Below are 56,592 nucleotides of genomic sequence, written 5' to 3' on the forward strand. Positions count from 1 at the left end.
CTGCGGGGAGAGGGTTAGGGTGAGGGGCAAAGCTTCGCTCACCAAGCTTAATTCCTGAAATGAAAGCCCACCCATGACCGACCGCCCCTTCACCACCATCGAAAACCAATGGATTACGCTGAAGGATGGCACTCGCCTCGCCGCCCGTATCTGGCTGCCGGATGACGCCGAAGCCGACACAGTACCGGCCGTCTTCGAATTCCTGCCCTACCGCAAGCGCGACGGAACGGCAGCTCGTGACGAATCCACCTATCCGGTCTTTGCGGCCGCCGGCATTGCCGGCGTGCGGGTGGATATCCGCGGCTCCGGTGAATCGGACGGCGTCATCGACGGCGAATATACCGAGCTCGAGCTGGCCAATGCCTGCGAACTGATCGCCTGGATCGCTGCCCAGCCGTGGTCGAACGGCAATGTCGGCATGATGGGTATTTCCTGGGGCGGCTTCAACGGCCTGCAGGTGGCGGCACTCCGTCCGCCGGCGCTGAAGGCGGTCATCTCGATCGCCTCGACCACCGATCGCTACAATGACGATATCCATTACAAGAACGGTTGCCACCTTTCGGCCCAGCTCTCCTGGGCTGCGACCATGCTCGCTTACCAGTCCCGCTCGCCCGATCCGGACCTCGTCGGCAACCGCTGGCTTGAAATGTGGATGGAGCGGTTGGAAAACGAACCCTTCTTCATGGAGGAATGGCTTTCCCACCAGCGCCGCGACGACTTCTGGAAACACGGTTCGATCGCAGAAGATTTTTCCGCGGTTGAAATCCCGACACTGGTAGTTGCCGGCTGGGCCGACGGCTACCGCAACACGCCGCTGCTCGCGGCCGAAGGTCTCGGCGAAAAATCCAAGGCGCTGATTGGCCCCTGGGTCCACAAATACCCGCATTTCGCCTGGCCGAAACCGCGTGCCGATTTCCATGGCGAAGCGATCGCCTTCTGGAACCGCTGGCTACGCGGCGAGGAAAACGGCATCGAGAACCTGCCCCAAGTGCGCGCCTATATCATCGATGGTCCGAAACCGGCCGTTCGCCGCGATGTCGAGCCCGGCACATGGATATCGAAACAGCGCTGGAGCGAGCCGGAAGCCCAATGTTTCTACGTCGACCAGTTCGGCGCGCTTCTCGAAGGCATGCCGATCCCGCACGCACCGCCGCATGAAATTTACCTGAAATCGCCACTCGATACCGGCACCGCCTCGGGCGAATGGTTCACGCTGAAGCCGGATGCCGAAATGGCCGGCGACCAGCGCGTCGACGATGCCGGTTCGCTGACTTTCGAAACCTTGCCGCTGACGGAAGGCAAATCCTTCCTCGGCCGCCCGGTTCTGACCGTGACGCTTCGCTGCGATGCCGAACTTGCCAATCTCTGCGCCCGTATCGTCGATGTGCATCCGGATGGCGCCGCTACCCGCGTCTCCTTCGGCGTCATCAACCTCGCCCATCGCGACGGCAACGAGAACCCAAAGCCGCTCAGGCCTGGTGAACCAGTCACGATCCGGCTCGAACTCGATACCTGCGGTTACCGCTTCGGCGAAAGCCACCGAATCCGGCTATCCTTGTCGACCGCCTACTGGCCGACCGTGCTGCCGCCGCCGACCGATCCGGGCCTGACAATCGACATCGCCTCCCTCGGCCTCGCCATGCCGAAACTTGGTGAGCATGAGGCCTTCGAGATGAAACAGCCGAACAATCCCGATCCGCTGCCGAAATATACGGAACACGCGCCGGCCGAGACGAAACGCAGTGTTACCCGCGACCTCTCCGCAAACCGTACGGACTACCACATCCACGAGGACACCGGATTGTTCGAACATCCGGACACCGGTCTCGCCACCCGTCAACTGCGTGAAGAAACTTGGTCGATCAAGCCGGATGATCCGCTGTCGATGACCGGTGTTTCAACATGGACCTGCGACATGCAGCGGGAGGGCTGGTCGGTGCGCACCGTTTCCACCTCGCGCATCTCCTGCACGGCAACGGACTGGCTGATCGGCGCGTCTGTGATCGCCTATGAAGGCGAAAGGCAGGTCTTCGAAAAGACCTTCGAAAAGGTCATTCCGCGCGACCTGATGTAGCAAGCCGCCGCACTGCTTCGCAAAGCGCCTTGAAACCGTCCGCTGCGCCCGGGCTCATGTGCCGGGCGCGCAGCCAGGCATGCACCATCTGCGGTTCGCTCCGGAAGACGGCTTCGACGCCTGCCTGCCGCAGCCGTTCGGTATAAATTCGGCCATCGTCCCGCAATGGATCGAAATGCGCGACGGTGACATAGGCCGGCGGCAGGCCGGAGAGGTCGGTGGCCTTCAGCGGATGCGCCACGGGCTCATCTTTCGGCGCCTTCAGAACCGCCCGATAATAGGCGACATCCGCCGTCGTCAGCCCCGGCGCATGCGCCATCTCCTCATACGAGCCTGACACCAGATCGCCGCCGAGGCCGGGATAGATCAGCACCTGGCCGACAATGCCGGAAAGCCCCTCATCCCGCGCCCGCAGCACCAGCCCCGCGGCCAGATTGCCGCCTGCACTGTCGCCGATCACCACGACCTGCCGACCCTGTCCGATCAACTGTTTCAGCACGGCAAAACAATCATCCGTCTGCGCCGGCCAGACATGTTCCGGAGCCAGATGGTAATCGACCGAAACCAGTTCCGCACCGGTAGCTTCGGCAATCTCCGCGCAGATCGCATGATGGCTCTGCAGCGAACCGACCACGAAGCCACCGCCATGCAGGTACAGAAGCACGTTTTCCGTACCAATCTTCGCCGGCCGATAACGCCGGATCGGCAAGACCAGCATCTCGTCCTGAAAGATCATCCCTTTCGGCAGCGGCTGATCGAAGCGGGCGCAAAGCGCATCATACCAGGCCCGTTGCTGCTCGATCGAGGCGTCCACAGCATCGGGCGGATAAAATCCGTCGCAGATCTTCAGAAATTCGAGGATCTCAGGCTCCTGTGGATAAGGTCCTGTCTTGGAAACGGAATTGTCCATCGCGGTCGAACCTCTCTTCCTGGTCTGGAGACAAGGTTAGGGCGGCGCCACAGGTCTCACAAGCACCGGATGCGCCGGCACATCGCGGATTGAAGACGCGAATGGCTCTTGCAAGTCGGAAGCGAGCTTCTAGTCTGCAGTACTTCGCATGTTCCAACAGCAAGGTGTCATCCGTGACGGATTTCAAAAAGACCCGCTCGCTCTTCCATCTGCCGGAAGGCGTCATCTATCTCGACGGCAATTCGCTCGGCCCGCTGCCGATCGCCGCCAAGGACCATGTCGCCAAATTGATGACGGACGAATGGGGCGAGTTGCTGATCAAGGGCTGGAACAAGGCCGGCTGGATGATGATGCCGCGCAGGATCGGCGACCGGGTCGGCAAGCTAGTGGGTGCGGCGGAAGACACCGTCGTGATGGGCGACACCCTGTCTATCAAGGTCTATCAGGCACTCGCCTCCGCCGTCGATCTCGTGCCGGAGCGCAAGGTCATCCTTTCCGACAGCGGCAATTTTCCTTCCGACCTCTACATCGCCCAAGGCTTGATCGGCTCGCTCGGCCGCGGCCATGAGCTGAAGATCGTCGAGCCGGAAGACGTCGAAGCCGCGATCGACGAAAACGTCGCAGTGCTGATGCTGACCGAGGTGGATTACCGCACAGGACGTCTGCACGACATGAAGGCGCTGACAAAAAAGGCGCATTCCGTCGGCGCAATCACCGTCTGGGATCTCGCCCACTCCGCCGGTGCTCTGCCGGTCGATCTTGATGGCGCTGAGGCGGATTTCGCCGTCGGCTGTACTTACAAATACCTGAACGGCGGTCCTGGCGCACCGGCCTTCATCTATGTCGCACCGCGTCATCTGGAAAAGGTCCGCCCGGCGCTCTCCGGCTGGCTGGGGCACGAGTCACCCTTCGCTTTCGATCTCGGTTACCGTCCCGGCGGCGGCATCGATCGTATGAGGGTCGGCACACCGCCGATCATCGGCCTTGCGGCACTCGATGTGGCGCTGGATGCCTGGGAAGGCGTCGACATGGCGGATCTGCGCCGTCAATCGATAAAACTCTGCGATCTCTTTGTTGCGGAAGTCGAGAAGCGCTGCCCCATGCTCACCCTCGGTTCGCCGCGCGATGGGAACAAGCGTGGCAGCCAGATTTCCTTCCTGCATGCGGAAGGTTATGCGATCATGCAGGCCTTGATCGCCCGCGGCGTAATCGGCGATTTCCGCGCCCCGAACGCCATCCGCTTCGGCTTCACGCCGCTTTATATCGGCGAAAAGGATGTTCTGGCGGCGGTCGATATCCTCGCGGATATCATGACCAATAGTCTCTGGGATACGGCCGAATACAAGCAGAAGGCACTTGTAACCTGATGCGCCGAATACGGCTTTAGCGGCGGAGACCCGAATGACCGACGAGCGCCCCACAAGAAAGCTTGCAGGCGTCGTGCCGTATCGTATGGCGCGCAGCAATGCGGAAATGGTCAAGCTCGTCAGCCTGCTCTGCGAGGCGAACGGTTTTACGCTCAATCTCTGGCGGGTCATGTCGGCGATCGGCAGTTTCCGTTCGATCTCGCCGATGGAGATCGGCAAGCTGACGACGATCGATAAGGCGATGATATCGCGGGCGATCCGCGACCTTGTCGATCGCGGCCTGATCCTCCGCCGCGCCGATGAGCGCGATGCCCGCTGGGCGCAGATCGAACTGACGGAAGCGGGTACGGCCGTGTTCGACCGGATGGTCTCCGGCATCGACGCGCTCGAAAAACATCTCTTCGGTGAGATCGGACCGGAGAAGATGGACGCGTTCATGGACATGCTGACACTTGTGGAGCGCCGCGCCAAGGCCACGCGAGAGCTGATCGAGGCAAATGGCAAGCCCGGTTTCGCCAGCATTTTCGGCAAGGATACCGAGTAAGCCGACACGCTGAAAAGCATAGGCCCGACAACCGGACAACCTTGCTTCACCACCACCTGGATTGTTTACAAAGAAACAATCTCCCTGTAAACAAACAGGCGGGCGGGAGGAGATCGCCCTTTTCGATCTGGGAGGATCTTATGAAGAACCGGTTTCTCGCCGGGATCGCGGTTGTTGCCGTCGTGTCCCTGCCGCTGATGGCTGCCCCTGCATTCGCCGACATCACGATCGGCGTCACCGTCTCGTCTACCGGCCCGGGCGCCGCGCTTGGCATTCCCCTGAAGAATTCCGTCGAATTGTGGCCGACCGAAGTCGGCGGCGAAAAGCTCAAGGTCATCGTGCTGGATGATGCCGGCGATCCGTCGACCGCCACCACCAATGCCCGCCGCTTCGTCAACGACGACAAGGTCGATGTCATCGTCGGCTCGGCTTTGACGCCGGCCTCGATCGCCGTTGCCAATGTAGCATCCGAAAGCAGCACCCCGCATTTTAGCTGCTCGCCGGTGCCGCCGAACATTTCCAAGGGCAAATGGACCTTCATCATGCCGCAGGATGCCGGCCTGATCGCCAAGAACCTGTTTGCCAAGATGAAGGCAGACGGCATCAAGACGGTCGGCTATATCGGCTTTTCGGATAGCTATGGCGACCTGTGGATGGGCCAGTTCAAGGCGATTGGCGAGCAATACGGCCTGAAGGTCGTCGCTGACGAACGTTACGCCCGCCCGGACACTTCCGTTTCCGGCCAAGTGCTGAAGCTCGTTGCCTCCCGCCCGGATGCGGTCTTCGTCGGCGCCTCCGGCACCGGCGCTGCCCTGCCGCAGATTGCGCTGCGCGAACGCGGCTTCACTGGCAAGGTTTACCAGACCCACGGCGCCGTCACCTTCGACTTCCTGAAGATCGCCGGCAAGGCCGCTGATAACACGGTTTTTGCCTCCGGCCCGGCCATGGCGCCGGAAGCCTTGGCCGATACGGCCGAAACCAAGCCGGAAGGCATGGCCTATGTAACGGCCTATGAGAAGAAATACGGTCCGAACACCCGCACCCAGTTCGGCCCGCATATCAACGATGCCATGGCCGTGCTGAAAAAGGCGATCCCGATCGCGCTGAAGAAGGCCAAGCCCGGCACGCCGGAATTCCGTGCCGCCCTGCGTGACGCAATCGAAACCGGCGGCCCGTTCCCGGCCAGCCAGGGCGTTTTCAACTTCAAGGCTGACGATCACCTCGGCCTCGATGATCGCGCCGTGGTGCTGTTTACGGCCAAGGACGGCAAGTTCGAACTGATCAAGTAAGCCGGCTATGGTTAGTGTTACGCGGGTGGCTCCCTTCTCCAGCGAGGAGAAGGTAGCCCGAAGGGCCGGATGAGGGGGCCATGCCCTCTGCCCGAGCCAACGGACTTTATTCCGCGTAGCCCCCTCATCCGCCTACCGGCACCTTCTCCCCGCTGGGGAGAAGGGAAGACATCGTTGCCGGCAGCCAGAGACAACAATTCGCACTAATCTCATATGTGAGTAACCAGGAGACCATCCTTTGGATGCGATGATTGCGACCTTCCTGATCCAGGACGGGGTAACGAGCGGTGCGATTTACGCGCTGCTCGGCCTTGCGCTCGTGCTGGTCTTTTCGGTCACGCGGGTGATCTTCATTCCGCAGGGTGAGTTCGTCGCCTATGGCGCGCTGACGCTGGCGCTGCTCGATAGCGCCAAAGTGCCGGCCACCATTTCCCTGCTTGTTTTCTTCGGTGCGATCGCCTTCGTACTGGACCTCTGGAGCATGCGACGTGGCACGGATGGACGCACCTTCCTGCGTAGCGTGGGGCTGAACCTCGTCTTGCCCGGCGCCATCTACGGTCTGACGACCGTGCTTGCCCCGCTCGACCTGCCATCCTTCGTCAAGGCGCTGCTGACCATCATGATCATCGCTCCGATGGGGCTTTACATCTACCGTATTGCCTACCGCCCATTAGCGGATGCCTCGGTCCTTGTCCTGCTGATCTGCTCCGTCGGCGTGCATCTCGCCATGATGGGACTCGGCCTCGTCTTCTTCGGTGCCGAAGGCCTGCGTGCCCAGCCGCTCTCCAATGCAAATTACACAATGGGCATGCTGATGGTGCCGGCCCAGAGCCTGTGGATTTACGGCGCGACGATCGGCATCATGATCGCGCTCTACGTGTTTTTCGAACGCACCCTGCTCGGCAAGGCGCTGCGGGCAACCGCCGTCAACCGGCTTGGCGCGCGGCTCGTGGGCGTGCGCACCCAGCTGACCGGCGTCACCGCTTTCATGCTGGCAGCGACAATCGGTGCGGTGTCCGGTGTGCTGATCGGCCCGATCACCACGATCTATTACGACACCGGCTTCCTGATCGGCCTCAAAGGTTTCGTCGCGGCAATCATCGGCGGGCTGGCGAGTTTTCCGATCACCGCGATTGCCGCCATTGCCGTCGGCCTGATCGAGGCCTTCGCCTCCTTCTTCGCCAGCTCCTACAAGGAAGTCATCGTCTTCGGCCTGATCATCCCCGTCCTCGTCTGGCTGTCCCTCAACAATGCGTTCCATGAGGAGGAGTGAGCGATGAACATTCAGCGCCTCCTTCCTGGCCTCACGGGTATCGCCTTTCTGGTGGTCATCCCCGTGCTGCCGGTGCCGCCGTTCTGGATCACCGTCCTGAACAATATCGGCCTCGCCTCTCTGGTGACAATCGGCCTCGTTCTGCTCACCGGCGTCGGAGGGCTTACCTCGTTCGGACAGGCCGCCTTCTGCGGTTTCGGCGCCTATACGACCGCTGTGCTCGCCACCAATTACGGCATCTCGCCCTGGCTCACACTGCCGCTGTCCGTCATTGTGGGCGGTGTCGTCGCCATGCCGCTCGGGCTGATCACCGTACGCCTTTCGGGACATTTCCTGCCGCTCGGCACGATCGCCTGGGGACTTTCGCTCTACTACCTGTTCGGCAAGATCGACATGCTTGGCCGCTATGACGGCATCACCGGCATTCCGCCGATAGAACTTGCGGGTTACCGGTTCCTGAGCGACGGCGCGATCTATTACCTCATCTGGTTCTTCGTCATCGCGGTGGCGATCGGCGCCCGCAACCTGCTTGATTCAAGAACTGGCCGCGGCATCCGCGCTTTGCGCGGCGGCGGCCAGGCGGCAGAAGCGTTCGGCGTCAACATCGTCCGTGCCAAGCTCATCGTCTTCGTCTTCGCGGCGGTGGTCGCCGCGCTTTCCGGCTGGCTCTACGCCCATATGCAGCGCAACGTGAACCCGACGCCCTTCGGCCTTTCCATGGGCATCGAATACCTGCTGATGGCGGTGGTCGGCGGTTCCGGCCATGTCTGGGGCGCGATCTTCGGTTCCGGCCTCGTCATCATCCTCAAGGAACTGCTGCAACGCTTTTTGCCCAGCCTGATCGGCACAACGACGAATTTCGAAATGATCGTTTTCGGCATCCTGCTGGTCGTCATCCTGCAGCTCGCGCGCGACGGCCTCTGGCCTTTCATATTGAAAATCCTGCCGAAACGCCCTCCCAAACCGATCCCGACCTCCAACCAGAAGCTGCCGAAGCGAACGCTCGCGCTGGCCGGTTCACCGCTGATCAAGGTGGAGAAGGCTCGCAAGGCCTTTGGCGGTCTGGTCGCCGTCAACGATGTCAGCTTCGAGGTGCCGGCCGGTCGCATCGTCGGATTGATCGGCCCGAACGGCGCCGGCAAGAGCACGACCTTCAACCTGATCACCGGCATCGCCTCGCTGACCAGCGGCTCGGTCTTCTATCAGGGCCAAAGACTCTCCGGCGACAGCCCGCGCCATATCGCCCGACATGGTATCGCCCGAACCTTCCAGCACGCGAAAATCCTGCCAGATATGTCGGTACTGGAAAACGTCGCGCTTGGCGCACATCTTCGCGGTTCAGCCGGCGTCTTCAAGAGCTTCCTGCATGTCGAGCGCGACGAGGAGGCAACGCTGCTGGCTGAAGCTGCCCATCAGCTCGAACGCGTGGGCCTCGGTGAATACGCCAACCGCCCCGCCGGCGATCTGGCTCTCGGCCAGATCCGCATCCTTGAAATCGCCCGCGCGTTGGCAGCCGACCCAACCGTGCTGCTCCTCGACGAACCGGCCGCCGGCCTGCGCCACGGCGAGAAGCAGGAACTTGCCAACCTCTTGAAGAAACTCCGTGAGGAAGGCGTCGCGGTGCTGCTCGTCGAACACGATATGGGCTTCGTCATGGGTCTCGTCGATCATCTAGTTGTGCTCGACTTCGGCACGCTGATCGCCGAAGGCAAGCCGGCTGAGGTGCGCAAGCATCCGGCAGTTATCGCCGCCTATCTGGGAGGTGCGGCATGACCGGCAACCTGCTCGAACTTTCGGATCTCCACGTCTCCTACGGCCGCGCCGAAGTGCTGCACGGCATTTCGCTGTCCATGAAACCCGGCAGCATCGTCACGGTGATCGGGGCCAACGGCGCCGGCAAGTCGACGCTCCTGAACTCCATCATGGGCATCGTGCCCTCCAAAGGTACGATTCTTTACAATGGGGCATCCGTGCCTCGCTCGGTCGAGGAACGTGTCGCGTCCGGCCTCTGCCTCGTGCCGGAGAAACGCGAGCTGTTCGCCACCATGTCGGTGGAGGACAATATCGAACTCGGCGGCTTCCTGCGCAGCACCTCGGAACGGGCGGAGACCCGGGAGGACGTCTACACCCGCTTTCCGCGCCTCGCCGAACGGCGCAAGCAGCTCGCCGGTACGCTCTCCGGCGGCGAACGGCAGATGCTCGCGCTAGCCCGCGCGCTGATGAGCCGACCGCGACTGCTGCTGCTCGACGAACCAAGCCTCGGCCTCGCACCAAAGATCGTCATCGATATCCTCAATATCGTTTCGGAATTGCGGAAAACCGGCGTGTCGATCCTGCTGGTCGAGCAGAATGCCCGCGCCGCATTGGAGATTGCCGACGAGGGTTATCTGGTCGAACTCGGTGAGGTGAAACTCTCCGGCCCGGCCTCGGAGCTCGCGACCAATCCGGCGCTGATGGAGAGTTATCTCGGAACACATGCCTGAGCGCCGTCAGGCAATCCGCCTGCCGTTCTCATCCAGAACCTGCTCGCCATCTTCCTTGAAGAATGGTCCTTTATGCGTATCCGGCAGAATATCGAGCACCAGTTCCGAAGGCCGGACAAGACGTGTACCGAGAGACGTGACGACGAACGGCCGGTTGATCAGGATCGGGGTTGCCAGCATCGCATCGAGCAACTGATCGTCGGACAGCGACGCATCGTCGAGGCCAAGCTCCGCATAGGGCGTGCCCTTCTCGCGGATCGCTTCCCGTACTGTCAGGCCGGCATCGGCGATCATCTTCGCCAGTTCCTCATGGCCCGGTGGCGTTTTCAGGTATTCGATGACAGTGGGCTCGATCCCCGCATTGCGGATCAGCGCCAGCGTGTTTCGAGACGTGCCGCATTGCGGATTGTGGTATATCTTGGCGTCCATGTCCCCTGCCCTCAATCGAAGCTGTCGACGAACTTTTTGCGGAATTCGTCCATGCGATAGGCAGGCGTATCCTTAAGTGGTGTCATGCCCGCTTGCCAGTGCCAGCTATCGAGCCGTTTCAGAAGCTCCGGATTGCCGCTGACGATATGCATCGGCACATCGCGCGAAGCGCCTTCGCCGGTTACGATCGAAGCCGGCTGGTGGTCGCCCACAAGAATGAACAGCGTGTTTTTGCCGTAGCGCGCCATATAGGAACCAAGCGTCTCCAGCGTATAGTCGATCGACTTGATATACTGGCTCCGCACCCGGTTTGGATCCGCCCAGACGACAGAGGGCGTATCGCCGCTTTCCGCCTGTGCGGTAAATACCGATCCGTCGCCAACCTTGTCCCAATCGATCAGTGTTGGAAGTGGCGTCCACGGCGCATGGCTGGAAATCAGCGCCATCTCGGTCATCAGGGGCTTGTGGCCGGCCGCCCGTTCAAGCCTCTCGAACGCGGAAAGCGTGTATTGGTCGGGCATGGTGATCCAGTTGAACGGTTTGCCCCTGTAACCAAGTCCAGTCGCGGCGCGGATGCTGTCATAACCAAAGTAGCCGGCTTCCGGCCAGTCGAGCGTGATCGCCGGCATGACGGCTGCCGTCTGCCAGCCAGCGGTGCGGAACAGATTGTTGAGGCTCGTCCGGTCACTGGTGATCATTCGGTCATAGCGGCCCTGATTGTTGACCCAGAGGCCAGAAAGCAGCGTACCGTGTGCCAGCCAGCTGATCCCGCCGACCGTCGGCGAGGTCAACCAGCCACTACGTGCCTCAAGGCCCGCCGCCTGGATTTCCTTCTCCATCGATTGCAAGCGGCTTGTCGTAATGCCGGCATATCGTGGGTCTTCGATGGCGCTACGGCCATAGGATTCGACGAAGATCAGCACGACATCCGTGCCGGCGAGCGCCGAGAAATGTGCGCTGGGCGCGACCGGATCCTGCTTTAGTTCGTCCTCGAAGCGGGCGAGATCGGCGATCGAATTCTTCACCAATGCAATACGATGAACGAAATAGGGACCGGCTGCGGCATCGACACCGAGATTGCGGCTCTCATGGTCTTCGATGATGAAGGCTGCCAGCCCGAGAAGCAGCAGAATGCCGCTTGCGAGCGATATCCTCTGCCGCGATTCCGGTCGCAGATACCGGAACCCGCCGAGCGACCAGTAAAGCACGCCGGCCACCAGTAACCAGCCCAAAAGCCCGACGCAAATGATGCCGACCGCTTCGGTCACTCCGACCGTTCCACTCATCAGATTCCAGCCGTCGGAGAGGATTTTCAGATCGAGATAGGGATTAAACGGCCGTTGAAAGGCGCTGGCAGTGCCAATATCGGCAAGCTTGAGGAAAAGCATCACTGCGAGAGACAGCGTCACGCCCCAGCGCAAAAGGGCAAACCAGCCGCCGGCCAGGATGGCAGCGACCAAGGCAAACCCGACCACTTCGAGCGGAAAGCGAAGATTATAAAGTTCGGAAAACGCCTCCGGACTGGAAGGCAAGACGAGAATCGCGGCTACCACGAACAGCGAAATCGTGATCCGCAAAACCGGCCATCGATTTGCCTTCGGCCGGTCGATATGTCCTATGGTGATTGCGTCTTCTTCGCGAAAAGGCCGATATTCGTTCATGCGTAGTCTGTCCTATCGAAATCCCGGCCCACACGCTTATTCAACATGCGCTTTTCCAACCTTCGTCTTCTGAAACTTATCGGCTTTATTGCGGCTCTGGCACTTCTCATTGCCGTGATCTGGCGTTTCGACCCTGCGCGGATTGCCGCAAGCCTTGCCGCCGCAAATCCCCTTCTTGTGCTGGCCGGACTTTTGCTGGTGCAGATGCAGATCATCTTTTCGGCGTTGCGCTGGCGGTTCACCGCCGCACGGCTCGGCCAGAAACTCGGCATCGGCCAGGCAATTGCGAATTATTATCTCGGCACGCTGCTAAACCAGCTTCTACCGGGCGGCGTGGCAGGTGATGCGGTTCGCGCCATCCGCAATCGGACCGAAGGCGCCGGCGGCTGGAAAACGCCCGCTCAGGCCGTGCTGTTCGAACGTCTGGCCGGACAGTGCGTATTCTTCGCCATCGCCGCGGTCGGCCTTATGCTCTGGCCCCTCTTGGGTGGACAGGCAATCCCCGAAGAGCTTCGCCGCGTCCTGTCAGGATTTTCCATTGCCGTAGCTGCAATTGTAATCTTGGTCGTTCTTGTCTTTCGCTTTCCGCCCGAATTTCTGCGTTCCCGAGTTGAGCCATTGAAAGGCGGAATGATCCGCGCTTTCGTGTCAGACGGCGCCTGGGCAGTTCAGGCGGGTTACAGCGGCGCTATCGTCGGAAGCTACATCGTCATGTTCCTGATGGCCTCCGCGGCAATAGGCGCGCCATTGCCGTTGCTTGCGGCCATCACCGCAATTCCGCTCTGCCTGATGATGATGCTGATCCCGGCCACCTTTTCCGGTTGGGGCGCTCGCGAGGCCGCTGCGGCAGCCCTGTGGCCGTTGTTCGGTTACGGATCCGGGCAAGGCGTTGCCGCGAGCATTCTCTACGGCATCCTCGCCCTGGTCGGCGCGATGCCGGGTTTCATCTTCCTTGTAAAGGCGCTGCTTGGTCGCCATGAGCGACCTTGAGGAGATGAATGATGTCCACCGCAAAGGAATAGGTGAGCGATAGAAACGCGCCGACGGCAATCCATGTCGAAACGGGCGGTGCCACGATCGGCGCCAGCAGAAGACAGAGCGCGACACCCTGGACCACACAAATGGCCTTTCGCCGGAAAGATGGCGGCAACTCCCCCTGCAGGGCGGGAAACGCCGTCTGTGCAACGACATAGGCGTAACGCATCAATCCAATCGACAGAACCCAGACGCCGGCTTTCCCAAGCTCGAATGCGGCAAGCGACAGGAAGAAGATCAGCAGCGCATCGACTTCCATATCGAAACGCGCGCCGAAACGCGATGCCGTATGGGTCTTGCGCGCAAGATAGCCATCGACGCCATCCAACATCAGCGCGATGGCAACGACCAGAACCAAAACCCACAGCGCATCACCGTGCAATCCGACATCCAGATCGCCGGAGGCGAGCACCAGACCACCCATCAGTGCCGTGATCGCCGCACGCACGGTCGTCACCACATTCGCCAGTCCGAACCGCCCGAAACCATGCGTGTGCAGGTTGCCGAGCGCGATTGCAGAGATGATGGCATAGATGACGAACGCCACACTTGCAGCAGCCGTATCCATGCCAAACCGGTCGCCGAAGAAATGCATGGAAGCAACCAGGAGAACGGCGACCAGCATGGTCACCGCATAGGCATCCAGCGACAACGTGCGGTTTACCCGTCGCGCTGTCCTTTCTTCCAGATGGCCTGCATTCCAGTCAGCCATCGGCTTCGTCTTTCAGCTTCGCGGCCAGCTCGCTAAGGTCGAGCATATGGCCGGCCCTGAGCGTTTTGGTGCGCAGATATTGCACATTGTCGGCCGTCACCCGCCCGGTCACCGGTATCCGGCCGTTGACCGCAATCCCACCGGCCAGCAAGGCCGCCATCTTGCTGGGGTTGTTGGTGTAAAGCTCGACATTTGCAACGCCGAGCAGTTTCAGCATGGCCACAGCTGCCTCGTAGTGGCGCTCGTCGGCTGAAAAGCCCAGTTCGGCATCAGCATCGATCGTGTCGAGGCCTTCATGCTGGAAGCCATAGGCACGCATCTTGGCGCCGATCCCGGTGCCGCGGCCTTCCTGGTCGAGATAGAGCAGAACCCCGCCGCCGGCCTCGTTCAGGCCCTTCAGACCATTGCGCAACTGATCGCCACAATCGCATTTCAGCGAGCCGCAGAGATCGCCGGTGATGCAGGACGAATGGATGCGCACCGGCACTGGTTTCGAAGTATCAGGATTGCCGACGATGATGGCGATCTGGTCGCGCTGCGCCACACCACCGCGGAAGACCACGAATTCGCAATCGCCAAGATCACGCAACGGCACCAGCGTGCGGGCAACGATATCGAAATGTTGAGACAGACGCCGCGCCTTTGCTAGATCGACCGTATCGATCCCCACACAGGCGTCGAACGCATGGGAATTCGCCGGGACTTCGGCCACGATCATCGCCGGCAGAAGAAGTGCGATCTGTGCGACCTCACCCGCTGTCTGCATGCGGCAGGTGGCGGGCGTCCACATCTTCGGCGCCTCAGCGCCGCGGCCGTAGGCAAGCCTGGATGCGGCAGCAAAATCGATACCCTGCATTGGAATGGCGATACCGCCTTGAGCTTCGATTCCAAGCCGGGAAGCGCGATGACTGGTCAGGTAAAGCAGATGGCTTTCGCCGGTTGCCTTTGCAAAACGGTCGAGAACCACAGGAGAGGTCGCGTCGAGGGCAAGCGCCGCAAGCGTGCTACCCTGCCCGCGGATAAGCACCGGCCTTCCGTAACGCAATTCGGATGCGGCACGCTCGGCGCGCATCGCCGCGTCGTCGAACTGGAAGTCTTCCCGGTCGGCTTCATTCCACAGATGCTGGGAAACATTCATGACACTCTCCTGACAAGCAATACATGGATGGCGTTACGCCAAACCGCCAATCCCGGATCCTGAAAAGCAGCGTCAAATAAACGTGATAGCGATTTGGAGCTGCCGCTGAACCATTCCCTTGCCGTCACCGTTGAAGCCTCTAGGTGTGTTCCGGATCGGCGTGAAAGGATTTCTGTGTGACAAGGCGTGAGACGGCGGAACGACCTGAAGCAGGTGGATGCGGTCATGCGCTCTGGTTCGATGCTCCGCGCCGATGTGCGGTGAAACAGGAGACCATCGCCCCGGAAGGCGAAGTCCTTGTCCGCACCCTGTTCAGCGGCATCAGCCGCGGCACGGAATCGCTGGTTTTCGGCGGCAAGGTGCCGGAAAGCGAATATGAGCGTATGCGCGCACCGCATCAGGCCGGCGAATTCCCTTTCCCTGTCAAATACGGGTATGCAGCTGTCGGTCTTGTCGAAGAGGGACCCGAACGGCTTGTCGGCCACACTGTCTTTTGTCTTCACCCACATCAGGACCGGTTCCGTATCCCCGCCTCGGCAGTTCATGTCCTGCCGGAAACGCTGCCGCCGCAACGCGCGGTGCTCGCTGCCAACATGGAGACCGCGCTCAATATCGTGTGGGATGCGGGCATCCAGCCGGGAGATCGGGTAGCGGTGTTTGGCGCGGGCGTGGTTGGTCTTCTGGTTGCCCGTCTCGCGACGTCGGTCATCGGCACGGATGTGGTGATTTCCGATATCGAACCGGAGCGGGTACAGATTGCGGCCGCACTTGGCCTGACCTTCTCTTCACCGGACGAGATCCCCAATGACTGCGACGTCCTGATCAACGCTTCCGCCTCCTCGGAAGCATTGACGTCCGCACTAGATCATGCCGGTTTCGAGGCGCGCATTGTCGAGGCGAGCTGGTATGGAGAACGCTACGCCCACCTTCCGCTCGGCGGCGCTTTCCATGCCAAACGCCTGTCGATCGTCAGCTCCCAGGTCGCCGCCTTGCCGCCTGGCAGGCGTGCACGCTGGGACACGGACCGGCGCATGGCCAAAGCATTGGAACTTCTGGCCGACGACAGGTTCGACATCCTGATTTCCGGCGAAACACCGTTCGAAACCATCGTGAAGGACTATGCCGGCATTATCGGCTCGTCCGCCACGCTCTGTCATCGCATCCGCTACTGAAGGGTTCTGTTTCCCTATGTTCGCAGTCGAAGTCCGCGACCACATGATGATCGCGCATAGCCTCCCCCGGCCGGTTTTCGGCCCTGCCCAAGGCACACACGGCGCGACATTCGTCGTCGACGCCGCCTTCTTTACCGCCGATCTCGACGAAAACGGCCTCGCAATCGATATCGGACTTGCGACCGAAGTGCTGAAGGAGGCGCTCGCTCCGCTGAACTACCAGAACCTCGATATCCTGGAGATGTTTGCCGGCAAGGTGACGACCACCGAGTTTTTGGCGAAACACCTTTTCGACGAGATAGCAGAAGCGATCCGCGGCGGCAGGCTCGGCCAAGGCAGCGATCGCATCCGCAAGCTTCGCATCACTCTGCACGAATCCCATGTGGCGCGCGGCTGGTTCGAGGCCGAATTGTGAGCGGTCGCCTCACATTCGCTTATCCGGGCGATATAGAGACCCGCACCGGCGGTTATGGCTATGACCGGCGCGTGATTGCCACGCTTCGCGACCTCGGCTGGGACGTCGATCCCGTTTCGCTCGGCAATGCCTTTCCCAATTCGGCGCCGCAGGAAATCGAAGCGGCAGGAGCCATCCTTTCCGCCCTGCCGGACAGCGCGCTCGTGCTGATCGACGGTCTCGCCTACGGCGTGATGGACGCATGGGCTGCACGGGAAACGAAGCGGCTGAAGATCACGGCTTTGGTCCACCACCCGCTGGCGCTGGAAACCGGCCTCGATGAAGAGCAGCGGGCAGTTCTGGCAACGCGGGAAAAGGCTGCCCTGTCGCATGTGCGCGGCGTCATCGTGACCTCTCATATGACCGCGACGGAACTTGCGGCAAACTACGGCGTACCAGCCGAAAAGATCGCCGTTGCCATGCCGGGCATGGATCCGGGACCGCTCGCCGCCGGTGGCAACAATCCACCCCTCGTCCTCAGCGTCGGCACGCTGACGCGCCGAAAGGGGCACGACGTCCTGATTGCCGCGCTTGGAAAATTGCGTGATCTGCGCTGGATCTGCCGCATCGTCGGCAACAAGGAACTGGACCCGCAGGTCACCGCCGAACTGGAGCGGCAGATCGCCGAAGCCAATCTCATTGAGCGTATCGAACTTGCCGGCCAGATCGAAGATCCGCGAACCGAATTCGCCAAGGCCGACATCTTTGCGCTTGCAAGCCGTTACGAAGGCTACGGCATGGTCTTTGCCGAAGCGCTGGCCCAAGGCCTGCCGATCATCGGTTGTGCGGCAGGCGCGGTGCCGGATGTTGTGCCGGAAAGCGCCGGCATTCTCGTCGCCCCGGATGATCCCGCGGCCTTTGCCGATGCCCTCGGCAAACTGTTGACGGAGCCCGAAACGCGGATCGCCATGGCTGACGCGGCGGCAGTTGCGGGCGCCCGGTTGCCTTCCTGGCGCGATACCGCAAAGATCATCTCCGGTTTTTTGGAAACATCCTCATGAGTGGCTTCGACAAGGACTGGCTGACGCTTCGCGAACCTGTGGACCTGAGGGCCCGCGATGAGAACCTGATGGCGGTTGCCATGGAGACCGTTGCCAAGGCCCGGCATCCCGTCATCCTCGATATCGGCTGCGGCACCGGCTCGACCTTCCGGGCCTTGTCTTCTTTGCTGCAAAAGCCGGCTGCGTGGCGTCTTCTCGACAATGATCCGCGGCTGCTGGAAGAAGCCATGCGGCTGCATGGTGATGCGATAGAAACCATTCAGGGCGACTTGAACGATATCGACAGTCTTCCACTTTCCTCCGCGACGCTGGTCACTGCTTCGGCCCTATTCGATCTCTGTTCGCAGGATTTTATCAAACGTTTTGCGGAAAAGATTGCTCAGGCAGATATCGGTCTCTACGCCGCCCTTAACTATGACGGCGCGATGCACTGGTCGAAATTTCACCCGCTGGACGAGGTCGTTACGGCAAACTTTAATGCCCACCAGCTGAGCGACAAGGGTTTTGGACCGGCTCTCGGTCCCGAAGCATGGAAATCGCTGGCAGCCGCGTTGGAAGGCCAAGGCTATGCGGTGAAAACCGCCGAAAGCCGGTGGATCATGACTTCCAACGATGCAGAGTTGCAGACGCTTTTCCTGAACGGTATCGTCCGTGCCGTGCTGGAATATGGAGAACTGGATGAAGCGGAAATCCGCGACTGGTCGGAATTCCGGCACCGGATGATCGAGCGCGACGACAGCCTATGCCGTGTCGGCCATCAGGACGTCTTGGCTTTGCGGTGAAACCGCAGCGTCTCCGGCTTCGGCCCTGAAATTGCAGTCGAAGACGATATCGCTGCCGATATTGTAGACCTGCACGTCCGGCCGCCGCGCCTCCGAAAGCCGGTCGATCGGCGAAAACCGGATACCTGCCGGGCCGGAACCGATGATGATCGGCGCGACCGAAACATGCAGGCGATCGACGAGACAGGCATCGACGAAACGGGAAATCGTCGTCGCGCCGCCTTCGACCAGGATCGACGTCAGCCCACGCTTCGCCAAAGCCTCGACGATATCCTGCGGAGAAAGCCAGCCATTCGCCTGTCGCTTCAGCCGGATCACCTCGTGAGCGCTCGGCTTAACCGCGATATCATCCGCCTGCATGACCAAAACCGGCATGCCGCCGTCATGCAGCATCTTGGCATGTTCCGGCAGCCGGCCGTTGCAATCCACCACAACGCGCACTGGGTTGCGTCCACTTACCGCGCGCACCGAAAGGCTGGGATTGTCGGCCACGACAGTACCGACGCCGACGACCACCGCATCCACCAGCGCCCGGCAACGGTGCAGATGGGCAATGCCGTCACAACCTGAAACGTCCTGCGCATCGCCAGTCGGCGTCGCCACGCGTCCATCGAGCGATTGCCCAACCTGCGCCATAACAAATGAACCGTTCCGAAGCGCGATGGGTTTATAGAGAGAAAGACCGCAGGCAACGGGATCATCAGGCAGGGCTACGGGCCGCACATTGCCGTCGCGAAGCGAAAGCAGATGCTGCCACATCTGGTCCGTCATCCTTACCGGCTGCATATCTCGCCTCGTTTTACTGCCGAACTTTATAAGACCCTGCTGGAGCAAAGCTTTCTCCGGCCAGCGTGGTTCATAGCATGTAATACCAGCAGAAAATTTCGCCAGATCAATAATACGTCAATCGAAGCGTCAGGAAGCTTCACTCCTGGTCGCGCGCCAACCTGAACTGCACGACATCGAGCCGGCCGGACCGGAAACCGACGGCGCAATAGTGAAGATAATAGTGCCACATGCGAAAGAAGCGCTGGTCGAATCCGAGCGGTGCGATCTTCTGCCAGTTGGCGCGAAACGCCTTGTCCCACGCAATCAACGTCCGGTCATAGTCACGCCCGAAGCCAAAGGTATCGGCGATCTTCAGCCGCGCCCGCTCAGCGGTCGATTTGAACGCCTCGATCGACGGCAGCATGCCGCCCGGGAAAATATAGGTCTGGATATAGTCGGCATCGCGGCGATAGGTCTCGAAACGATCGCTGGCGATCGTAATGACCTGCACCATGGCCTGGCCGGCCGGCTTCAGAAGCTCACGCACCCGGCTGAAGTAGGTTGGCCAATGCTCTTCCCCGACCGCCTCGAACATCTCGATCGAGACGATCTTGGAAAACTCGCCGCGACAATCGCGATAATCCTCCAGCCGGATTTCCGCATGATCGGCAAAACCGGCCTTTTCCAGCCGCTCACGGGCAAAGGCCGCCTGCTCCTTGGAAAGCGTCAGGCCGGTCACCCGGCAGCCCGTCTCACGGATCGCCTGCTCGGCAAATCCGCCCCAGCCGCAACCGATTTCCAGCACATGGTCGTCCGGGCCGATGCCAAGTTCGCGGATGATACGCGAATATTTCGCCTTCTGCGCATCAGGCAAGACCGCACCCGGCTGATCGTAGAGCGCCGACGAATAGGTCATCGTATCGTCGAGCCAGGTCCGGTAGAAATCATTGCCCAGATCGTAATGGTAGGCGATGTTACGGCGGCTGCCGGCCCGCGAATTGCTGCGCAGCCGATGCTTGACAACGGCGATCAGCGAGGCGATCGGATTCGCCCGGATGACGGAGGCGAGCGCCGTCTCGTTGGCGAGCGCCAGTTCCATCACGGCACCGAGGTCTGACGTTTCCCAATCCCCGTCGAGATAGGACTTTGCAAATCCCAGATCGCCGCCGACGACCAGCCGGCGCACCGCGCGGGCATTGTTGAACTGGATGAGAGCCGCCGGGCCGCTGTCTTCGCCGATAAACTGCCGCGTGGCACCGTTCGAGAACCGCAATGTCAGCCTGCCGGCCTGAAGCCGTCCAGCCCAGCGGCAGACAAGCTTCTGCCAAAGGCTAAGCGGAATGGAGTTTACTGACCATGACGGATTGTGTTCCTCGGCGTGGCTCATGACTGCGGTCTCGGTTCAGATTCCATGGACACAACTGAACTTGTTGCGGATTTTGCTGCCGGCAAGTGGCGGTGCACGGGAACGCCCTTCATCCAGAGACGAAGCGCCTCCCAATGGATTGCCCCCATCACCTTCAGGGTCATCAGAGGATATGTAAGCAGAGACTTTAACAGCGCGCCATCGGAAATTTCGCGCCGTTCGCCCGAAAAGCTTGCAAACAGCAGATGCCCCTCGCCATCGCTTTCGTCGATCGCAATCCGTACCTTTTCGCCCGGCGGCCGGATGCGGAAATCGTACCGGCAGTCCATCGGCATAAAGGGCGAGACATACAGTTCCTTGGCGCAGGAATGGCTTACATCTGCGCCCTTGCCCTGTGCCGGAATGATGTAGGTATGCCGTTCGTGAAAGGTGTTGCAGACCTCATAAAGGATCGCCAGCAGCGTCCCGTCCTGCTTCTCGCAGAAATAGACGGTGAGCGGATTGAAGACATAGCCGAAGATTCGGGGATAACAGAGCATCCGCACCTTCAGATCATCCGTCTTAATGCCAGCGGCCGACAGCCGACCCGCCACCCAGGTTTTCAGCCCGCCCGTTTCACCATCTCCATGGTCGGCGTCGTGGAAACTGAAAATCGCCCAGCGATTATGACCGAACATGCGCAGCGTGCGATCCAGTATGAGCAATTCATCCAGATCCAGCAGCAGCGAAAAGACCCTGTAGCGCAGACGGTGCTTGCTAGGCCTTGACCGCGCATGCACCACTTCGCCGGCATAGAGGGCCGAAAGGAAACTCATTCCGCAGCCTCCAGCACTTGCGGCAGGAAGATACGCCCGGATTCCTGCCCGACCGTCCACGGCCGCCGTGCGCCGGTCAAAGCCTCGGCAACGGCAAGGCCGGACTGCAGCCCATCCTCATGGAAACCGCTACCGAAATGCGCGCCGCAGAACCACGTATTGCGACGGCCCTGCAGGTCCCAGACCCGCCGCTGGGCCGCCATCGCCCCGTGATCGAACAGCGGATGGGCATAGGCGTAAGAGCCGATGATCTTGCTCGAGTCGATCTCCCGCCATGGGTTGAGCGTCACGAACAACGGATGCGCCGGATCGAGATTCTGCAGCCGGTTCATCCAGTAGGTCACACAGAGTGGCCGGTTGTCCGAAACCTTGCGGCAACCGATATAATTCCAGCTCGACCAGACCGCACGCCGCTTCGGCATGAGGTTGGTATCGCTATGCAGTACCGCGAGGTTCTGCGTGTAGCCGAAGGAACCGAGGATATCGCGCTCAGCCTCGTCCGCATCGCCAAGCATGGCAAGTGCCTGATCCGCGTGGGTTGCGATCACCACGTCCGTAAAATGATCCGTATGACCGGACCGATCGATGATCGTCACTCCGCCGAATTCACGCCGGATTTCCGCGACCGGGCTGTTGAGCCGAACGGTGCCGGCAAAATCATCGGCAATGCGCCGAACATATTCGCGGCTACCGCCCGTCACAGTCCGCCAGACCGGTCGGCCGGAGAGGAGGATAAGGCCATGATGCACGAAAAAACGCAGGAAGGCATGCAGCGGATAGGCGCGCATGTCGTGAACGCTGGCCGACCAGATCGCGGCGCCCATCGGCAGGAGGTGATCCTCGATGAAGGCCGGCGAATATTTTCCAAGGGCCAGATAATCGCCCAGCGTCAGGCTTTCGAGATCGGACCGTGCCAGCAGTTTTTCCGCCTCTCTATAGAAGCGCATGACATCCGACAGCATTCGCCAGAAACGCGGCCGCGCTACATTCAGCCGCTGGCCGAGCAGGCCCTTGATACCCGTGCCGGAATATTCGAAGGCGCCGTCGTCGATCGAGGCCGAGAACGACATTTCCGACGCTTCGTTCGGCACACTAAGATGGTCGAACAACGCCACGAGATTGGGATAATTCTTGTCGTTGAAGACAATAAAGCCCGTGTCGACCGCGATCGATGTGCCGTTCATCGGCGCTTCGACGGTATGCGCATGGCCGCCAAGCCTGCCTTCGGCCTCGTAGATCACCACATCGGCATTTTTCGACGCCAGCCAGGCGGCGGATAATCCGCTGATGCCTGAACCGATCACCGCAATACGCCGCGGCACGCCAGGCATCCCTCTTCCGGTCGAAATATCCATCGTTCCGCCTCTATCTGGTTTCTGCAATGGGTTACGCAGCGCGGAGCCGGTCGGATTGCCGTAAAAAATCTTTTTTGATTGCTGATCCGGCATGAGAAAGCCGCCGTAGTGAGCGGCATGAACCTGAGCATTCCTATCAGCGCCAAGACATGCCACAAAGAACTGCCGGCCGCCTTGCTGCCGCGCAGCCGTGCGAAGCGTGATCGTGGAATGACTCGACCAGACAACAACAACGTCAATGAAGCGGATATCTCGCAGGTCGAGATGATGCGGCTTCTGGTGATCGTCGGACAGGAGCGCAAGGTGGAAGCCTTCGAACTGCTCTTCCGCCATTATTCGCCGCGCATACGATCCTTCATGACGGTGAAGACAAAGGATCGGCAGGTTGCCGAGGAACTGATGCAGGAAACCATGGTCGCCGTCTGGAACAAGGCGGCACAATTCGACCCCGCTCGCGGCAATGTCTCGGCCTGGATCTTCACGATCGCCCGTAATATCCGCATTGACGCCTATCGCCGCAAGCGGCCGGTCTTCGAGATCGACGATCCGGCTTTCGTTCCAGACAACACGCCTTCGGCCGACGTGGAATTCGAACAGGCACAGGATGCCGGCCTGTTGCGGCAGGCAATGGAAACTCTTCCAGCCGATCAGTTCGACGTATTGAAGCGCGCCTTTTTCGACGACGTCTCCCATTCGGTAATCGCACGGGAACTCGGCCTGCCGCTCGGCACCGTCAAGTCGCGCATTCGTCTCGCTTTCGAGAAACTGCGCAGCGCATTGGAGGGCCGTCGATGAACATCAAACATCACCTCAGCGACGCATTCCTGCTGGACTATGCCGGCGGCAATCTCTCCGAAGGCTGGAGCCTTGCGGTTGCCACCCATCTGGCGCTCTGCCCCACCTGCCGCCGCCAACTGGAGGCAATGGAGGGTGCAGCCGGCGCGCTGCTTGAAAAGATGCCGGTTGAGGCAAATGCCACGGACGATTCCTGGGAGCGGATGAAGGCTCGCCTCGGCGGCCTGCAGGCGATTGAGATCAAGCCTGAGCCATCCCGCGAGATTGCAAAGCCTGCAATCCTTCCCGAACCCCTGCGTTCCTATGTGGGCGGCGATCTTCCCGACTTGAAATGGCGCGCCCTCGGCCGCGGTGCCTATCAGATCATGATCGATACGGGTGACAAGGATACGCAGGTCCGCCTGCTGCGCATTCCTGCCGGCAAACCCGTTCCTGAACACACGCACGAAGGTTGCGAGCTGACGCTGGTTCTGGCCGGCAGCTTCCGCGACGGCGAAGACCTCTTCGCTCGGGGCGATATCGAGGAAGCGGACGACACGCTGCTGCATCAGCCAATCGCGACCGAGGGCGAAGACTGCATCTGTCTCGCCGTCACCGAGGCATCGCTGAAATTCACAAGCTGGATCGTGCGGCTGATGCAGCCAATCCTGAAAATCTGAGGCCACGCCGATGTTTGCCTACGCCATAGCCTACGTCTCGACCGCCATCGTCTTTCTCGGAATCGATTCGATCTGGCTTGGTGTGATCGCCCCGGCTTTCTACCGCAAACATCTTGGCGAGATGCTGCTCGACCAGCCGAACTTCGTTGCAGCCGGACTTTTCTACCTGATCTATATCGGCGGCATCGTCTACTTTGCGGTGGCGCCTGCACTGCAAGGCGGCGGCTGGGTACAGGCGGCAATTGCCGGGGCCATGCTCGGCTTCGTCGCTTACGCCACCTATGACCTGACCAACTGGGCTACGCTGAAGAACTGGTCGCCGGCAATCGTCGTCGCCGACCTCGCCTGGGGAACGGTACTTACAGCTGCCGCTGCGACTGCAGGCTACTTCATCACACAGAAAATCGCCGGCGCCGCATAAATTCTGCGAGTCGCTAAAGCATTCTGCGGACTGCATCATTTCAATCCAGCCATAACCTCCGATTAAGAAATTACAACCCAAGTCTGCAGTCGCCCTTGAAAGCACAAAAGCGGTGCTTTATGTTATTATACATGGCACAGACGCAACATACATCGATCCTGCGGTATGAGCTGACCCCGGATCGAGATGCAAAAGCGGCTCTGGACGAAACCTTTTCGGCCTATTCCGACATGTTTTCCATACTGGAAGACCTGGCGGCCGAAGGCGGCGCCAACCTCGTTATATTGCACGATCTCGCCTACGAAACGGTCCGCGAGCGCACCGGTCTGCCGGCACGTCTCGTAACGCTCGGATTGCGGGATTTTGCGGCGAACCGGGGCAAAGCCGAAACTCCCGAGCGGCTTCCGCTCGATGAAAAGCTCTTTGCCATCAAGGGCCCGACGACACTGACCATCGCCACCGTGCGCGGCCGCGTTACCGTGCCCTACGATGTCGCGGGCTATTCACGTGGCACGCTTAACGTCTTCGCGGCCCAGCTGGTCGCGCATCACGGCAGTTATCAGATCCACATCGGCGTCACGACACAGACGCATCGGACGGAGGAGACTATGATGATGAATGAAGGCATTCTGTCCCGCATGGGACGCCTGATCGCCGGCCTCGCCAACGCTGCCATCGATAAGGCCGAAGATTCCAACAAGATCGCCATCGTCGAACAGGCGCTGCGTGAAATCGACAGTGCTGCTGACGAAGCGCGCACCGATCTCGGCAAATCGCGCGCCGAGGAATACCGTATCCTCAGCCGCCGAAACGAGATCGGCAGCGACATGAGTGCGCTCGACGAGAAGATCCGCACCGCCGTTTCCGCCAGCCGCGACGACCTCGCCAAGGCCGGCGTCGCGCGCCAGATCGACCTCGAAGCGCAGCTTGCAGCACTCGACAAGGCGCTGGCGGATGCTCGCACGCAGCTCGGCGAAGGGCAGCAGGCCCTGCAGGCGGTTCTCGCTACGCGGCGGGAGGCGGAAGAGAAACTTGCCAGTCTCAAGAAAAGCCTGATCCAGTTTCCGGAGGCCGGTTCGTCACCGGAGAGCGGCAGCCGCCCGACCGATGGCGCCGCCCGAGCGGCAGCGGCGGTTTCGCGCGTGACCGGCGTCCCGACGGATGGCAAGGGCTCGAACGCTGAGCTGGATGAACTCGACCGGCTGCATCGCGAACAGGCGATCGAAGCCCGCCTCGCCCAGTTCAAGACAAGCCCGAACTAAGCGCCGATGGAGCTCTTTCTCGCCCCCGAATGCCTGCCCTTTGCCGTCTCGGCGATCATCCTGGTCGGCTTGACGGGCTTGGAGCTGATGAGCCTCCTGATCGGCTTTTCCTTTGGTGATCTGCTGAACAAGGCCTGGCCGGACGATCATGGCGGCATTTCGGGCCTGCTCTCCTGGCTGAACTATGGCGGCGTTCCGGTGCTGATCCTGCTCATGCTGCTTCTCGGCATGTTCGCCATCAACGGCTTTTTGCTGCAGGCCCTCCTGAACGCCTTTTGGGGGCCATTGCCGGCGCTTGCCGCATCCGTCCCGGCCTTCCTCCTCGCCATTCCGGAGGTGCGCTTCTCAACCCGGCTCGTGGCACGCATCGTGCCGCGCGACGAAACCTATGTCGTCGATCTTTCCGACTTCGTCGGACGAACCGCCGAAGTCACCGTCGGCCCGCTCGACCAGGGCCTGCCGGGACGTATCCGCGCCAAGGACAGACACGGCAACTGGCATGTGTTCCGGGCGAAAGCCGCCCCGAACGAAACCCCCATCGCCATCGGCGCGCAGGTCCTCATCGTGGATCGCACGTCGGACATTTTCATCGCCATCGTTGCGCCGTCTGACCTGCAGACGCCGCCTACCTCCACGGAGCTACCATGATCTACGATCTGTTGTTGCCAGCCGCCATAGGTATCGCCCTGATCTTCGGCATCGGGCTGGTCGTCGCAACGCTTTACACCCGGTCCAGCCGGGACGAGGCCTATGTCCGCACCGGCCTCGGCGGCCAGAAGGTGGTGCTGGACGGCGGCTCCGTCGTGCTGCCAATCTTCCACTCGATCGCCCGCGTCAACCTGAAGACATTGCGCCTGGAGGTCCGGCGCGGCGAAGGCGACGCGCTGATCACCAAAGACCGTATGCGCGTCGATATCGGCGCGGAATTCTACGTCCGCGTCAAGCCGGACGCCTCTTCGATCGCGCTCGCGGCCCAGACGCTCGGTGACCGCACCAACGATGCCGAGCAGCTGCGTATGCTGATCGAGGCGAAATTCGTCGACGGTCTGCGCTCGGTCGCCGCGACGATGAGCCTTGATGCCCTGCAGGAACAGCGCATGGATTTCGTCAAGGCAGTGCAGGAAGCGGTCGGCGCCGACTTGCAGTCGAACGGTCTCGAGCTCGAATCCGTCTCGCTGACGCGCCTCGACCAGACCGATATCAAGCATTTCAACGCCAATAACTTCTTCGACGCCCACGGTCTTGCGGCACTCACCCGCATTACCGAGGCGCGCAAGAAGGAACGCAACGAGATCGTCCGCGATACGGAAGTGGCGATCGCCCAGAAGGATCTGGAGGCCCGCCAACGGTCGCTCGAGATCGAGCGCACCAAGCGCGAGGCGGAACTGAACCAGGAACGCGATGTCGCGAACAAATCGGCCGCGACCCGCGCCGAGACGGCTCAGCAGGAACAGGCCGCCAAGCGTGCCGAAGAGGAAGCCCGCATCGCTTCCGAACAGGCGATCGCCGAACGCGAAGCGTTGGCCAAGCAGGCCCGCGAAAGCGCCAATATCGACGCCACACGCGCCGTCCAGCAACGCGATACGGAAGCCCGCCGCGACCTGCAGATCGTTTCGCAGGAAAGCTCCATCGCGGTTGCCAACAAGAGCCGCGAGGAATCCGAAGCCAAGGCAAGCGCTGAAGTGGCAAGGGCTCTCGCCATCGCGGCGGAAGAAAAGGTCTCTACCGCCAAGGCCGTCGAAATCGCCGAACGCGAACGCCAGATCGCTATTATCGACGCCCGCAAGAAAGCTGAAACCGAAGCGACAGCTGTCAGGGTCGGCGCGGAGGCCGAAAAGCAGGCCGCCGTCGACCAAGCCGATGCGATCAAGACGCTCGCGACCGCCGAGGCGGACGCGGCGATCATCAAGGCCAAGGGTATTCTCGAAACCGGCAAGGCCGAAGCCGAGAGCGAAGCCCTGCTCAACGAGGCCCGCAACCGCCTGAGCGCCGCGATCATCGACTATGAGATCCTGCGCGAACGCATCCGCATCATCCCGCAGGCGCTGGCCGAAGCTGTGAAGCCGATCGAGAAGATTTCCGACATCCGCATCTTCGACACCGGCGGCATGCTGGGTCGTGGTGGAGAAGGCGGCGGCTCGGGTGTCGGCCTTGGCGAGGGCCTTGCGGGCCAGCTTCTGAACTATCAGGCCAACAAGCCGATCCTTGATCAGTTGCTGAAGGAAGCCGGTTTCATGGGTGACAATGCCATTGCATCGCTGATGGGCAACCTTCAGCAGCCTCCGAAGAAGCCTGAAATCACGGCACCGGTGCCGAAGCCACCGGCCGAGTAAGGCGATACAATGCCCTCTCCGTCATGCTCGGCCTTGTGCCGAGCATCTAACCACGCCTACCGTGAGAGAACCGGCTTAGATCCTTGGGACAAGCCCAAGGATGACGTCGAGAAAATGGCAAACCTACCGCAAAAATTAAGCCGGTGTTGCTTCACGCAACACCGGCTTTTTCATTACCTGCAATCCTGGAAAACCTTACCGACCGCCGTCGATCTGCGCGCCCATATAGGCAATGGCCTTTTGGTAGACGGTCGCGGCGTTCCAGCCCTGGATGGCGCCGAAATTCGGCTCACCCGGCTGATAACCGGCACCGGCACGCCAGCCGTGGCCCTTCAGGAAGTTTGCCGTCGAAGCGAGCGCATCGGCGCGCGAACGGACCATGTCGATATGGCCGTCGCCATCGCCATCGGCGCCGTAGCGGATGACGTTGAGCGGCAGGAACTGCGTCTGGCCGATTTCGCCGTGGGCGGCGCCGCGAGCCGTGATGCTGAGATCGCCGCGGGCGACAAGCTGCAAGGCAGCGTAGAGCTGCTCGGTGAAGTAAGCGGAGCGACGGCAATCATAGGCGAGTGTGGCGACTGCCGACAGCGTGTGCTGGTCACCCATGAAACCGCCGAAGCCGGTTTCCATGCCCCAGATCGCGAGAACCGGGCCGGCAGGCACGCCGAAGCGACGCTCGATCATGTCGAACAGCGCAGCGTTGCTCACCTTCTGGCTCTTGCCGCGCGAAATGATCGCGGCAGCGCCACGCTTCTTGAGGAATTCTTCGAAGGAAAGCTTGAAGCTTTTCTGGCCGCGGTCGGCGCTGATCGTCGGACGATTGTAGGAAACGCCGGAAAAGGCCTTGTCGAGAACCGCCGGGCTGATGCCGTTCGACGGCGCAACCTGCTTGAATGCGGCGACCCAGTTGTTGAACCCGGAACCGTCATTGCCGCATTGAAGCGCAGCGAGTGCTGGCGTAGCGCCCATGAAACCGGTTGCGATCAATGCTGCGAGCAAAATCTTCTTCATGCGGTCAAACCCGTCGAAATATGGGACCGCTCGGCCGTAAGCGTCCCTCCCAAGAATATGCCTATCCGGCCTTATGGCGTTGGTTGCAGACAATCGCAACTCACCCGTTCATGAACAGTTCGTGATTTGCGACGCTCCACGGAAAAACCCCGCCATGTCTGACGGGGTTTTTAGACGAACATGCTTAATAAATTTATTACGGATCAACCGAATGCGGCCGATCAAGCAGCGGCCTTGCGCGGCTTGATGAGGCCACGGTTGACCAGCAGTTCGGCGATCTGGATAGCGTTGAGTGCGGCACCCTTGCGCAGGTTGTCGGAGACGACCCAGATGTTGAGGCCGTTTTCGACCGTCGCATCTTCGCGGATACGAGAAATATAGGTCGCATCTTCACCGGCCGATTCGAGCGGCGTGATGTAGCCGCCGTTTTCGCGCTTGTCGATGACGAGACAACCCGGCGCTTCGCGCAGGATGTCACGCGCCTGGTCGGCGGTGATCTCGTTTTCGAACTCGATATTGACCGATTCCGAATGGCCGATGAAGACCGGAACACGCACGGCGGTGCAGGTCACCTTGATCTTCGGGTCGAGCATCTTCTTGGTCTCGGCCAAAACCTTCCACTCTTCCTTCGTATAGCCGTCTTCCATGAAGCTATCGATATGCGGAATGACGTTGAAGGCGATGCGCTTGGTGAACTTCTTCGATTCGACCGGATCGGCAACGAAGACCGCGCGGGTCTGGGTGAAGAGTTCGTCCATGCCTTCCTTGCCGGCGCCGGAAACCGACTGGTAGGTCGAGACGACGACGCGCTTGATCTTGGCGAAGTCGTGCAGCGGCTTCAGGGCCACGACCAGCTGGGCGGTCGAGCAATTCGGATTGGCAATGATATTGCGCTTGGTGAAGCCGGAAATCGCATCCGGGTTGACTTCCGGCACGATCAGCGGAACGTCCTGGTCGTAGCGCCATGCGGAAGAGTTATCGATGACGACGCAGCCCTGCGCGCCGATCTTCGGTGACCACTTCTTGGAAACGTCGCCGCCGGCCGACATCAGGCAGATGTCCGTATCGGAGAAATCATAATTTTCGAGATTGGCGACCTTCAGCGTCTTGTCGCCGAAGGAGACTTCCACACCCTGCGAGCGGGAAGAGGCCAGCGCCACAACTTCGCTGGCCGGGAAGCCGCGCTCGGACAGGATGTTCAGCATTTCCCTGCCGACATTGCCTGTAGCGCCGGCGACTGCGATCTTGAAACCCATTTTCTTGCTCTCTTTCTGTCTCTCCTCGGGTTCGGTGAGGGGGAAGCCGCGCTTGGGATATCGCGGTATTCCTTGTCCCCGGCCGAACCGGGGAGAGAGCGGTGGCCAGAGACGTCAGACGGTTTTCGTCGTCGTTTTGGCCTTGGTTTTGGAGAAAGCGGCAAAACATGCCCGCTGACCGGCAGCGATGGCCGGCAGTGCGGAGGCAGCGATGTCGAATTCGCAAGCACGCATGGGTGTTTTCCCGTTCGGCCAAGGTGTTTAAAAGATTCTGGGAGCGAGTCAAGGGAGCGCATCATTGCGTTGGTGCGCCGCGTCTCTTTCATGTGGCATCGCAACGGCAATTGCCACAACCACGCCGGTTATTAGACGAAAGTCATAATCCCAAAGCATCTCTCTCCTTGCCCTTGGAATTCTGCCAATCTGCGATAATGCGTCACCATATCCCGTGCCCAGGAGGGAACGGACACGGGGTCCCTGATGTCGCGAGTTTCATCTTGTTGGGAGGACGACAATGGCAAATGTCGCAACTGCGACTGACTCCAGGACCAAGCCGATGACGCCCGAAGAGAGGAAGGTGATCATCGCCTCCTCGCTCGGCACTGTTTTCGAATGGTACGATTTCTATCTTTACGGAACGCTGGCTGCGATTATCGGCAAGCAGTTCTTCTCGCAGTTTCCGCCGGCAACGCAGGCGATTTTCGCGCTGTTGACCTTTGCCGCCGGCTTTCTTGTCCGCCCCTTCGGCGCATTGGTCTTCGGCCGCCTCGGCGATCTCGTCGGCCGCAAATACACCTTCCTTCTCACCATCCTGATCATGGGCCTGTCGACCTTCGCGGTCGGCCTTCTGCCGGGTTATGACCAGATCGGTGTCGCCGCACCCATCATTCTCGTTGTGCTGCGCATGGCCCAGGGCCTGGCGCTCGGCGGTGAATATGGCGGTGCAGTGGTCTATGTTGCCGAACATTCGCCACGCAACAGGCGAGGCTTCTATACCGCCTGGATCCAGACCACGGCGACGATGGGCCTGCTCCTGTCGCTGTTCGTCATCGTGACCCTTCGCCTCAATATGGGCGAGGAAGCCTTCGCGACCTCGCAAAAACTCTTCTTCGGGCTCCAGGGCGGTTGGCGCATTCCGTTCCTTCTGTCGATCATCCTGCTCATCATCTCGATCTACATTCGCCTGCAGATGCATGAATCGCCGCTCTTCAAGAAGATGAAGGAAGAGGGCACCCAGTCCAAGGCACCGCTGTCGGAAGCTTTCGGCAACTGGACCAATGGCAAGATCGTGCTGATCGCGCTGTTCGGCCTCGTGATCGGCCAGGCGGTCGTCTGGTATACGGGACAGTTCTACGCCCTGTTCTTCCTGCAGACCGTGCTGAAGATCGACCTTTTGACAGCCAACGTGCTGATTGCCTGGGCACTGATCATCGCGACACCTTTCTTCCTGGTGTTCGGTTCTCTTTCCGATCGGATCGGACGGAAGCCGGTGATCCTGGCAGGCTGCCTTATTGCGGCACTAACCTATTTCCCGCTGTTCAGCGCCCTGACAACGGCCGCCAACCCGACCTATTCCAAGGCGATTGAAACCGTCAAGGCTGAAGTCAAGGCCGATCCCGCCACCTGCGGTTCTCTGTTCGACCCGGTCGGCATCCGCACCTTCACGACGCCTTGCGACGTGATGCGCCGTACCATGTCAAACCAGGCTTTCCGCTATACGCAGGTTGACGCACCTGCCGGTTCTCCGACGCAGCTCGTCATCAATGGCGGCGCCCCGATCGCCTTCACCGATGCTGCGGCCTTCAATGCAGCACTTGGCCCGGCTATGGTGGCGGCTGGTTATCCGGCGGCAAACGACCCGGCCAAGGTCAAGGTCACCGGCTTCTTTTCCGCCCTGGCCAGCGGTCAGTCGTTAACGGTGATCGCGATCCTGACGATCATGGTGATCTACGTCACCATCGTCTACGGCCCGATCGCGGCGGCACTGGTCGAGTTCTTCCCGACCCGCATTCGTTATACGGCCATGTCCCTGCCTTACCACATCGGTAACGGCTGGTTCGGCGGCCTCCTGCCGGCCACTTCGTTCGCGATCGTCGCCTCCACCGGTGATATTTTCGCAGGGCTTTGGTACCCGGTCATTTTCGCGCTTCTGACAGTCGTCATCGGCCTGCTGTTCGTCCGCGAGAAGCGGGACGTCGACCTCGCGCACTGAAGCAGGATCAGCAGATAAAAAGGGGCCCGGCACGATGTGCCGGGCCTTTATTCTTTTTGAAGATTATTGCGGAATTCGAGCCGGTATCCTTGATCCGGCAATGGCACATCGATTTGAATATTCAGTCTCCCCGCTTCGCAGGAACGCCCCGCGGCGGGAAGGGTAGAAGGCTCCAATCCGGTCGCCCCACAAGCGGTACCGGCCGGCGAAGCACCGGCCAGCCATCCAGCTCCTGTCGGAACAGCAAGCCGTAACGGGCAAACACGATGGCAGCCAGAATCGTGAACCAGGCGCCGAAGGCGAGCCCGGCGATGACATCGCTCGGATAGTGGGCCTCGACGATGACCCGTGAGAAGCCAAGCCACAGCGCCCCGATCAGCATATGGAGACGATAACGCGGGAAAAGCAGCGCGATTACCATGAAAATCGCGCCGACCGTCGTCGCGTGACCGGAAGGAAAGCTTTCGAAACGAGAACTGCCTGCAAACGGATGCAGGCTGAACATACCCCATTCCTCATAAAGACCCGGCCGGGCGCGGCCAATCGCCCGCTTTAGAAGATTGGCGAGAAGACCGGAACCGGCCACCGAAATGAACATAAAGGCCGCGACATGACTGACGAGCATGGCCTGAAACCTGCTCTTCAGCCCAGGCGCAAGGCGCACGACCGCAAGCGCTTCGAAAAACAGGATAACGCTCGCAAACAGGATCCATCCCGAGCTGCCGAAATCGGTCATCAGCCGACCAAGCGGGCGCAAGGCATTCGGTGTATGAACTCCATAGGAACCAACGGGCGCATCCAGAAGGACAAGCGCGATCAGGATCAGATTGACTGTAACGAAAGCGAAGGCCCAGAGACGCGGCAGCGGTGGAGACAGCCTGTATCGTTCGCGACGGAGCTTCAGTTTGTCGATCGTACGTTTCATCGATTCCCATTCGCAGAACAGATCTGGAGCATGTCTCTAACGGCTCTCGATATGGGGTATCAAGATGCGAAACGCCAGCCGGCCGATAAGCGGATTCAAGAAAGTTGGAGGCTTGGCTAACAGGTGGCCGTCATGCTCGGGATTGTCCCGAGCATCTATACACCTCGATCATGTTGAGACGGCGTAATCCTCGGGACAAGCCCCGAGGATAGTGCCGAGATCGCCTGAGCGCGAAGTTCAAACCGAGAGGCTGACGAATTCCTTGAGGATCGCGTCACCCATTTCGACCGTGCCGACCTGGCGCGCGCCGTCAGCCATGATGTCGCCGGTACGGATGCCCTGATCGAGCACGTTGGCGATCGCCTTTTCCAGGTTGTCGGCGTCCTTCACCATGTTGAAGGAGTAACGCAGGCACATGGCGAACGAGGCGATCATCGCGATCGGGTTGGCAATGCCCTTGCCGGCGATGTCCGGCGCCGAACCGTGTACCGGCTCGTAAAGCGCCTTGCGCTTGCCGGTCTTGGCATCCGGGGCACCGAGCGAAGCGGACGGCAGCATGCCGAGCGAACCGGTCAGCATGGCGGCCACGTCGGACAGCATGTCGCCGAACAGGTTGTCGGTGACGATGACGTCGAACTGCTTCGGAGCGCGCACGAGCTGCATGCCGCCGGCATCGGCCAGCATATGGTCGAGCTTCACGTCGGAATATTTTTCCTTATGTGTCGCCGTTACGACCTGGTTCCAGAGCACGCCGGACTTCATGACGTTGCGCTTTTCCATCGAGCAGACACGATTGCTGCGCGTGCGGGCCATTTCGAAGGCGACGGACGAGATGCGCTCGATTTCGTAAGTGTCGTAGACCTGCGTATCGATGGCGCGCTTCTGGCCGTTGCCAAGATCGGTGATGGTCTTCGGCTCGCCGAAATAGACGCCGCCGGTCAGTTCGCGGATGATCAGGATGTCGAGGCCTTCGACCAGTTCCGGCTTCAGCGAGGAGGCGTTCGCCAGTGCCGGGTAGCAGATCGCCGGGCGCAGGTTGGCGAACAGTTCCATGTCCTTGCGCAGGCGCAGCAGGCCGGCTTCCGGACGAACTTCGTAAGGCACGTCATCCCACTTCGGGCCGCCAACGGCGCCGAACAGAACCGCATCCGCAGCCATTGCCTTGGCCATGTCCTCTTCCGAGATCGCGGCACCATGCGCATCGTAGGCGCAACCGCCGACCAGGCCTTCGTCAAGCGCAAAATCGGCGCCCATGGCGTCGTTCATATGAGCGATGATCTTGCGGACTTCGCCCATGGCCTCGGGGCCGATGCCGTCGCCGGGAAGCAGGAAAAGGTTCTTTGCCATTCGTGTATTATCCTTGGACTCGGGGCAGGCTCGCCATCCTCCCGCACAAGCCTTGGGCCTGCACCTGGCAAAACCTCGTCCGAGCCTGCCGGAGGACGAGGCTGGAAAAGTTTTAAGAGTTTCCGGCGCCGATACGCGCCGTCACCTCGATCTCGATCTTCATTTCCGGCGTCGTCAGGCCGCAGACGACCATGGTCGCTGCCGGCCGGATTTCGGAGAACGTCGCGCCAAGCACTTCGACCACCGCATCGTAATCGGCCATGTCGACGAGGTAATAAGTGACCCGCAGGACGTCCTGAAGGCCGCTGCCGGCCTCCTTCAATGCCTTCTCGATCGTAGCGAGCGTATTGCGCGTCTGGGCCGCGACCTCTTCCGGCATCTCCATCTTGGCATAGTCGTAACCGGTCGTACCGGAAACATAGACTATGTCGCGATCGACCACCGCACGCGAATAACCGATCTTCGCTTCGAAGGGCGATCCGGAAGAAATGCGCGTGACCATCTTCGGCCTCTTTATCTTAGAGCCAGGGGCGTTCGGAACGGTTCTTGTTTTCGAAGCTGGAAATCACCGCATCGCTTTTCAGCGTCGAAGCGATGTCGTCCAGGCCTTCGAGCAGGATATGGCGGCGGCCGGGGTCGATGTCGAAATGCACCGAACCACCATCCGGACCGGTGATTTCCTGGGCTTCCAGATCGATCGACAGGATGGCGTTCGAGCCACGCTCGGCATCGTCCATCAGCTTTTCCAGGTCTTCCGGAGAAACGACGATCGGCAAGATGCCGTTCTTGAAACAGTTATTGTAGAAAATATCGGCAAAGCTGGTGGAGATCACGCAGCGGATGCCGAAATCGAGCAGCGCCCAAGGGGCGTGCTCGCGCGAAGAGCCACAGCCGAAATTGTCTCCCGCAACCAGAATCTTGGCATTGCGGTAAGCCGGCTTGTTCAGCACGAAATCGGGATTTTCCGAACCGTCATCCTTGTAACGGGCTTCCGAGAACAGACCCTTGCCAAGACCGGTGCGCTTGATGGTCTTGAGGTAATCCTTCGGAATGATCATGTCCGTGTCGATATTGATGACCGGAAGCGGCGCGGCGACGCCGGTGAGCTTGGTAAACTTTTCCATGATCTGCCTCCACATGGGACGAATATGTGGAAGCTGCCATAAAACAAATCTGCGCGGATTTGAAGACCTGTTTGCCGTGAAGCGGTACGCTCAAGCGCCGGAAACCGGCGCTTTTGGTCCCTTAAGTGGGACGAACGATCAAAGATCGATAATCGTGCCGCGGCCGTCGTTCCAGACGCGCATCTCGCGCTTGTTTGCTTTCGCCCGCACAGGAGCCGGCTTCAGACGCATGGAAAGCGCACGGCCGATCGAAAGAAGTGCGAGGATACCGGCAAATGCGACGGTCAGCGAAGCCGTCAGAACTGCGCCCATGGCGAGGAGGGCGATTGCCGAAACGATGACGAAGAATGCACGAATGTTTTGCATGATGGTCTATACCTTTCTCGCCTAGGAATGTGGGGCCTTACGCCTTTTCTTGCAAGGGCTTTTGCATCGCGCGGGTATTGCCGCAGACTAAAAACATTGTCAGAAAGCCGTGATGACTTCCTTGACCGATATCAAATCTCGCTCGATGACCTTGCGGCGCTCTATTTTGAGCGTTCCAGCCGGAAACGCGAGGGCTTTGGAGAAGGTTCCGGGCCTTGATTGCGACGCCTTCATCCTCGATCTGGAGGATTCGGTCGCACAGGAAAAGAAGACCGAAGCCCGCGACAACTTGCGCCGGTTCTTCAGGCAAAGCCCGAGGGATCGCTCAGACGAACGCCCCACGAACCGCGAATCGATCATCCGAATCAATCCGCTCGAAAGCGAATTCGGCCGTGCCGACATGGATCTCGTTCTCGACGTTGCCCCGGATGTTGTGCTGATCCCCAAGGTCGAACGTGTCGCCGAAATCCAGGCAGTCGCCGATATTCTCTCCGAAGCTGGCGCACCCGATACGCTTTCGATCTGGGCGATGATCGAGACGCCGAAGGGTGTTCTGAACGCCCCGGTCATCGCCGGCGCCGACGAACGGCTGAAATGTTTCGTCGTCGGCCTCAACGACCTGCGCAAGGAAACCAGCGTCTTGGCCCTTCCCGGCCGCACCTATCTCGTGCCCTGGCTGATGCAGGTCGTGCTGGCCGGCCGCGCCTACAACATCGACGTGATCGACAGCGTCTTCAACGATTTCAGGGATGCGGAAACTTTTGACGCGGAATGCGCTCAGGGCCGCGCCATGGGCTTTTCCGGCAAGATGCTGATCCATCCGGCCCAGATCGAACCCGCCAACCGGCATTTCGGCCCTGATCCGAAGGCGGTCGAGGAGGCGGAAGCGATCATCGCCGCCTTCGCCCAGCCGGAAGCGCAATCCCTCAACGTCATCAATCTCGACGGCAGAATGGTCGAGCGGCTCCATCTCGTCGAGGCGGAAAAGCTCGTCGCTCTTGCCCGCAGCATCGCAGACAGAAAGAAGGCATCATGAAACTCTACCGCTTCCTCACCGGCCCCGACGACGCATCCTTCTGCCACAAGGTTTCGCTGGCGATATCCAAGGGCTGGGAATTGCACGGTTCGCCGACCTATGCCTTCAACGCCACGACTGGCGAGATGCAATGCGGCCAGGCGGTCACCAAGACCGTGCACGGCAAGGATTACGATCCAGGCATGAAACTCGGCGAGCAATAATTAGATCAAGGAGAATTTCAGCGCTGCGCAGCCGCGTCGGCGCTGGCTTCGATCCGCTCCATGTCGTCATCGGAAAGACCGAAATGGTGGCCGATTTCATGGATTAGAACATGGGTGATGATGTCGCCCAGCGTTTCCTCGTTTTCCGCCCAATAATCGAGGATCGGCCGGCGATAGAGCCGGATGCGGTTGGGAAGCTCGCCTGTTTCCATGTTGAACCGCTCGGAAATGCCACGCCCTTCGAACAGGCCGAGCAGATCGAACGGCGTTTCCAACGCCATGTCCTCGAAAACTTCGTCATCCGGAAAGTCTTCGATCTCGATCGTCAGATTGGTCGTGAGCGCCCGAAATTCTTCCGGCAGGTGACCATAGGCTTCGATCGCCAGCGACTCGAATGCGCTGATCGTCGGCGCGTGTCGGTCTCGCCAATCGTCGGTCTGGTCAATGCGGGCCATGGGCTCTCCTTCTCGTCAGGCCGATATAGTGCCTTTGGCGATATTTTTCGAGAGAAGAATCATCGGCCTAGGCGGACAGGAAAAGATTCCTGCAATTCCGCTGTTGACTCTTTTCCGGGCTCGGGAATCTATAAGAACATAAAGAGAACATGATGAATGGAGCTGACGCCATGGCCGGGAACGCCAGGGCGCAGGAGACGATTTTTGCCCTGCGTGAACAGATCGCCAAACTGGAAGGCAGGCCCCTGCCCGCACTTGCGGCTGCAGAACAGGCAGACCTTGCACAGGATCCGGAAAACCACGCTTCCCGACTGGATCAGCCTCGCCTTCTCCTTGGCGTGGACGCAGTGGATAACGCCCTGGAAGGTGGCCTCCCTTTGGACGGCATGACCGAAATCCGCACCACGCTGACGGCGGATACGGGCCCGGCAACCGGCTTTGCCCTTGCTCTCGCATCCCAACTGAAAAAGCAGGAGGATGCCGATGCACCCATTCTCTGGATGGGCGATGTCGTCTCCACGCAGGAAGGCGGCGCCCCCTATCCACCGGGTCTCAAACAGTTCGGGCTGAATCCGCAAGACATTCTCTATGCATCCCCCCGCAAGCTGGAGGATGCCCTCTGGCTGGCCGAAACAGCGCTGGTCAGCGGCGCTCTTTCTGCCACCATTTTCGAAATCCGGGGCAACCCCAAACATTTCGGCCTGACTGAAAGCCGGAGGCTCGCCCTCCGGGCAAAGACGGCGGGGCGACCGCTTTTTCTTCTCAGACATGTAGCAGCAGAGGAAGCGAGCAGCGCCTCCTTCCGTCTGCTTGTCGAACCGGCGCCAGCCGCCGGGCGGCGCCTTCCTGATGGCAGCGTGCTTGGCGGCAGCATCGGCCATCCCGTTTTCCGGCTAACCCTGGAGAAGAGCCGCAACCCGGCTCCTCTCTCCTTCCTCCTGGAGTGGAACCCCCATGACCGTCAATTTTCCCTCGGCCCAGACACAGATCGGGACACAGGCGAGGCTTTCACTCACGGCAACTCACCAACGCATCCTGGCACTCGTCTTTCCGCATCTGCCGACCGACAGGATCGCCCGAAAACTCTGGGGTCCGTCGTGGCGTTCGAACAGGCGTCCTGAGCACCCGCCGATCCTCTGCGCTGGGCGGCGCGACAACGCCATGCGTCTGACGGCGCTCGACGAGGTTTGCGAACGCATCGGGCTGAAACGCGGCCAGGGGCTTGCCGAAGCCCGTGCCATGTTTCCGAAGATCGACGTCATCGACGAGGACGAGAGGGCCGACGCGGCACTTCTCGAAGCGCTTGCGGACTGGTGCGACCGCTATACGCCGCTCGTGGCGCTGGACGGCAAGAACGGTCTTTTCCTGGATATTACCGGCTGCGCCCACCTTTTCGGCGGCGAGGAAGCGCTGCTCGGAGATATTCTGAAGCGGCTCCATCATATGGGCTTCGACGTCAAAGGCGTGATCTCCTCCTCTCCCGGCTTGTCCTGGGCCACGTGCCGCTTCGGAAAAGCGGGGGTGATTCCCGAAGGTCTGCTGGAGGAAGCGCTTGCCCCCCTACCGGTCAATGCACTCAGGATCGGCGAAACCACCATCGCTTCGCTCCATAAACTCGGCCTGAAACGCATCGGCGATCTTTTGACCATGCCGCGCGCGCCGCTTGCCCGCCGCTTCGGCACGCAGTTGCTGCTGAGGCTCGATCAGGCGCGCGGCGCCAACGAGGAAGCGATCTCCCCTCGCCGCCCGGTCTCAGCCCTTTCCGCGGAACGCAAACTTACCGAACCAGTCGCAGCGGAAGATCATATCCTTGAGTTAACCCGCCATATCGCCACCTCCTTGAAGTCTGGCCTCGAAGCCCGAGGTGTCGGCGGGCGAATGTTCGAACTCGTCCTGTTTCGGGTCGATGGGCGCGTCTTCCGCATCACCGCCGGCGCCTCCCAGCCGCTTCGTGACCCTGCCCGTATATCCGCTTTGTTCTCCGAGCGACTGACCGCCGTGCATGACGACCTCGACGCCGGCTACGGCTTCGAACTCCTGCGCCTCAACGTGCTGCAGCACGACACCTACAAGACGACGCAGGGTGACTTTACCGGCGAAGGTGAGGGGGAGATTTCGCTCGCCGACTTCATCGACAAGGTTTCGGCCCGGCTTGGTGTCGATTGCCTGCAGATAGCCATACTACGCCAGAGCCACGTGCCGGAACGGGCAATGATCTTTGCGCCGGCGATCACGACGCCCTCCGCGCCTGAGAAAACGGCATTCCCATTTCCGTTCGCACCTAGAACAGACCGTCCTCTGCGCCTCTTTCGTCATCCGGAGGAAGTGAAGACCTTTGCTGCGACAGTCCCCGACGGCCCGCCGTCGCGTTTCCGTTGGCGGCATGTGGTGCACACGGTCATCCAGGCAGAGGGTCCGGAACGGATTGCCCCTGAATGGTGGCTAGAGGAAACCGACGTTCCGGAACGGGACTATTTCCGCCTGGAAAGCAAAGCCGGCCGCCGCTTCTGGATTTTCCGCGAAGGCCACTATAATGCCAAGGAGGATGCCCCGACCTGGCGCATGCACGGGCTCTTCGCATGATTCCGGACACTCCCGCTTTCTTTGAGATCGGCGCCAAGACGAATTTTTCGTTTCTGGAAGGCGCTGCACGCCCTGAAGAGATGGTTTTCGCCGCAACAGCGCAGGGTCTTTCCGGCCTTGGAATCGCCGACCGCAATTCGGTGGCCGGTGTTGTCAGAGCTTTCACCAAGGTCCGAGACATGAAGGCACGGTTCGAACGAGCCGAAAAAGTCGGACCGGAAGAAGTGCTGAAGGAGAACCCCGAACCTATCCTCTGGCCTGTATCTGTTCAGCCCGGAGCCCGTCTCGTATTCTCTGACGGCACACCGGATGTGCTCGCCTATCCCGAAAATCGAAAGGGATGGGCCAACCTTTGCCGTCTCATCAGCCGCGGAAATCTCAGAACGGAAAAGGGCTCCTGCATTCTCGAGGAATGGGACCTTCTCGAATGGTGCAAGGATATGAGACTTGCCGTCGTTCCGGATTTTTCCCGCGCGGAGGACGCTGCATATCTGGTCGATCTGAGAAAAAGACTTGATCGCTATCGCAAGACGTTTGGAAAGAGCATCTATTTTGCTCTGGCGCCGACCTATGACGGACGCGACAAACTTGTATTTGCGGCTTTCGCTGAAGTTGCCTCGCAAAGCCGCCTGCCGCTGCTCGCAACCAACCTCCCGCTTTTCAACTTCCCATATCGACGCCCGCTTTCGGACGTGGTGACCGCCATTCGAGAACATGTAACCGTCCAGGAGGCGGGTTTCCGTCTGGCTCCGAATGGAGAACGCTACATCAAGCCGGCCGCTGAAATGGCCCGGTTGCTGCATGCCTATCCGGATGCCGTTGCCAATACGGAGAGATTTTTCAGGCCGTTAAAATTTTCAGTTGAGGAATTGAGCCACAACTATCCCGATGAAAGCATGCCTGGAGAAACGCCATTCGAAACATTGAAGAAGCTCGCCTACGAAGGCGCTAAATGGCGTTATGGCGAGATTCCAATTAAAATTGAGAAGCAGATAATATACGAACTGAACCTTATCGAAAAAAAGCAATACGCACCTTATTTTCTAACCGTCCGAAACATCATGGAATTTGCCCGCGGAGCAAATATCCTTTGCCAGGGCCGCGGATCTGCAGCTAATTCTACGATTTGTTACTGCCTGCGTATAACCGACGTGGATCCTAATAAAGTTTCCCTTCTTTTCGATCGCTTCCTTTCAACGGATCGTAATGAGCCGCCCGATATCGACGTCGATTTCGAGCATGCGAGGCGTGAGGAGGTAATCCAGCATATTTATCGAACCTATGGCTTTCGTCACGCAGGACTGACAGCAGCGGTGACAAGTTACCGCACACGCATGGCTGGCCGTGAAGTCGCCAAGGCATTCGGACTATCAGAAGATGTACAAAATGCGCTTTCCAGTACGGTTTGGGGATGGTCGGAAGAAGGCACGTCAGAAAGAGAAGCAAAGGCTGCCGGTCTCGATATAAACGACTTCACCACCAAGCAGGTCCTGACACATGCGGGGGATTTGATGGGCTTCCCACGTCATCTAACCCAGCATGTCGGCGGCTTTGTCATAACGCGAGATCGGCTTGATGAAGTTGTGCCGATCATGAAAACAGCGATGCCTGGCCGTTACATGATCGAGTGGGACAAGGATGATCTGGATACGGTTGGCATCCTTAAGGTCGATGTTCTGGCTTTGGGCATGTTGACCTGCCTTGCAAAGACCTTTGATCTTCTTTTGCACCATTACGATGTGACGAAAACTCTGGCCGATCTTGGCAACAAGGATCATGAAGACGGCGAACCGGTCTACGACATGATCTGCCGCGCCGACACGATCGGAGTTTTTCAGATCGAAAGCAGGGCGCAAATGAGCATGTTGCCCAGGCTCAGGCCTCGCAAGTTTTACGACCTTGTCATCGAGGTGGCTATCGTTCGCCCCGGTCCCATTCAAGGAAACATGGTTCATCCATATCTGCAAAGACGGGAAGCCGCACGCAGAGATGAGAATTACAAGATCGAATATCCCAAGGATGAAATGATCCCAATCCTGGATCGGACGCTGGGCGTGCCTCTGTTTCAGGAGCAGGCAATGCAGATCGCAATCACTGCAGCAAAGTTCCCGCCGGAAAAGGCCGATAGTCTGCGCCGCTCGATGGCAACCTTCAAACGCTCTGGACGTGTAAAAGAATTTGAAAGCGATATGATCAATGGAATGGTATGCAGGGGAGATCCGAGAAAATTTGCGGAGCGCTGCTTCAATCAGATCAAAGGCTTTGGAGAATATGGCTTTCCCGAAAGCCACGCTGCCTCTTTCGCTTTGCTGGTTTACGCATTCTCTTGGATCAAGACCTATTATCCGGACATCTTCCTGGCTGCGATGCTTAACTCCCAGCCAATGGGATTCTATGCGCCGGCACAGCTCGTTCGGGATGCCCGCGAGCATGGGGTCAAGATCCTTCCGGTGGACGTCAACAGCTCGCAATGGGACTGCACGCTGGAAGACGCCGCTTTCGACAAATGGGCGATCGACCGGCGCCATGAGTCCATGCGCGATATCATCAAAACCAGGCATGCGGTCCGGTTGGGGTTCCGGCAGGTCAAAGGCCTGTCGGAAAAGGATGCGATCGAAAAAATCATCGCCAATCGCGGAGAAGGTTACAGGTCCGTCCATGATTTCTGGCTGCGGTCGGGCCTTGATAAGTCGGATATCGAGCGGCTGGCGGATGCCGATGCTTTCGGTAGCATAGGCCTGTCTCGACGGCAGGCGATCTGGGCTGTACGCGGCCTGGATACCGGCAAGGTTTCGCAGCGCCTGCCCCTGCTGGAAGTGGCGGATCATGCCGATCTCAGGCCGGAGCCCAAGACGAAACTGCCGGAAATGTTACTCGGCGAAGAGGTGATCGAGGATTATCGGTATCTGAAACTGTCGCTTAAGGCCCACCCGGTCTCCTTCCTGCGGGATGAATTCAGGTCGATGGGCATCACCCGCAGCGTCGATCTTCTGACGGTTCCGAACGGAAGAAGGGTCACGATCGGTGGGATCGTGCTGGTGCGCCAGCGGCCCGGCTCTGCCAAGGGCGTGATCTTCATGACGCTCGAAGACGAAACCGGGGTCGCCAATGCGATCGTCTGGAAAAACACCTTCGAGAAATATCGTCCCGTCGTCATGGGCGCCCGGCTGGTAAAAATCCACGGCAAGCTGCAGAGCCAGAGCGGCGTCATCCATACGGTCGTCGAGCATATCGAGGATATTACGCCGATGCTCGGCCTTCTCCAGAAGGAAGCCCGTCGTTTCGGCGTCTCTCCGCGTTCCGACGAAGCCCTGCAATCGAGCGATGATCACCGACAGAAACGGCGATCCAACGGCATGGAGGAGGCAAGGCCAAGATCGCGAACGGAAATCAACCCGGTGCAGTCCTATGATACCCCGCCCGGCAGCGTCATGCCCAAGGGCAGAAACTTCCATTGATCTTCCCGAGCGACATCGACGGCAGTGCATATGTTTATGGTAGGCCCACCGAGAAGACGGTCTGCGTGACTGCCTGATCCGACCCGGCTCCGGATACTCCGGCTTAGACAATGGAATGAGCGCGGGAACGCGCCCTCATTCGAGCTCGGCCACGCGAGGAATGGCAAGCTTCCTGAAGTCGTGAAGTCGCGAATTTGATTTTTTCTTGACATTCGATGTCCTCTTTCGCAAAAGAAGATCATACAGGTCATGTTTCGCGGGTTCGACCGAGAATGCTGGTTTGCAGTTGCAATTACATTACCGCTAGGGAAATCCGGGACACGATCTTCCAGCTCCTTGAAGAGGACTGTTGGCAGCTCATCGTGCCGGCGAAAGTCTATCACGCCATGGCAAAGCGCGGCCGCTGCTGCGGTTGTTTTCCCAATGTCGTCGACTTGATCATCCGCACCACCGAAGAATATCACGCCCAGCGCCACTCGACGGAAGCCGAAGTGGTTGTATATATGTCCCGTTTGAGAGAACTCCACGAAGAGAACAGGAGAGCGGACATTGAAAGGCGACTCAAAGGTCATCGAGCGGCTTAACGAGGCACTATTCCTCGAACTCGGCGCTGTGAACCAGTATTGGCTGCATTATCGTCTTCTGGACGATTGGGGCTACAAGAAGATGGCCAAGAAGGAACGGGCCGAATCGATCGAGGAAATGCAGCACGCAGATCGCCTCATCGACCGGATCATCTTCCTGGAAGGCCATCCCAACCTGCAGACGGTCGCGCCGCTCCGCATCGGCCAGAACATCAAGGAAGTCCTGGAAGCCGACCTTGCCGGCGAATATGACGCTCGCACGGCCTACAAGGCCTCCCGCGACATCTGTCACGCGGCCGGCGACTACGTTTCCATGAAACTGTTCGAAGAGCTGCTGATGGATGAGGAAGGCCATATCGACTTCCTCGAAACCCAGCTCGATCTCCTCTCCAAGATCGGCGAAGAGAAATACGGTCAGCTGAACGCCGAATCTGCCGACAGCGCGGAATAATCCGGCCCATCGATTACAATAAACCCGGCGGCCTCACGGTCTGCCGGGTTTTTCATTTCATGGAGGTTTGCGATCAATTCGACCTTCAGACAGCGGCCTTGGCGAGATGCGAAAACTCGGCCACGACCTGATCATAGACCGCGCGCTTGAAGGGCACGATCAGCCCCGGCAGATCCGCCATCGGCTTCCATTCCCAGGCATCGAATTCCGCCGAATGACCGCCCGGAGGCGGATTGATGGCGATTTCGCTCTCGTCGCCATCAAAACGGAATGCAAACCAGCGCTGTGTCTGGCCGCGATATTTGCCCTTCAGCCCGATGCCGATCAGATGTGCCGGCAGGTCATAATTGATCCAGTCGCTTGCCTCGGCCAGCAATGTCACGGAGCGCATGCCAGTCTCTTCGTAAAGCTCGCGATAGGCGGCCGGCAGCGGATCTTCGCCCTTGTCAATACCGCCTTGCGGCATCTGCCAGAGCTGCGGCGAGCCGTCATATTCGCTATTGCCCTCGGAAATCCGGCGGCCCGCCCAGACAAGGCCCTGGCGGTTCAGAACCATGATGCCCACGCAAGGGCGATAGGGCAGATCCTCGGCGCGCGCCGGCTGCTTGTCTTTTTTGCTCATGATGATTTACCTGCCTGGGCTTAGGGTTCGACGCTTTCGCTCGCGAGCGCTGCCACGCCGACGATCTCGATGCCACGCCGTGAAGCTTCCTCGCTCCACTGCCTTATCGCATCTATGCTCTCGTCGAAAGCCGATGCGACGCCGACCGCGGTGCCTTTGCGGCCGGCAATCCGCTCCAGTTCGTCGAGTTTTTTGAGGATGGCCTCTTTCTGCACCTCGGCATCGAGCGTCACATCGCCGAAGGCATGCGGCAGCTCGATCGCCTTGGCGATCGTCGCAGTTTTCGACTGTGCGGAACTTCCGTCGTCGAAGAACAGCAGACCGCGTTTTTGAAGGTCACGCAGCACCGGTTCGAGTGCATTGGCATCGGAAAGATACCGCGCGCCGAGATAGTTCATGATGCCGGTATAATTGGTGATTTCGCCCATAGCGACATGCAGCCGGTCGAGATTCTGCTTGGCCGGCGTCTTGACCAGCAGGGTGCCGGGACCCGGATCGTTTGCCGGGTAATCGAATGGCTCGAACGGCACCTGAACGAGGATTTCGTGGCCAGCGCGGCGCGCATCCTGCATCCAGCGCTGCAGGCTGTTGCCGGTCGAGGCAAAAGCCAGGGTCACCGAGGGCGGCAATTGCTGGATCGCCCGCTGCGTCCCGGTCTGGCTGAGGCCCAGACCGCCCACCACGATGGCAATCCGCGTGCCGCGTGCGCCGGACCACGGACGCGCATATTGCTCCATTGGCCGTGTGCCATCGGGACCAACGATCGGCAGGCGGCCCTGTGGCGTGTCCTGCAGCAGTGCATCCACCGGCTGGGCGGCAACACGTGGGTCCTGGCCTATTCTCTGCGCATCGATCAACACCGGCCCGCCATCGCCGCGCGCGCGTGGCGTATATTTCGTCACCACGGAACCGTCGTCGGTCAGCGTGCGCTCGATATTGGCGCCGGAATTGGGATTGGAGCGTGGCATGCCCGATGGCTGCTGGGCAGTGGCATTGCGGTTGGCACCGGAGGGCGCCTTCTGACTATCGGGTGAAGTGGCAGGCGGCACGTTTGTCGCCACTTGCTTCAAGGCGTCGTCGCCGCGCATGGCGAAAACAGATAGGCCGATCACGGCGACAACAACCACGCCGGCAATCAGGATGACGGGAGAAAATCGTCTTGCCCGTCGCCGTGCGGCCGGCCGGTTCTGTCCCAGCGGTGCGTGGAGATCGGTGCCCAAATGTCAGTCCCGTATCAAACCTGCAGATAAGCCGAACCGGCCAGCACGGCGTCAGAACGACGCCCGTGCTGGCCAGCCCGTTATTTCATCACTTCTTGACGGCAGCTGCAGCCTTTTCCGGGTTGGCCGGATAGGACGGATCGGTCTTGGTGCCGTGCAGCAGATCCATTGCGTAGTTGAGCTGGATGTCGTCCTTGGTTTCCGGCGGAACATAGGCTGCGGAACCCGAGCCCTCGTCCGTTTCGGCAGCGCCCTGGATATGGCCCTTGAGGCTGGATTCACCCTCGGCCTTCAGCTTGCCCTGCAGTTCCGGCGGCAGCGGCTGTTCGACCTTGATGTCCGGCTGAATGCCGGTACCCTGGATCGACTTGCCAGACGGCGTGTAATAGAGCGCCGTCGTCAGGCGAAGCGCGCCGGCATCGCCCAGCGGAATGATCGTCTGGACGGACCCCTTGCCGAAGGAGCGGGTGCCGAGAACGGTCGCACGCTTCAGGTCCTGCAAGGCTCCGGCGACGATTTCCGATGCCGAAGCCGAACCGCCGTTGACGAGCACGATCACCGGCTTGCCATCGGTCAGATCGCCCGGGCCGGCATTGAAGCGGCGCGTCTCGTCGGCATTGCGGCCGCGGGTGGACACCACTTCGCCACGTTCCAGGAAGGCGTCGGACACGTTGATCGCCTGGTCGAGCAGGCCGCCCGGGTTGAGGCGCAGGTCGAGGACATAGCCCTTCAGCTTGTCGGCCGGCACGTCGGCTTTGATCTTCTTGATGGCCTTTTCGAGGTCGTCATAGGTCTTCTCGGTGAACGAGATGACGCGCAGATAACCAATATCGCCACCCTCGACACGCGACTTGACGGCGCGCACCGCGATGATGTCGCGGACGACGGTGATATCGAGCGGCTTGTCGGCACCCTGGCGGATGATCGTCAGCTTGATCGGCGTGTTGATCCCGCCACGCATCTTTTCGACGGCGTCTTCAAGCTTCAGGCCGCGCACTGGCTGGCCGTCGATCTCGGAAATGTAGTCGCCAGCCAGAATGCCGGCCTTGGAAGCGGGCGTATCGTCGATCGGCGAAACGACCTTGACGAGCTCATTGTCCATCGTGACTTCGATGCCGAGGCCGCCGAATTCGCCGCGCGTCTGGGTGCGCATATCCTGCGCGTCCTTGGCGTTCATGAAGCTCGAATGCGGGTCAAGCGAGGTCAGCATGCCGTTGATGGCGTTCTCGACGAGCTTTTCCTCATCCGGCGGCGTGACATACTGGGCGCGAACGCGCTCGAAGACATCGCCGAAAATCGACAATTCCTTGTAGGTCGAAGGACCGGCGGCCTGCGCCGGCACACCGGCCGAATAAATCACGCTCATCGCCGTGGCACCCATGAGCGCACCAACGATGACAAGAGAAGCCCTACGAATCATTTCGTGCCCTTCCAGTTTCTTTCGCGGTCCACCACGGTCTGGAATCAACCGGAGTGCCGTCTTTTCGGAATTCAATGTAAAGCGTCGGACGATCTGTTTCCAGCGCCAAAGCCGTGGCACTTGCCACTCTTTTCTCACCCATCGCGGCGATCGGTTCGCCCGCAAAGACGAACTTGCCCTGTCGCGCATTCACTTCATCCATACCGGTCAGAACCAGATGGTATCCGTCTCCGGCATTAAGAATGATCATCAGCCCGTAGCTCCGAAAGGCGCCGGCGAACACGACAAGGCCGTCTGCCGGCGCGGTCACCACTGCACCGGGCTTGGAAGCGACCGTCATGCCTCTTGCCGTATGTCCCGTCCCGTCGCCATCACCGAACCAACGCAAAACATCGCCGGCCACAGGAAGCTCCAGCTTCTGCTTGAGGCTCGAAAACGCGTATGCGGGCGCAATGCGGTTTTTGTCGGGCACGCCGCTTTCGGCCAATTGCTTGGCCCTTTCGCGCTCGGCTTCCGACATCATCCGCCGGCGCTCTTCTTCGGCGCGCGCCCGGTCGATCGCCTCGCGCACCGAGGCAATTTCGCCTTCCAGCGACTGGATGAGACCGTCCAGGTTGTTGGCGCGGCCGGCAAGCTCTTCGGAGCGGCGGCGCTCCGCATCAAGATCGGTGGTGTTCTGCCGGTTCAACTTTTCGTTTTCGGCCAGCAGCAGGTCCATGCGCCGGTCCTCTTCGAGGCTGGCGGCGATCGTGGTCGACACATCCGTCTTTTCGGACAGCGCCGCCGTCTGCAGGGACGAGAGCGATTGCAGGTCGGCAACCAGCTTGTCCGCCTCGTGACGCATTCCCGGCACCACGGCGCCGAGCAGGATGGCGCTGCGTACCGAGGCAAGCGCATCGTCCGGCGTCACGAGCAGCGCCGGCGGCGGATTGCGGCCCATGCGCTGCAGCGCCGCCAGCACCTCTGCAAGCACTGCACGACGGCCGCGCAACGAAGTGCGGATGCCGTCTTCCTTCACCTTGAATTCAGCCAGCTTCTTTTCGCTGTCGTTGATCTTGGTTTCCAGCCCTTTGCGGCGGGCGGCCGAAGCGATCAGCGCCTGACGGACGTCAGCAGTGTTCTTCTTCGTATCGGCAATGCTCTTCTCGATGGAGGCGATCTTTTCCGCCGACAACCGCATGGTCTTGGCAAGCACTTCCAGTTCGCCGCGCGTTTCGTTGCGGCGTCGCTGCAGGTCTGCGGTCGCATCGACCGGCGCATCGGCCTGAGCCGGCGCCTGTGTGGGCCTCAACGGCGCATCCACGGCCTGAGCATGAGCGGGTATGACGGATGGATCGGCCGGAAGGCAGGCAAGACCGAAACCGGCTGCCAGAAGCAGCGCGTACCGGTGCCTTTTGATATCCTTCAGCCTCATTCCCGCTCCGGTCTCTGGCCCGCTCCAATATTCGGCCGGATCAAAAAACCGTAAGCTGATTTGCCCGACGAGGCCACAAACAACATCGTGTTTGAAAGTAAACGATCCCTTAAACCCTGTGGTAGGGATGGCCGGAAAGAATAGTGACGGCGCGATAAAGCTGTTCGGCGATCAGGATGCGCACCAGCTGGTGCGGCCAGGTCATCGAGCCGAGATTGAGCACCATGTCGGCACGCGAGCGCAAATCCGGGTCCAGCCCGTCGGCCCCACCGATCGCCAGCATTAGCTCACGCTTGCCGTTGTCGCGATAGCGGCCGAAGACATCGGCGAATGCTTCGCTGTCGAGCGCCTTGCCGCGCTCGTCGAGCAGGATGAGGATCGCGCCTTCCGGCAATGCCTTTTCAAGCGCGCCGGCTTCCTCGCGCTTGCGCGTCTCGGCGTTCGAGGCACGGCTTTCCTGCACCTCGATCACCTTGGCCAATTCAAGCCCTATGGCGGGGCCTGCCTTGGCGAAGCGGTCGAGATAACGGGACGCAAGGTCCTTTTCCGGGCCGGCCTTTAACCGTCCCACCGCAAAAAGGCTTATACGCATGTCCTGATCCGTTAAATTTGCGGCCGAAATCCTGAATCGGGCAGCGAGCATTGCGCCCGGCCCCAGAACTTCAACCTGTGCCGACGGGTTCAGGCCATGCCTAAACCTGTCAATGCAGCAGCGTACCTTCCTCGATATCCGGAGCGGCCCACATCTTTTCGATGTTGTAGAACTCGCGGATTTCAGGGCGGAACACATGGATGATGATGTCACCGGTGTCAATCAGCACCCAATCACCGGTTTCCTGACCTTCGACGCGGGCCGTTCCCAGGCCTTCGTCCTTTAGGTCGGTAATCAGGTGATCGCAGATTGCCACGACATGTCGGCTCGAACGCCCGGACACGACGACCATATAGTCCCCGAGGGCGGATTTGCCGGCGATGTTGATGGTGACGATATCTTCTGCTTTGGAGTCCTCGAGGCTTGCGAGGACCAGTTCGAGAGCACGGGCGGCGGCATCGGCGCCACGTTCCTGGCTCTGCGGGAGAACGGTAAACGTCTTCCCCTTGGCGTGTACTGTTGGCAGGGTAGGTCCTTTCATCCATATAACAGCAACATGCACGATCAGCGAATCCGATAGAGAGTCGGCCGCTGTCATGAAGGTGGCATCGAATGGTTAATCTTTCAAGTCGGACGCGCAAAAGGTGATGGCGGCCGGTAAAACTTCATTTGAGTGTCATTTTGAGATGCTCACGGCGTCTTCTTGCCGTTGATTGCGCGAATTGCCGTGGAGCTGAGCGCCGAACGCGGACCATGGATGAAAGTCCAGGCAGGCGCCGGCCGTTTCCACAAGGTGCCGGCATCGTCCTCGTCGACGCGGGCATAATCGAAGGTGCGCGCCATCTTCGACGACAGGAAGGACAGGGTAGAGCCCGGCCGGTCGATCACGGCGATCGGAAAAGTCGCAGCGATCTCCTGCCATTTCTGCCAGAGATGAAACGTCTTCAAACTGTCGGCGCCCATTACCCAGACGAAATGCACATGCGGGTTGCGAGCCTTCACATGCGCCAGCGTATCGGCCGTATAGGAACCGCCGAGTGTCTTCTCAAACGCGGTCACCTTTATGCGCGGATCATGGATCAGCTTCTCGCTCATGGCGATCCGGTCCGGAAGCGAAGCCAGTTCGGAGCGGCTCTTCAACGGATTGCCCGGCGTCACCATCCACCACATTTGGTCAAGGCCAAGACGGCGCAGCGCAATCTCGGCGACCAGAAGATGGCCTTCATGCGGCGGATTGAACGATCCGCCGAACAGGCCCACAGCCATGCCGCGTTCCACATGCGGCATGCCGAGATATCGCTGATCGAGCTTTTCTTCCACGTCAGGCCTTGGGCTTTTTAAGGTCGAACCTGACCGGTGCCGCGCACCCGGTATTTGAACGAGGTGAGCTGCTCGACGCCGACCGGTCCGCGCGCATGCATCTTGCCGGTCGAAATGCCGATCTCGCCACCCATGCCGAACTCTCCGCCATCGGCGAACTGCGTCGAGGCATTGTGCAGCAGGATCGCCGAGTCGAGTTCGTTGAAGAACCGCGCGACGACGGCGGGATCTTCGGCAATCACCGCCTCCGTGTGATTGGAGGAATAGGTGTTGATGTGCTCGATCGCGCCTGAAATCCCATCGACGATCGTGACGGAAATCACGGCATCGAGATATTCGGTGCGCCAGTCCTCTTCGGTCGCCTGCTTCGAAGCAGGAAACGTCATCATCACTTCGGCAGAACCCCGAACTTCGCAGCCGGTATCGGCAAGCGCTTCCAGGATCGGCTTCAGATGCGTGTTTGCCGCAGCGCGGTCGATCAGCAGCGTCTCGGCGGCGCCGCAGACGCCGGTGCGGCGCATCTTGGCATTGACGACGATCTTCTTCGCCATGTCGAGATCGGCGGACGCATCCACATAGATGTGGCAGAGGCCTTCGAGATGGGCGAAAACCGGCACCCGCGCCTCGTTCTGTACTCGCGCGACAAGGCTCTTGCCACCGCGCGGCACGATCACGTCGATCGCGCCGTTCAACCCCGACAGCATGGCGCCGACAGCTGCCCGGTCGGTGGTCGGCACGATCTGGATCGCATGCTCTGGAAGTCCGGCGACCCTCAAACCGGCTACGAGGCAATCATGGATAGCCTTCGATGAATAGGCCGAATCGGAGCCGCCGCGCAGGATTACCGCATTGCCGGCCTTGAGGCAGAGTGCTCCGGCATCGGCCGTCACGTTCGGGCGGCTCTCGTAGATCACGCCGATCACGCCGAGCGGCGTACGGGCGCGCTCGATATGCAGGCCGTTCGGCCTATCCCATTCGGCGATCACTTCGCCGACCGGATCCTTGAATTCGGCAATCTCGCGCAGCGCCTCAGCCATGCCGGCGATCGACTTTTCGGTCAGCGTCAGCCGGTCGATGAAGGATGGCAGCAGACCCTTGCCTTCAATATTTTTCAGGTCCGCGGCATTTGCGGCCAGGATTTCGTCCTGAGCCGCAAGGATTGCATCCGCCATGCCGTTCAGCGCGGCATTCTTCGCTTCGGTGGAGGCCGTTGCCAGCACGTGGCCGGCCGCCTTGGCATTGCGGCCGAGTCCGTCCATCACCGCCGCGACATCACCCGCAACGTTATCCCGATCGAGGGCAACCTTATCAAGCATGGGCGGCATCCTCCTTGCGGTCTTCCTTTTGGGCCCTGCGACGCTCCGGCCCGGTCATGACGAGATCGTCACGATGCACCATGGCCGCTCGGCCGGCATAACCGAGGATCGCTTCGATCTCGCCGGATTTCCGCCCGGTGATCTGCCGCGCTTCGTCGGCATCGTAGCTCACCAGCCCACGGGCGATCTCTCGGTCATCGACACCGATGATCGCAACCGTATCGCCGCGATGGAAATTGCCGTCGATACGGCGAACGCCAGCTGGAAGCAGGCTCTTGCCGCCACCCAACGCATTTTCCGCGCCCGCATCGACATATAGCTCGCCCGCCGGCTGCAACTGCCCGGCAATCCAGGTTTTTCGTGCGGTCACCGGCGTGCCGGACGGCGCAAACCAGGAAGACCGCGCCCCCTGCTCGACCGCTCGCAACGGGTGATCCGTCTTGCCCGACGCGATGATCATCGCGCAGCCGGCACCGGTCGCAATCTTGCCCGCATCGATCTTGGTGCGCATTCCGCCGCGCGACAGTTCGGAAGCAGCCCCGCCGGCCATGGCCTCGATTTCCGGGGTGATCGCCGGAATGATTTCCAGGAATTTTGCTTCGGGATCGAGATGTGGCGGCGCCGTGTAAAGACCGTCGATATCGGACAGCAGCACGAGAAGGTCGGCGCTGGTCATCGTCGCGACGCGCGCCGCCAGCCGGTCGTTGTCGCCATAGCGAATTTCGGTGGTCGCGACGGTGTCGTTCTCATTGATGATCGGCACGGCGCCGATCTTGAGCAGTTGATTGATGGTGGCGCGCGCGTTGAGATAACGCCGCCGCTCTTCCGTATCGCCAAGCGTCAGCAGGATCTGCCCCGCCACGATGCCGTCCCGCGACAGGCTTTCCGACCAGGCGCGGGCCAGCGCAATCTGGCCGACCGCGGCGGCAGCCTGGCTTTCCTCGAGCTTCAGCGCACCGGACGGCAGATCGAGCACGGTACGCCCCATGGCGATTGCACCCGAGGATACGACGAGAACGTCGATGCCCTTGGCTTTCAGAGCCGAAATGTCAGCGCAAATCGCGTCGAGCCATTGCGACTTCAGGCCGGTCTTGCGATCGACGAGAAGTGCGGAGCCGATCTTGATGACGATGCGGCGATGGCTGGCAAGCGACTTACGGCTGACGCTCATTCATCATCCCCGTCTTCGACATCACCGACCGGCACCGAGCGATCCGGCAGGGCGGTGTCTCCGCCGACGCTCGCTTCGACGATGACGTCGCGCAGGGCGCGCTGAACATCGATCATGCCGGTGCCGACGACGGCAGAGATGAGATAAGGCTTCTGACCGCAGGCCTTTTCAAGCTCCTTGGCCTTCTTCTTCAGTTCCTTCTCGTCGAGAATGTCGATCTGCGACAGCGCGACGATTTCCTGCTTGTCGGTCAGGCCGCCGCCATAGGCCTCCAGCTCGGTCTTCACAGTCTTGTAGGCCTTGCCGACCTTTTCCTCGACTGCCGAAACCAGATGCAGCAGCACGCGGGTGCGCTCCACATGGCCGAGGAACCGATCGCCGATGCCGACGCCCTCATGGGCGCCTTCGATCAGGCCCGGAATATCGGCCAGCACGAATTCACGCCCGTCGATCGTTGCAACGCCGAGGTTCGGATGCAGCGTCGTGAACGGGTAGTTGGCGATCTTCGGCCGCGCGCGGGTGACCGCCGCCAGGAAGGTCGACTTGCCGGCATTCGGCAGACCGACGAGACCGGCATCGGCGATCAGCTTCAGCCGAAGCCAGACAGTCTTTTCCTCGCCTTCGAGGCCTGGATTGGCCCAGTTCGGCGCCTGGTTGGACGGGCCCTTGAAATGGGTGTTGCCGAAACCGCCATTACCGCCCTTGGCGAGCCGGAACGTCTGGCCCTCCTTGGTCATGTCGATGATCAGGGTTTCGTTGTCTTCCTCGAAGATCTGCGTGCCGACCGGCACTTTCAGCGTCACGCTGTCGCCATTGGCGCCGGTGCGGTTGCGGCCCATGCCATGCACGCCGATCTGCGCCTTGAAATGCTGCTGGAAACGGAAGTCGATCAGCGTGTTGAGACCGTTGACGGCCTCCACCCAAACGTCGCCGCCGCGCCCGCCGTCACCGCCATCCGGTCCACCGAATTCGACGAACTTTTCGCGCCGGAACGAGACCGCGCCCGCGCCACCGTCGCCGGAGCGGATGTAGACTTTTGCCTCGTCGAGAAATTTCATCTTGGTGCCGTCGGTCTTGTGTTGATGGGACGCCTGCGTTCCTATGGGCATCCGGTAGGTTTCGATATAGCCGCTTAGGGCCAAGGTCAAAGAATATCATGAAGTTCGTTAGTTATAACGTCCAATACGGGGTCGGCATGGACGGCCGGTTCGATCCCGAACGCATCGCCGGCGAGGTCCGGGACGCCGATATCATCGCTTTTCAGGAAGTGACGCGCGGTTACCCCAAAAATGGTCACATCGATCTCGTCGACCGTTTTGCGGCTCTTTTTCCCGATCATTTCAACGTCTACGGCGCGCCCTGCGACGTGCTTCTCGGCGTGGCGGTCAAGGACGGAAAACGCGTCGAAACCCGGCTCCAGTTCGGCAATATGATCCTGTCGCGCTGGCCGATCCTCGCCACCCGTCATCTTCTCCTGCCGCGCAGCCGCACCATTAACGAGCTCAATCTGCAACGCAGTGCGCTCGAAGCCGTGATCGCCACACCCGACGGGCCGTTGCGTATCTATTCCACCCATCTCGACCATATTTCCCCGGACGAACGGATCGCCCAGATCGCGTTCCTGAAAGAGCGCATCGTCAATTTCGTTGCCGAAGGCGGTGCGCTGACCGGTGCCGCCGGCCAGGGGCTGACGGATCCGCCGCTGCCGGATGATTTCGTGCTGATGGGCGATTTCAACATGGAGCCGGGTTCGCCGGAATATATCGCCATGGTCGGCCACAACGACCGTTTTTACGGCCGCGCGCTTCGCCCGAACCAGCCGGTCGACGTGCTGGATCGTCTCGGGAAACTCTTGCCCGAAAGCTACACCTGGGCCGAGCCCCCCGGCGGCGCCGGCATGATGAAGATGCATCTCGATCATTGTTTCGTCAGCTTCGGTCTGGCGGCGCGGGTGAAAGACGCCTGGATCGACAACGACGCCCTGGGCTCCGACCATTTTCCGCTCTGGGTCGAGGTCGTGTGAGGAACCGGCGGAGTTGTCTCCGCCAGCTCTCGTTGTTGTCGTCACGGTCGGCCCGGAGTGCGAAAATCCTCGGGCAGAAGCATGGTTTCGATATGCGGCACCATGCGGTTGCGCGACAGGCTGAAGATCTCGTTGGCATCGACAATGCGGAAGCCGAGCTTCTTCTGGATGTTGAGCGACCCAAGGTTATCGGCAAACGCGCCGGAATAGATCTCGGTGTCCGGCATGCGCCGGAAGAACCGCTCCAGCGTGCCGGCAACCGCTTCCGTCATGTAGCCGCGGTCCCAATAGAGACGGTTCAGCCAATAGCCGAGCCGCCACCGGGCGCCGCGCATCTCAAGCCCGACCATGCCGATATGGACATCGTCGCCAGTGGTGATCGCCA

General features: G+C 60.3%; 54 protein-coding genes (1 of these 54 cut by a window edge). 26 read left to right on the forward strand and 28 right to left on the reverse strand.

Features of this window, described 5'->3' with window-relative positions:
* The first annotated feature begins 73 nt into the window (after positions 1 to 73).
* Positions 74 to 2,074, forward strand: a complete 2,001-nt coding sequence (locus KX729_RS23690) for a CocE/NonD family hydrolase (protein WP_219744961.1) — start codon at positions 74 to 76, stop codon at positions 2,072 to 2,074.
* Here KX729_RS23690 and KX729_RS23695 read toward each other — a convergent pair.
* Entirely contained in the window at positions 2,052 to 2,984 is a 933-nt protein-coding gene (locus KX729_RS23695; RefSeq protein WP_219744962.1) for an alpha/beta hydrolase, read from the reverse strand. The two genes, KX729_RS23690 and KX729_RS23695, sit on opposite strands and share 23 nt — an antisense overlap.
* A gap of 173 nt (positions 2,985 to 3,157) precedes the next feature.
* On the opposite strand from KX729_RS23695, the gene kynU reads away from it, so the two are divergent.
* The 6 genes from kynU (at position 3,158) to KX729_RS23725 (ending at position 9,940) form a co-directional block, all read left to right on the forward strand.
* Positions 3,158 to 4,351, forward strand: a complete 1,194-nt coding sequence (gene kynU, locus KX729_RS23700; RefSeq protein WP_219744963.1) for a kynureninase — start codon at positions 3,158 to 3,160, stop codon at positions 4,349 to 4,351.
* Positions 4,352 to 4,385: 34 nt separating this feature from the next.
* A complete protein-coding gene (locus KX729_RS23705) occupies positions 4,386 to 4,895 on the forward strand; it encodes a MarR family winged helix-turn-helix transcriptional regulator (protein WP_219744964.1) in 510 nt (169 codons plus the stop codon).
* A gap of 140 nt (positions 4,896 to 5,035) precedes the next feature.
* The gene (locus KX729_RS23710) at positions 5,036 to 6,184 is read left to right on the forward strand and encodes an ABC transporter substrate-binding protein (protein ID WP_219744965.1); all 1,149 of its coding nucleotides are present in this window, start codon (positions 5,036 to 5,038) and stop codon (positions 6,182 to 6,184) included.
* Between the two features lie 238 nt (positions 6,185 to 6,422).
* The gene (locus KX729_RS23715; protein WP_376776053.1) at positions 6,423 to 7,457 is read left to right on the forward strand and encodes a branched-chain amino acid ABC transporter permease; all 1,035 of its coding nucleotides are present in this window, start codon (positions 6,423 to 6,425) and stop codon (positions 7,455 to 7,457) included.
* A 3-nt stretch (positions 7,458 to 7,460) separates the two neighbouring features.
* Complete coding sequence (locus KX729_RS23720; protein WP_219744966.1) at positions 7,461 to 9,230, forward strand: branched-chain amino acid ABC transporter ATP-binding protein/permease; 1,770 nt, start codon at positions 7,461 to 7,463, stop codon at positions 9,228 to 9,230.
* Positions 9,227 to 9,940, forward strand: a complete 714-nt coding sequence (locus KX729_RS23725) for an ABC transporter ATP-binding protein (protein WP_219744967.1) — start codon at positions 9,227 to 9,229, stop codon at positions 9,938 to 9,940. The genes KX729_RS23720 and KX729_RS23725 overlap by 4 nt, the downstream gene beginning before the upstream one ends.
* A 6-nt stretch (positions 9,941 to 9,946) precedes the next feature.
* On the opposite strand, the gene arsC is transcribed toward KX729_RS23725, so the two are convergent.
* Both arsC and KX729_RS23735 read right to left on the reverse strand, forming a co-directional pair.
* Positions 9,947 to 10,369, reverse strand: coding sequence for an arsenate reductase (glutaredoxin) (gene arsC, locus KX729_RS23730; RefSeq protein ID WP_219744968.1), 423 nt, complete (start codon positions 10,367 to 10,369; stop codon positions 9,947 to 9,949).
* An 11-nt stretch (positions 10,370 to 10,380) separates the two neighbouring features.
* Complete coding sequence (locus tag KX729_RS23735) at positions 10,381 to 12,030, reverse strand: sulfatase-like hydrolase/transferase (protein WP_219744969.1); 1,650 nt, start codon at positions 12,028 to 12,030, stop codon at positions 10,381 to 10,383.
* A gap of 45 nt (positions 12,031 to 12,075) precedes the next feature.
* Here KX729_RS23735 and KX729_RS23740 point away from each other — a divergent pair, with 45 nt between their 5' ends.
* Positions 12,076 to 13,020, forward strand: a complete 945-nt coding sequence (locus tag KX729_RS23740; RefSeq protein ID WP_219744970.1) for a lysylphosphatidylglycerol synthase transmembrane domain-containing protein — start codon at positions 12,076 to 12,078, stop codon at positions 13,018 to 13,020.
* Here the strand turns inward: KX729_RS23740 and KX729_RS23745 are convergent.
* Entirely contained in the window at positions 12,974 to 13,777 is an 804-nt protein-coding gene (locus KX729_RS23745) for a CDP-alcohol phosphatidyltransferase family protein (RefSeq protein ID WP_246617804.1), read from the reverse strand. The two genes, KX729_RS23740 and KX729_RS23745, sit on opposite strands and share 47 nt — an antisense overlap.
* Positions 13,770 to 14,915: a GTP cyclohydrolase II RibA gene (gene ribA / locus KX729_RS23750; RefSeq protein WP_246617805.1), complete on the reverse strand. Its 1,146-nt coding sequence runs from the start codon at positions 14,913 to 14,915 to the stop codon at positions 13,770 to 13,772. Before ribA ends, KX729_RS23745 begins: the two co-directional genes overlap by 8 nt.
* A 176-nt stretch (positions 14,916 to 15,091) precedes the next feature.
* On the opposite strand from ribA, the gene KX729_RS23755 reads away from it, so the two are divergent.
* The 4 genes from KX729_RS23755 to KX729_RS23770 are packed head-to-tail and all read left to right on the forward strand — an operon-like array spanning position 15,092 to position 18,324.
* Positions 15,092 to 16,087 (forward strand): zinc-dependent alcohol dehydrogenase, encoded by a 996-nt coding sequence (locus KX729_RS23755; RefSeq protein ID WP_219744971.1) that lies wholly within the window; start codon positions 15,092 to 15,094, stop codon positions 16,085 to 16,087.
* Between the two features lie 16 nt (positions 16,088 to 16,103).
* A complete protein-coding gene (locus KX729_RS23760) occupies positions 16,104 to 16,502 on the forward strand; it encodes a 6-pyruvoyl trahydropterin synthase family protein (RefSeq protein WP_219744972.1) in 399 nt (132 codons plus the stop codon).
* Positions 16,499 to 17,542, forward strand: coding sequence for a glycosyltransferase family 4 protein (locus KX729_RS23765; RefSeq protein ID WP_219744973.1), 1,044 nt, complete (start codon positions 16,499 to 16,501; stop codon positions 17,540 to 17,542). Before KX729_RS23760 ends, KX729_RS23765 begins: the two co-directional genes overlap by 4 nt.
* Positions 17,539 to 18,324 carry a class I SAM-dependent methyltransferase gene (locus KX729_RS23770; RefSeq protein WP_219744974.1) on the forward strand — a complete coding sequence of 262 codons (786 nt, stop codon included), beginning with the start codon at positions 17,539 to 17,541 and terminating at the stop codon, positions 18,322 to 18,324. Before KX729_RS23765 ends, KX729_RS23770 begins: the two co-directional genes overlap by 4 nt.
* Here KX729_RS23770 and KX729_RS23775 read toward each other — a convergent pair.
* From KX729_RS23775 to KX729_RS23790, 4 genes are all read right to left on the reverse strand, one after another.
* The gene (locus KX729_RS23775) at positions 18,283 to 19,110 is read right to left on the reverse strand and encodes a RibD family protein (protein WP_219744975.1); all 828 of its coding nucleotides are present in this window, start codon (positions 19,108 to 19,110) and stop codon (positions 18,283 to 18,285) included. The two genes, KX729_RS23770 and KX729_RS23775, sit on opposite strands and share 42 nt — an antisense overlap.
* Positions 19,111 to 19,249: 139 nt before the next feature.
* Positions 19,250 to 20,479, reverse strand: a complete 1,230-nt coding sequence (locus KX729_RS23780; RefSeq protein WP_219744976.1) for an SAM-dependent methyltransferase — start codon at positions 20,477 to 20,479, stop codon at positions 19,250 to 19,252.
* Positions 20,476 to 21,273 carry a DUF1365 domain-containing protein gene (locus KX729_RS23785; protein WP_219744977.1) on the reverse strand — a complete coding sequence of 266 codons (798 nt, stop codon included), beginning with the start codon at positions 21,271 to 21,273 and terminating at the stop codon, positions 20,476 to 20,478. Before KX729_RS23785 ends, KX729_RS23780 begins: the two co-directional genes overlap by 4 nt.
* Positions 21,270 to 22,604, reverse strand: a complete 1,335-nt coding sequence (locus tag KX729_RS23790) for an NAD(P)/FAD-dependent oxidoreductase (protein ID WP_219745094.1) — start codon at positions 22,602 to 22,604, stop codon at positions 21,270 to 21,272. The genes KX729_RS23785 and KX729_RS23790 overlap by 4 nt, the downstream gene beginning before the upstream one ends.
* A 234-nt stretch (positions 22,605 to 22,838) precedes the next feature.
* Between KX729_RS23790 and KX729_RS23795 the strand changes: the two genes are divergently transcribed.
* The 6 genes from KX729_RS23795 to KX729_RS23820 all read left to right on the forward strand — a co-directional run bounded on the left by KX729_RS23795 (position 22,839) and on the right by KX729_RS23820 (position 28,098).
* On the forward strand, positions 22,839 to 23,423 hold the full coding sequence (locus KX729_RS23795) for a sigma-70 family RNA polymerase sigma factor (RefSeq protein WP_246617806.1): 585 nt from the start codon (positions 22,839 to 22,841) through the stop codon (positions 23,421 to 23,423).
* A complete protein-coding gene (locus tag KX729_RS23800) occupies positions 23,420 to 24,082 on the forward strand; it encodes a ChrR family anti-sigma-E factor (RefSeq protein ID WP_219744978.1) in 663 nt (220 codons plus the stop codon). Before KX729_RS23795 ends, KX729_RS23800 begins: the two co-directional genes overlap by 4 nt.
* A gap of 10 nt (positions 24,083 to 24,092) precedes the next feature.
* Complete coding sequence (locus KX729_RS23805; RefSeq protein WP_219744979.1) at positions 24,093 to 24,503, forward strand: DUF2177 family protein; 411 nt, start codon at positions 24,093 to 24,095, stop codon at positions 24,501 to 24,503.
* A gap of 131 nt (positions 24,504 to 24,634) precedes the next feature.
* The gene (locus tag KX729_RS23810; protein WP_219744980.1) at positions 24,635 to 25,765 is read left to right on the forward strand and encodes a PspA/IM30 family protein; all 1,131 of its coding nucleotides are present in this window, start codon (positions 24,635 to 24,637) and stop codon (positions 25,763 to 25,765) included.
* A 6-nt stretch (positions 25,766 to 25,771) separates the two neighbouring features.
* Positions 25,772 to 26,413, forward strand: a complete 642-nt coding sequence (locus tag KX729_RS23815; protein WP_219744981.1) for an OB-fold-containig protein — start codon at positions 25,772 to 25,774, stop codon at positions 26,411 to 26,413.
* Positions 26,410 to 28,098, forward strand: coding sequence for a flotillin family protein (locus KX729_RS23820; protein WP_219744982.1), 1,689 nt, complete (start codon positions 26,410 to 26,412; stop codon positions 28,096 to 28,098). Before KX729_RS23815 ends, KX729_RS23820 begins: the two co-directional genes overlap by 4 nt.
* A 195-nt stretch (positions 28,099 to 28,293) precedes the next feature.
* On the opposite strand, the gene KX729_RS23825 is transcribed toward KX729_RS23820, so the two are convergent.
* Both KX729_RS23825 and KX729_RS23830 read right to left on the reverse strand, forming a co-directional pair.
* Positions 28,294 to 29,109: a lytic murein transglycosylase gene (locus KX729_RS23825; protein WP_219744983.1), complete on the reverse strand. Its 816-nt coding sequence runs from the start codon at positions 29,107 to 29,109 to the stop codon at positions 28,294 to 28,296.
* Positions 29,110 to 29,330: 221 nt separating this feature from the next.
* Complete coding sequence (locus KX729_RS23830) at positions 29,331 to 30,365, reverse strand: aspartate-semialdehyde dehydrogenase (RefSeq protein WP_219744984.1); 1,035 nt, start codon at positions 30,363 to 30,365, stop codon at positions 29,331 to 29,333.
* 514 nt (positions 30,366 to 30,879) lie between these two features.
* Between KX729_RS23830 and KX729_RS23835 the strand changes: the two genes are divergently transcribed.
* Positions 30,880 to 32,577, forward strand: coding sequence for an MFS transporter (locus tag KX729_RS23835; protein WP_219744985.1), 1,698 nt, complete (start codon positions 30,880 to 30,882; stop codon positions 32,575 to 32,577).
* A gap of 121 nt (positions 32,578 to 32,698) precedes the next feature.
* Here the strand turns inward: KX729_RS23835 and lpxE are convergent, their stop codons facing one another.
* The 5 genes from lpxE to KX729_RS23860 form a co-directional block, all read right to left on the reverse strand.
* Positions 32,699 to 33,502, reverse strand: coding sequence for a lipid A 1-phosphatase LpxE (gene lpxE, locus KX729_RS23840; RefSeq protein ID WP_219744986.1), 804 nt, complete (start codon positions 33,500 to 33,502; stop codon positions 32,699 to 32,701).
* Between the two features lie 237 nt (positions 33,503 to 33,739).
* A complete protein-coding gene (gene leuB / locus KX729_RS23845) occupies positions 33,740 to 34,849 on the reverse strand; it encodes a 3-isopropylmalate dehydrogenase (protein ID WP_219744987.1) in 1,110 nt (369 codons plus the stop codon).
* Between the two features lie 112 nt (positions 34,850 to 34,961).
* A complete protein-coding gene (locus tag KX729_RS23850; protein ID WP_219744988.1) occupies positions 34,962 to 35,351 on the reverse strand; it encodes a RidA family protein in 390 nt (129 codons plus the stop codon).
* 16 nt (positions 35,352 to 35,367) lie between these two features.
* Positions 35,368 to 35,973 (reverse strand): 3-isopropylmalate dehydratase small subunit, encoded by a 606-nt coding sequence (gene leuD / locus KX729_RS23855; protein ID WP_219744989.1) that lies wholly within the window; start codon positions 35,971 to 35,973, stop codon positions 35,368 to 35,370.
* Between the two features lie 138 nt (positions 35,974 to 36,111).
* Positions 36,112 to 36,339 (reverse strand): hypothetical protein, encoded by a 228-nt coding sequence (locus tag KX729_RS23860; RefSeq protein WP_219744990.1) that lies wholly within the window; start codon positions 36,337 to 36,339, stop codon positions 36,112 to 36,114.
* Positions 36,340 to 36,451: 112 nt separating this feature from the next.
* On the opposite strand from KX729_RS23860, the gene KX729_RS23865 reads away from it, so the two are divergent.
* Positions 36,452 to 37,375 carry an HpcH/HpaI aldolase/citrate lyase family protein gene (locus tag KX729_RS23865; protein ID WP_219744991.1) on the forward strand — a complete coding sequence of 308 codons (924 nt, stop codon included), beginning with the start codon at positions 36,452 to 36,454 and terminating at the stop codon, positions 37,373 to 37,375.
* Positions 37,372 to 37,578, forward strand: coding sequence for a DUF1737 domain-containing protein (locus KX729_RS23870; RefSeq protein WP_219744992.1), 207 nt, complete (start codon positions 37,372 to 37,374; stop codon positions 37,576 to 37,578). Before KX729_RS23865 ends, KX729_RS23870 begins: the two co-directional genes overlap by 4 nt.
* 17 nt (positions 37,579 to 37,595) lie before the next feature.
* Here KX729_RS23870 and KX729_RS23875 read toward each other — a convergent pair whose 3' ends face one another.
* Positions 37,596 to 38,033, reverse strand: coding sequence for a metallopeptidase family protein (locus KX729_RS23875; protein WP_219744993.1), 438 nt, complete (start codon positions 38,031 to 38,033; stop codon positions 37,596 to 37,598).
* A 170-nt stretch (positions 38,034 to 38,203) separates the two neighbouring features.
* Here KX729_RS23875 and KX729_RS33665 point away from each other — a divergent pair, with 170 nt between their 5' ends.
* From KX729_RS33665 to bfr, 4 genes are all read left to right on the forward strand, one after another.
* The gene (locus KX729_RS33665) at positions 38,204 to 39,154 is read left to right on the forward strand and encodes an ImuA family protein (protein ID WP_246617824.1); all 951 of its coding nucleotides are present in this window, start codon (positions 38,204 to 38,206) and stop codon (positions 39,152 to 39,154) included.
* 40 nt (positions 39,155 to 39,194) lie between these two features.
* On the forward strand, positions 39,195 to 40,616 hold the full coding sequence (locus KX729_RS23885) for a Y-family DNA polymerase (protein WP_219745096.1): 1,422 nt from the start codon (positions 39,195 to 39,197) through the stop codon (positions 40,614 to 40,616).
* On the forward strand, positions 40,616 to 44,074 hold the full coding sequence (locus tag KX729_RS23890; protein ID WP_219745097.1) for an error-prone DNA polymerase: 3,459 nt from the start codon (positions 40,616 to 40,618) through the stop codon (positions 44,072 to 44,074). The genes KX729_RS23885 and KX729_RS23890 overlap by 1 nt, the downstream gene beginning before the upstream one ends.
* Positions 44,075 to 44,623: 549 nt before the next feature.
* Positions 44,624 to 45,109, forward strand: coding sequence for a bacterioferritin (gene bfr / locus KX729_RS23895; RefSeq protein WP_219744995.1), 486 nt, complete (start codon positions 44,624 to 44,626; stop codon positions 45,107 to 45,109).
* Positions 45,110 to 45,194: 85 nt separating this feature from the next.
* Here the strand turns inward: bfr and KX729_RS23900 are convergent, their stop codons facing one another.
* The 10 genes from KX729_RS23900 to obgE form a co-directional block, all read right to left on the reverse strand.
* Positions 45,195 to 45,731: an RNA pyrophosphohydrolase gene (locus tag KX729_RS23900; RefSeq protein WP_219744996.1), complete on the reverse strand. Its 537-nt coding sequence runs from the start codon at positions 45,729 to 45,731 to the stop codon at positions 45,195 to 45,197.
* Positions 45,732 to 45,751: 20 nt separating this feature from the next.
* A complete protein-coding gene (locus KX729_RS23905; protein ID WP_219744997.1) occupies positions 45,752 to 46,951 on the reverse strand; it encodes a divergent polysaccharide deacetylase family protein in 1,200 nt (399 codons plus the stop codon).
* An 88-nt stretch (positions 46,952 to 47,039) separates the two neighbouring features.
* Positions 47,040 to 48,371, reverse strand: a complete 1,332-nt coding sequence (locus KX729_RS23910; RefSeq protein ID WP_219744998.1) for a S41 family peptidase — start codon at positions 48,369 to 48,371, stop codon at positions 47,040 to 47,042.
* Complete coding sequence (locus KX729_RS23915; RefSeq protein ID WP_219744999.1) at positions 48,361 to 49,785, reverse strand: murein hydrolase activator EnvC family protein; 1,425 nt, start codon at positions 49,783 to 49,785, stop codon at positions 48,361 to 48,363. The genes KX729_RS23910 and KX729_RS23915 overlap by 11 nt, the downstream gene beginning before the upstream one ends.
* 109 nt (positions 49,786 to 49,894) lie before the next feature.
* Complete coding sequence (gene rlmH, locus KX729_RS23920) at positions 49,895 to 50,377, reverse strand: 23S rRNA (pseudouridine(1915)-N(3))-methyltransferase RlmH (protein ID WP_219745000.1); 483 nt, start codon at positions 50,375 to 50,377, stop codon at positions 49,895 to 49,897.
* 109 nt (positions 50,378 to 50,486) lie between these two features.
* Complete coding sequence (gene rsfS / locus KX729_RS23925) at positions 50,487 to 50,918, reverse strand: ribosome silencing factor (protein WP_219745001.1); 432 nt, start codon at positions 50,916 to 50,918, stop codon at positions 50,487 to 50,489.
* Between the two features lie 149 nt (positions 50,919 to 51,067).
* On the reverse strand, positions 51,068 to 51,664 hold the full coding sequence (locus tag KX729_RS23930) for a nicotinate-nucleotide adenylyltransferase (RefSeq protein WP_219745098.1): 597 nt from the start codon (positions 51,662 to 51,664) through the stop codon (positions 51,068 to 51,070).
* 50 nt (positions 51,665 to 51,714) lie between these two features.
* Positions 51,715 to 53,013: a glutamate-5-semialdehyde dehydrogenase gene (locus tag KX729_RS23935; RefSeq protein ID WP_219745002.1), complete on the reverse strand. Its 1,299-nt coding sequence runs from the start codon at positions 53,011 to 53,013 to the stop codon at positions 51,715 to 51,717.
* Positions 53,006 to 54,184, reverse strand: coding sequence for a glutamate 5-kinase (gene proB / locus KX729_RS23940; RefSeq protein ID WP_219745003.1), 1,179 nt, complete (start codon positions 54,182 to 54,184; stop codon positions 53,006 to 53,008). Before proB ends, KX729_RS23935 begins: the two co-directional genes overlap by 8 nt.
* Entirely contained in the window at positions 54,181 to 55,242 is a 1,062-nt protein-coding gene (obgE, locus tag KX729_RS23945; RefSeq protein WP_219745099.1) for a GTPase ObgE, read from the reverse strand. Before obgE ends, proB begins: the two co-directional genes overlap by 4 nt.
* Positions 55,243 to 55,340: 98 nt before the next feature.
* On the opposite strand from obgE, the gene KX729_RS23950 reads away from it, so the two are divergent.
* Positions 55,341 to 56,207, forward strand: a complete 867-nt coding sequence (locus KX729_RS23950) for an endonuclease/exonuclease/phosphatase family protein (RefSeq protein ID WP_219745004.1) — start codon at positions 55,341 to 55,343, stop codon at positions 56,205 to 56,207.
* A 41-nt stretch (positions 56,208 to 56,248) separates the two neighbouring features.
* On the opposite strand, the gene KX729_RS23955 is transcribed toward KX729_RS23950, so the two are convergent.
* On the reverse strand, positions 56,249 to 56,592 hold the 3' portion of the coding sequence (locus KX729_RS23955; protein WP_219745005.1) for a GNAT family N-acetyltransferase. Its footprint extends 244 nt past the window's final position; 344 of the gene's 588 nt are visible here — the last part of the coding sequence; its start codon lies off the right edge, out of view; it ends in the stop codon at positions 56,249 to 56,251.

It is taken from the genome of Neorhizobium populisoli (assembly GCF_019430945.1).
Taxonomy (GTDB): domain Bacteria; phylum Pseudomonadota; class Alphaproteobacteria; order Rhizobiales; family Rhizobiaceae; genus Neorhizobium; species Neorhizobium populisoli.

What these genes read in the sequence shown, in the direction of transcription:
- KX729_RS23860 (WP_219744990.1), bottom strand. Translation starts at nt 36,339, where the DNA reads ATGCAAAACATTCGTGCATTCTTCGTCATCGTTTCGGCAATCGCCCTC.
- KX729_RS23795 (WP_246617806.1), top strand. Translation starts at nt 22,839, where the DNA reads ATGACTCGACCAGACAACAACAACGTCAATGAAGCGGATATCTCGCAG.
- KX729_RS23790 (WP_219745094.1), bottom strand. Translation starts at nt 22,604, where the DNA reads ATGCCTGGCGTGCCGCGGCGTATTGCGGTGATCGGTTCAGGCATCAGC.
- rsfS (WP_219745001.1), bottom strand. Translation starts at nt 50,918, where the DNA reads ATGAAAGGACCTACCCTGCCAACAGTACACGCCAAGGGGAAGACGTTT.
- leuD (WP_219744989.1), bottom strand. Translation starts at nt 35,973, where the DNA reads ATGGAAAAGTTTACCAAGCTCACCGGCGTCGCCGCGCCGCTTCCGGTC.
- obgE (WP_219745099.1), bottom strand. Translation starts at nt 55,242, where the DNA reads ATGAAATTTCTCGACGAGGCAAAAGTCTACATCCGCTCCGGCGACGGT.
- KX729_RS23825 (WP_219744983.1), bottom strand. Translation starts at nt 29,109, where the DNA reads ATGAAGAAGATTTTGCTCGCAGCATTGATCGCAACCGGTTTCATGGGC.
- KX729_RS23770 (WP_219744974.1), top strand. Translation starts at nt 17,539, where the DNA reads ATGAGTGGCTTCGACAAGGACTGGCTGACGCTTCGCGAACCTGTGGAC.
- KX729_RS23910 (WP_219744998.1), bottom strand. Translation starts at nt 48,371, where the DNA reads ATGATTCGTAGGGCTTCTCTTGTCATCGTTGGTGCGCTCATGGGTGCC.
- KX729_RS23885 (WP_219745096.1), top strand. Translation starts at nt 39,195, where the DNA reads ATGCGTCTGACGGCGCTCGACGAGGTTTGCGAACGCATCGGGCTGAAA.
- KX729_RS23865 (WP_219744991.1), top strand. Translation starts at nt 36,452, where the DNA reads ATGACTTCCTTGACCGATATCAAATCTCGCTCGATGACCTTGCGGCGC.
- KX729_RS23930 (WP_219745098.1), bottom strand. Translation starts at nt 51,664, where the DNA reads ATGCCGCATGTGGAACGCGGCATGGCTGTGGGCCTGTTCGGCGGATCG.
- KX729_RS23835 (WP_219744985.1), top strand. Translation starts at nt 30,880, where the DNA reads ATGGCAAATGTCGCAACTGCGACTGACTCCAGGACCAAGCCGATGACG.
- KX729_RS23710 (WP_219744965.1), top strand. Translation starts at nt 5,036, where the DNA reads ATGAAGAACCGGTTTCTCGCCGGGATCGCGGTTGTTGCCGTCGTGTCC.
- KX729_RS23745 (WP_246617804.1), bottom strand. Translation starts at nt 13,777, where the DNA reads ATGGCTGACTGGAATGCAGGCCATCTGGAAGAAAGGACAGCGCGACGG.
- KX729_RS23780 (WP_219744976.1), bottom strand. Translation starts at nt 20,479, where the DNA reads ATGAGCCACGCCGAGGAACACAATCCGTCATGGTCAGTAAACTCCATT.
- KX729_RS23705 (WP_219744964.1), top strand. Translation starts at nt 4,386, where the DNA reads ATGACCGACGAGCGCCCCACAAGAAAGCTTGCAGGCGTCGTGCCGTAT.
- KX729_RS23760 (WP_219744972.1), top strand. Translation starts at nt 16,104, where the DNA reads ATGTTCGCAGTCGAAGTCCGCGACCACATGATGATCGCGCATAGCCTC.
- KX729_RS23875 (WP_219744993.1), bottom strand. Translation starts at nt 38,033, where the DNA reads ATGGCCCGCATTGACCAGACCGACGATTGGCGAGACCGACACGCGCCG.
- KX729_RS23915 (WP_219744999.1), bottom strand. Translation starts at nt 49,785, where the DNA reads ATGAGGCTGAAGGATATCAAAAGGCACCGGTACGCGCTGCTTCTGGCA.
- KX729_RS23850 (WP_219744988.1), bottom strand. Translation starts at nt 35,351, where the DNA reads ATGGTCACGCGCATTTCTTCCGGATCGCCCTTCGAAGCGAAGATCGGT.
- KX729_RS23740 (WP_219744970.1), top strand. Translation starts at nt 12,076, where the DNA reads ATGCGCTTTTCCAACCTTCGTCTTCTGAAACTTATCGGCTTTATTGCG.
- KX729_RS23950 (WP_219745004.1), top strand. Translation starts at nt 55,341, where the DNA reads ATGAAGTTCGTTAGTTATAACGTCCAATACGGGGTCGGCATGGACGGC.
- lpxE (WP_219744986.1), bottom strand. Translation starts at nt 33,502, where the DNA reads ATGAAACGTACGATCGACAAACTGAAGCTCCGTCGCGAACGATACAGG.
- KX729_RS23800 (WP_219744978.1), top strand. Translation starts at nt 23,420, where the DNA reads ATGAACATCAAACATCACCTCAGCGACGCATTCCTGCTGGACTATGCC.
- KX729_RS23810 (WP_219744980.1), top strand. Translation starts at nt 24,635, where the DNA reads ATGGCACAGACGCAACATACATCGATCCTGCGGTATGAGCTGACCCCG.
- KX729_RS23785 (WP_219744977.1), bottom strand. Translation starts at nt 21,273, where the DNA reads ATGAGTTTCCTTTCGGCCCTCTATGCCGGCGAAGTGGTGCATGCGCGG.
- leuB (WP_219744987.1), bottom strand. Translation starts at nt 34,849, where the DNA reads ATGGCAAAGAACCTTTTCCTGCTTCCCGGCGACGGCATCGGCCCCGAG.
- KX729_RS23720 (WP_219744966.1), top strand. Translation starts at nt 7,461, where the DNA reads ATGAACATTCAGCGCCTCCTTCCTGGCCTCACGGGTATCGCCTTTCTG.
- KX729_RS33665 (WP_246617824.1), top strand. Translation starts at nt 38,204, where the DNA reads ATGGCCGGGAACGCCAGGGCGCAGGAGACGATTTTTGCCCTGCGTGAA.
- KX729_RS23805 (WP_219744979.1), top strand. Translation starts at nt 24,093, where the DNA reads ATGTTTGCCTACGCCATAGCCTACGTCTCGACCGCCATCGTCTTTCTC.
- KX729_RS23725 (WP_219744967.1), top strand. Translation starts at nt 9,227, where the DNA reads ATGACCGGCAACCTGCTCGAACTTTCGGATCTCCACGTCTCCTACGGC.
- rlmH (WP_219745000.1), bottom strand. Translation starts at nt 50,377, where the DNA reads ATGCGTATAAGCCTTTTTGCGGTGGGACGGTTAAAGGCCGGCCCGGAA.
- KX729_RS23690 (WP_219744961.1), top strand. Translation starts at nt 74, where the DNA reads ATGACCGACCGCCCCTTCACCACCATCGAAAACCAATGGATTACGCTG.
- KX729_RS23820 (WP_219744982.1), top strand. Translation starts at nt 26,410, where the DNA reads ATGATCTACGATCTGTTGTTGCCAGCCGCCATAGGTATCGCCCTGATC.
- KX729_RS23870 (WP_219744992.1), top strand. Translation starts at nt 37,372, where the DNA reads ATGAAACTCTACCGCTTCCTCACCGGCCCCGACGACGCATCCTTCTGC.
- KX729_RS23695 (WP_219744962.1), bottom strand. Translation starts at nt 2,984, where the DNA reads ATGGACAATTCCGTTTCCAAGACAGGACCTTATCCACAGGAGCCTGAG.
- KX729_RS23900 (WP_219744996.1), bottom strand. Translation starts at nt 45,731, where the DNA reads ATGAGCAAAAAAGACAAGCAGCCGGCGCGCGCCGAGGATCTGCCCTAT.
- arsC (WP_219744968.1), bottom strand. Translation starts at nt 10,369, where the DNA reads ATGGACGCCAAGATATACCACAATCCGCAATGCGGCACGTCTCGAAAC.
- KX729_RS23830 (WP_219744984.1), bottom strand. Translation starts at nt 30,365, where the DNA reads ATGGGTTTCAAGATCGCAGTCGCCGGCGCTACAGGCAATGTCGGCAGG.
- proB (WP_219745003.1), bottom strand. Translation starts at nt 54,184, where the DNA reads ATGAGCGTCAGCCGTAAGTCGCTTGCCAGCCATCGCCGCATCGTCATC.
- KX729_RS23935 (WP_219745002.1), bottom strand. Translation starts at nt 53,013, where the DNA reads ATGCTTGATAAGGTTGCCCTCGATCGGGATAACGTTGCGGGTGATGTC.
- KX729_RS23815 (WP_219744981.1), top strand. Translation starts at nt 25,772, where the DNA reads ATGGAGCTCTTTCTCGCCCCCGAATGCCTGCCCTTTGCCGTCTCGGCG.
- KX729_RS23775 (WP_219744975.1), bottom strand. Translation starts at nt 19,110, where the DNA reads ATGCAGCCGGTAAGGATGACGGACCAGATGTGGCAGCATCTGCTTTCG.
- ribA (WP_246617805.1), bottom strand. Translation starts at nt 14,915, where the DNA reads ATGAATGTTTCCCAGCATCTGTGGAATGAAGCCGACCGGGAAGACTTC.
- KX729_RS23735 (WP_219744969.1), bottom strand. Translation starts at nt 12,030, where the DNA reads ATGAACGAATATCGGCCTTTTCGCGAAGAAGACGCAATCACCATAGGA.